This window comes from Aeromonas popoffii (assembly GCF_000820025.1).
Lineage (GTDB): Bacteria > Pseudomonadota > Gammaproteobacteria > Enterobacterales > Aeromonadaceae > Aeromonas > Aeromonas popoffii.
In genome coordinates, this window is the sequence record NZ_CDBI01000046.1 from 2,914 (window position 1) to 55,495 (window position 52,582).

The 52,582-nt window shown below is 58.5% G+C and carries 54 protein-coding genes and 2 tRNA genes; 20 read left to right on the forward strand and 36 right to left on the reverse strand.

Going from position 1 to position 52,582, the window contains the following annotated elements; all coding sequences use genetic code 11:
- Positions 1-41 precede the first annotated feature (41 nt).
- Positions 42-482 (reverse strand): DUF1090 domain-containing protein, encoded by a 441-nt coding sequence (locus tag BN1129_RS08335; RefSeq protein ID WP_084204605.1) that lies wholly within the window; start codon positions 480-482, stop codon positions 42-44.
- Between BN1129_RS08335 and BN1129_RS08340 the strand changes: the two genes are divergently transcribed.
- Both BN1129_RS08340 and BN1129_RS08345 read left to right on the forward strand, forming a co-directional pair.
- On the forward strand, positions 481-834 hold the full coding sequence (locus BN1129_RS08340) for a DsrE/DsrF/TusD sulfur relay family protein (protein WP_042035796.1): 354 nt from the start codon (positions 481-483) through the stop codon (positions 832-834). The two genes, BN1129_RS08335 and BN1129_RS08340, sit on opposite strands and share 2 nt — an antisense overlap.
- Before the next feature lie 132 nt (positions 835-966).
- A complete protein-coding gene (locus BN1129_RS08345; RefSeq protein ID WP_042035797.1) occupies positions 967-2,049 on the forward strand; it encodes a protoglobin domain-containing protein in 1,083 nt (360 codons plus the stop codon).
- Here the strand turns inward: BN1129_RS08345 and BN1129_RS08350 are convergent.
- The 16 genes from BN1129_RS08350 to rlmE all read right to left on the reverse strand — a co-directional run bounded on the left by BN1129_RS08350 (position 2,046) and on the right by rlmE (position 18,805).
- Complete coding sequence (locus BN1129_RS08350; protein WP_479686006.1) at positions 2,046-3,275, reverse strand: MDR family MFS transporter; 1,230 nt, start codon at positions 3,273-3,275, stop codon at positions 2,046-2,048. The genes BN1129_RS08345 and BN1129_RS08350 overlap by 4 nt on opposite strands.
- A gap of 123 nt (positions 3,276-3,398) precedes the next feature.
- Positions 3,399-5,540 carry a polyribonucleotide nucleotidyltransferase gene (gene pnp / locus BN1129_RS08355; protein ID WP_042035799.1) on the reverse strand — a complete coding sequence of 714 codons (2,142 nt, stop codon included), beginning with the start codon at positions 5,538-5,540 and terminating at the stop codon, positions 3,399-3,401.
- 168 nt (positions 5,541-5,708) lie between these two features.
- Entirely contained in the window at positions 5,709-5,978 is a 270-nt protein-coding gene (gene rpsO, locus BN1129_RS08360) for a 30S ribosomal protein S15 (RefSeq protein WP_005317514.1), read from the reverse strand.
- 144 nt (positions 5,979-6,122) lie between these two features.
- Positions 6,123-7,082: a tRNA pseudouridine(55) synthase TruB gene (gene truB / locus BN1129_RS08365; RefSeq protein ID WP_042035800.1), complete on the reverse strand. Its 960-nt coding sequence runs from the start codon at positions 7,080-7,082 to the stop codon at positions 6,123-6,125.
- 1 nt (position 7,083) lies between these two features.
- Complete coding sequence (rbfA, locus tag BN1129_RS08370) at positions 7,084-7,518, reverse strand: 30S ribosome-binding factor RbfA (protein ID WP_042035801.1); 435 nt, start codon at positions 7,516-7,518, stop codon at positions 7,084-7,086.
- Between the two features lie 55 nt (positions 7,519-7,573).
- Complete coding sequence (infB, locus tag BN1129_RS08375; RefSeq protein WP_042035802.1) at positions 7,574-10,270, reverse strand: translation initiation factor IF-2; 2,697 nt, start codon at positions 10,268-10,270, stop codon at positions 7,574-7,576.
- A 20-nt stretch (positions 10,271-10,290) separates the two neighbouring features.
- Positions 10,291-11,793 carry a transcription termination factor NusA gene (gene nusA / locus BN1129_RS08380; RefSeq protein ID WP_042035803.1) on the reverse strand — a complete coding sequence of 501 codons (1,503 nt, stop codon included), beginning with the start codon at positions 11,791-11,793 and terminating at the stop codon, positions 10,291-10,293.
- 14 nt (positions 11,794-11,807) lie between these two features.
- A complete protein-coding gene (rimP, locus tag BN1129_RS08385; RefSeq protein ID WP_042035804.1) occupies positions 11,808-12,266 on the reverse strand; it encodes a ribosome maturation factor RimP in 459 nt (152 codons plus the stop codon).
- Positions 12,267-12,432: 166 nt separating this feature from the next.
- Positions 12,433-12,509 (reverse strand) — tRNA-Met (locus tag BN1129_RS08390).
- A 92-nt stretch (positions 12,510-12,601) separates the two neighbouring features.
- Positions 12,602-12,686, reverse strand: a tRNA-Leu gene (locus BN1129_RS08395).
- 10 nt (positions 12,687-12,696) lie between these two features.
- Positions 12,697-13,023, reverse strand: coding sequence for a preprotein translocase subunit SecG (gene secG / locus BN1129_RS08400; protein ID WP_042035805.1), 327 nt, complete (start codon positions 13,021-13,023; stop codon positions 12,697-12,699).
- Entirely contained in the window at positions 13,024-13,788 is a 765-nt protein-coding gene (gene tpiA, locus BN1129_RS08405; protein WP_042035806.1) for a triose-phosphate isomerase, read from the reverse strand.
- Positions 13,789-13,919: 131 nt separating this feature from the next.
- On the reverse strand, positions 13,920-15,254 hold the full coding sequence (gene glmM, locus BN1129_RS08410) for a phosphoglucosamine mutase (protein ID WP_042035807.1): 1,335 nt from the start codon (positions 15,252-15,254) through the stop codon (positions 13,920-13,922).
- 15 nt (positions 15,255-15,269) lie between these two features.
- Positions 15,270-16,115: a dihydropteroate synthase gene (folP, locus tag BN1129_RS08415; protein WP_042035808.1), complete on the reverse strand. Its 846-nt coding sequence runs from the start codon at positions 16,113-16,115 to the stop codon at positions 15,270-15,272.
- 62 nt (positions 16,116-16,177) lie between these two features.
- Positions 16,178-18,130 (reverse strand): ATP-dependent zinc metalloprotease FtsH, encoded by a 1,953-nt coding sequence (ftsH, locus tag BN1129_RS08420; protein ID WP_042035809.1) that lies wholly within the window; start codon positions 18,128-18,130, stop codon positions 16,178-16,180.
- Positions 18,131-18,175: 45 nt separating this feature from the next.
- On the reverse strand, positions 18,176-18,805 hold the full coding sequence (rlmE, locus tag BN1129_RS08425) for a 23S rRNA (uridine(2552)-2'-O)-methyltransferase RlmE (protein ID WP_042035810.1): 630 nt from the start codon (positions 18,803-18,805) through the stop codon (positions 18,176-18,178).
- A gap of 97 nt (positions 18,806-18,902) precedes the next feature.
- On the opposite strand from rlmE, the gene yhbY reads away from it, so the two are divergent.
- Positions 18,903-19,199 carry a ribosome assembly RNA-binding protein YhbY gene (gene yhbY, locus BN1129_RS08430; protein ID WP_042035811.1) on the forward strand — a complete coding sequence of 99 codons (297 nt, stop codon included), beginning with the start codon at positions 18,903-18,905 and terminating at the stop codon, positions 19,197-19,199.
- 105 nt (positions 19,200-19,304) lie between these two features.
- Entirely contained in the window at positions 19,305-19,898 is a 594-nt protein-coding gene (locus BN1129_RS08435) for a hypothetical protein (RefSeq protein WP_042035812.1), read from the forward strand.
- Positions 19,899-19,945: 47 nt separating this feature from the next.
- On the opposite strand, the gene greA is transcribed toward BN1129_RS08435, so the two are convergent.
- The 3 genes from greA to pomA all read right to left on the reverse strand — a co-directional run bounded on the left by greA (position 19,946) and on the right by pomA (position 22,224).
- On the reverse strand, positions 19,946-20,422 hold the full coding sequence (gene greA / locus BN1129_RS08440; RefSeq protein ID WP_042035813.1) for a transcription elongation factor GreA: 477 nt from the start codon (positions 20,420-20,422) through the stop codon (positions 19,946-19,948).
- Positions 20,423-20,566: 144 nt separating this feature from the next.
- Complete coding sequence (locus BN1129_RS08445; RefSeq protein ID WP_042035814.1) at positions 20,567-21,460, reverse strand: flagellar motor protein MotB; 894 nt, start codon at positions 21,458-21,460, stop codon at positions 20,567-20,569.
- A gap of 5 nt (positions 21,461-21,465) precedes the next feature.
- Positions 21,466-22,224, reverse strand: a complete 759-nt coding sequence (pomA, locus tag BN1129_RS08450) for a flagellar motor protein PomA (RefSeq protein WP_042035815.1) — start codon at positions 22,222-22,224, stop codon at positions 21,466-21,468.
- A 218-nt stretch (positions 22,225-22,442) separates the two neighbouring features.
- Between pomA and xseB the strand changes: the two genes are divergently transcribed.
- From xseB to dxs, 3 genes are read left to right on the forward strand one after another with little or no spacing between them, the layout of a single operon-like run.
- Positions 22,443-22,694: an exodeoxyribonuclease VII small subunit gene (gene xseB, locus BN1129_RS08455; protein ID WP_005317577.1), complete on the forward strand. Its 252-nt coding sequence runs from the start codon at positions 22,443-22,445 to the stop codon at positions 22,692-22,694.
- Positions 22,695-23,585 (forward strand): (2E,6E)-farnesyl diphosphate synthase, encoded by an 891-nt coding sequence (gene ispA, locus BN1129_RS08460; RefSeq protein ID WP_042035816.1) that lies wholly within the window; start codon positions 22,695-22,697, stop codon positions 23,583-23,585.
- A gap of 21 nt (positions 23,586-23,606) precedes the next feature.
- The gene (gene dxs / locus BN1129_RS08465; RefSeq protein WP_042035817.1) at positions 23,607-25,472 is read left to right on the forward strand and encodes a 1-deoxy-D-xylulose-5-phosphate synthase; all 1,866 of its coding nucleotides are present in this window, start codon (positions 23,607-23,609) and stop codon (positions 25,470-25,472) included.
- A 76-nt stretch (positions 25,473-25,548) separates the two neighbouring features.
- Here the strand turns inward: dxs and BN1129_RS08470 are convergent, their stop codons facing one another.
- From BN1129_RS08470 to glyA, 15 genes are all read right to left on the reverse strand, one after another.
- Complete coding sequence (locus BN1129_RS08470) at positions 25,549-26,490, reverse strand: ABC transporter permease (protein ID WP_042035818.1); 942 nt, start codon at positions 26,488-26,490, stop codon at positions 25,549-25,551.
- 3 nt (positions 26,491-26,493) lie between these two features.
- Positions 26,494-27,468, reverse strand: coding sequence for an ABC transporter permease (locus BN1129_RS08475; RefSeq protein WP_042035819.1), 975 nt, complete (start codon positions 27,466-27,468; stop codon positions 26,494-26,496).
- 99 nt (positions 27,469-27,567) lie between these two features.
- Entirely contained in the window at positions 27,568-29,124 is a 1,557-nt protein-coding gene (locus BN1129_RS08480) for an ABC transporter substrate-binding protein (protein ID WP_042035820.1), read from the reverse strand.
- 59 nt (positions 29,125-29,183) lie between these two features.
- A complete protein-coding gene (locus BN1129_RS08485) occupies positions 29,184-30,908 on the reverse strand; it encodes an ABC transporter ATP-binding protein (RefSeq protein ID WP_042035821.1) in 1,725 nt (574 codons plus the stop codon).
- Positions 30,909-31,420: 512 nt separating this feature from the next.
- Positions 31,421-31,915, reverse strand: a complete 495-nt coding sequence (locus BN1129_RS08490; RefSeq protein WP_042035822.1) for a phosphatidylglycerophosphatase A family protein — start codon at positions 31,913-31,915, stop codon at positions 31,421-31,423.
- The gene (gene thiL / locus BN1129_RS08495; protein WP_042035823.1) at positions 31,912-32,871 is read right to left on the reverse strand and encodes a thiamine-phosphate kinase; all 960 of its coding nucleotides are present in this window, start codon (positions 32,869-32,871) and stop codon (positions 31,912-31,914) included. Before thiL ends, BN1129_RS08490 begins: the two co-directional genes overlap by 4 nt.
- Positions 32,872-32,928: 57 nt before the next feature.
- Positions 32,929-33,342, reverse strand: coding sequence for a transcription antitermination factor NusB (nusB, locus tag BN1129_RS08500; protein ID WP_042035824.1), 414 nt, complete (start codon positions 33,340-33,342; stop codon positions 32,929-32,931).
- A gap of 14 nt (positions 33,343-33,356) precedes the next feature.
- On the reverse strand, positions 33,357-33,827 hold the full coding sequence (ribH, locus tag BN1129_RS08505) for a 6,7-dimethyl-8-ribityllumazine synthase (RefSeq protein WP_005317595.1): 471 nt from the start codon (positions 33,825-33,827) through the stop codon (positions 33,357-33,359).
- 238 nt (positions 33,828-34,065) lie between these two features.
- The gene (gene ribBA, locus BN1129_RS08510) at positions 34,066-35,175 is read right to left on the reverse strand and encodes a bifunctional 3,4-dihydroxy-2-butanone-4-phosphate synthase/GTP cyclohydrolase II (RefSeq protein ID WP_042035825.1); all 1,110 of its coding nucleotides are present in this window, start codon (positions 35,173-35,175) and stop codon (positions 34,066-34,068) included.
- Positions 35,176-35,316: 141 nt separating this feature from the next.
- Positions 35,317-35,970 carry a riboflavin synthase gene (locus tag BN1129_RS08515; protein ID WP_042035846.1) on the reverse strand — a complete coding sequence of 218 codons (654 nt, stop codon included), beginning with the start codon at positions 35,968-35,970 and terminating at the stop codon, positions 35,317-35,319.
- A 55-nt stretch (positions 35,971-36,025) separates the two neighbouring features.
- On the reverse strand, positions 36,026-37,135 hold the full coding sequence (gene ribD / locus BN1129_RS08520; protein WP_042035826.1) for a bifunctional diaminohydroxyphosphoribosylaminopyrimidine deaminase/5-amino-6-(5-phosphoribosylamino)uracil reductase RibD: 1,110 nt from the start codon (positions 37,133-37,135) through the stop codon (positions 36,026-36,028).
- A 101-nt stretch (positions 37,136-37,236) separates the two neighbouring features.
- Complete coding sequence (gene nrdR / locus BN1129_RS08525) at positions 37,237-37,686, reverse strand: transcriptional regulator NrdR (RefSeq protein ID WP_042035827.1); 450 nt, start codon at positions 37,684-37,686, stop codon at positions 37,237-37,239.
- 134 nt (positions 37,687-37,820) lie between these two features.
- Positions 37,821-38,153 carry an NIPSNAP family protein gene (locus tag BN1129_RS08530; RefSeq protein ID WP_042035828.1) on the reverse strand — a complete coding sequence of 111 codons (333 nt, stop codon included), beginning with the start codon at positions 38,151-38,153 and terminating at the stop codon, positions 37,821-37,823.
- A gap of 65 nt (positions 38,154-38,218) precedes the next feature.
- On the reverse strand, positions 38,219-38,647 hold the full coding sequence (locus tag BN1129_RS08535; protein WP_042035829.1) for a hypothetical protein: 429 nt from the start codon (positions 38,645-38,647) through the stop codon (positions 38,219-38,221).
- 109 nt (positions 38,648-38,756) lie between these two features.
- The gene (gene glyA / locus BN1129_RS08540; RefSeq protein ID WP_042035830.1) at positions 38,757-40,010 is read right to left on the reverse strand and encodes a serine hydroxymethyltransferase; all 1,254 of its coding nucleotides are present in this window, start codon (positions 40,008-40,010) and stop codon (positions 38,757-38,759) included.
- Between the two features lie 523 nt (positions 40,011-40,533).
- Between glyA and BN1129_RS08550 the strand changes: the two genes are divergently transcribed.
- The 7 genes from BN1129_RS08550 (at position 40,534) to BN1129_RS08580 (ending at position 46,952) form a co-directional block, all read left to right on the forward strand.
- The gene (locus BN1129_RS08550) at positions 40,534-40,821 is read left to right on the forward strand and encodes a hypothetical protein (RefSeq protein WP_042035832.1); all 288 of its coding nucleotides are present in this window, start codon (positions 40,534-40,536) and stop codon (positions 40,819-40,821) included.
- Positions 40,822-40,844: 23 nt separating this feature from the next.
- Complete coding sequence (locus tag BN1129_RS08555) at positions 40,845-41,249, forward strand: GFA family protein (protein ID WP_042035833.1); 405 nt, start codon at positions 40,845-40,847, stop codon at positions 41,247-41,249.
- Between the two features lie 148 nt (positions 41,250-41,397).
- Positions 41,398-42,042, forward strand: coding sequence for a molecular chaperone TorD (gene torD / locus BN1129_RS08560; protein WP_042035834.1), 645 nt, complete (start codon positions 41,398-41,400; stop codon positions 42,040-42,042).
- A gap of 4 nt (positions 42,043-42,046) precedes the next feature.
- Positions 42,047-42,415: a hypothetical protein gene (locus BN1129_RS08565; protein ID WP_042035835.1), complete on the forward strand. Its 369-nt coding sequence runs from the start codon at positions 42,047-42,049 to the stop codon at positions 42,413-42,415.
- Between the two features lie 168 nt (positions 42,416-42,583).
- On the forward strand, positions 42,584-43,723 hold the full coding sequence (locus tag BN1129_RS08570) for a hypothetical protein (RefSeq protein ID WP_042035836.1): 1,140 nt from the start codon (positions 42,584-42,586) through the stop codon (positions 43,721-43,723).
- A complete protein-coding gene (locus BN1129_RS08575) occupies positions 43,713-44,351 on the forward strand; it encodes a porin family protein (RefSeq protein WP_042035837.1) in 639 nt (212 codons plus the stop codon). Before BN1129_RS08570 ends, BN1129_RS08575 begins: the two co-directional genes overlap by 11 nt.
- A 150-nt stretch (positions 44,352-44,501) precedes the next feature.
- Positions 44,502-46,952 (forward strand): sensor domain-containing protein, encoded by a 2,451-nt coding sequence (locus BN1129_RS08580; protein ID WP_042035838.1) that lies wholly within the window; start codon positions 44,502-44,504, stop codon positions 46,950-46,952.
- 25 nt (positions 46,953-46,977) lie between these two features.
- On the opposite strand, the gene BN1129_RS08585 is transcribed toward BN1129_RS08580, so the two are convergent.
- The gene (locus BN1129_RS08585; protein ID WP_042035839.1) at positions 46,978-47,283 is read right to left on the reverse strand and encodes a hypothetical protein; all 306 of its coding nucleotides are present in this window, start codon (positions 47,281-47,283) and stop codon (positions 46,978-46,980) included.
- 168 nt (positions 47,284-47,451) lie between these two features.
- Here BN1129_RS08585 and acs point away from each other — a divergent pair, with 168 nt between their 5' ends.
- The 6 genes from acs to BN1129_RS08610 form a co-directional block, all read left to right on the forward strand.
- Positions 47,452-49,398 carry an acetate--CoA ligase gene (gene acs / locus BN1129_RS08590; RefSeq protein ID WP_042035840.1) on the forward strand — a complete coding sequence of 649 codons (1,947 nt, stop codon included), beginning with the start codon at positions 47,452-47,454 and terminating at the stop codon, positions 49,396-49,398.
- Positions 49,399-49,400: 2 nt separating this feature from the next.
- Positions 49,401-49,523 (forward strand): hypothetical protein, encoded by a 123-nt coding sequence (locus tag BN1129_RS24370; protein ID WP_280136032.1) that lies wholly within the window; start codon positions 49,401-49,403, stop codon positions 49,521-49,523.
- 390 nt (positions 49,524-49,913) lie between these two features.
- The gene (aroQ, locus tag BN1129_RS08595) at positions 49,914-50,363 is read left to right on the forward strand and encodes a type II 3-dehydroquinate dehydratase (RefSeq protein ID WP_042035841.1); all 450 of its coding nucleotides are present in this window, start codon (positions 49,914-49,916) and stop codon (positions 50,361-50,363) included.
- A 36-nt stretch (positions 50,364-50,399) separates the two neighbouring features.
- On the forward strand, positions 50,400-50,855 hold the full coding sequence (gene accB / locus BN1129_RS08600) for an acetyl-CoA carboxylase biotin carboxyl carrier protein (RefSeq protein WP_042035842.1): 456 nt from the start codon (positions 50,400-50,402) through the stop codon (positions 50,853-50,855).
- Between the two features lie 15 nt (positions 50,856-50,870).
- A complete protein-coding gene (gene accC / locus BN1129_RS08605; RefSeq protein WP_042035843.1) occupies positions 50,871-52,211 on the forward strand; it encodes an acetyl-CoA carboxylase biotin carboxylase subunit in 1,341 nt (446 codons plus the stop codon).
- 112 nt (positions 52,212-52,323) lie between these two features.
- The coding region (locus BN1129_RS08610) for a DUF997 family protein (RefSeq protein WP_209418492.1) at positions 52,324-52,582 on the forward strand (259 nt) is incomplete at its 3' end.

The following is a 52,582-nucleotide window of genomic DNA, read 5'->3' on the forward strand; positions in this document are numbered from 1 at the left end:
AAGTCGGGCATGCCCGACTTTTTCATTCTGCAAGACGGCAGTCAGGGAGTGAGCAGCTTGCTCAATGCCTCTCGCTCGTTCTGGGCTGCCTGTAAACGGATCCGGGCTTCTTCCCGCTTGGTCTGCTGGTTGGCGATCTTGTCAGGTTTGCCCGACACCCGCACCGTTTGCAGCTCGAGCAGCCGCTCGTTCACCTCCTCTTTCAGCTCGGCCACCCATTGCTGCTGCCCCTTGAACAGGTCCGCCTCGGTGCAGTGAGCCTCGATGTTGCGCACCGCCCGTTTGAGCTCAGCAACCTGATCCCCGTTGTTGTGCGCCTTGGCGAAGACCCGCTGATCCGTCACGGCCTGTTGCTGTGCCTTGCAGCCAGCATCCAAGCGGGCCAAACCGTGTGCCAACCGGTACGACAGAGTTTGTGCAACATCACGCCAGCGCGGCTTCGGCGAGGCTACAATAGCGGCTTTCAGGATGGAGTCTTTCATGAATCAACGTATTGTCATCATTGCCAACGGCGCCCCCTACGGCAGCGAATCCCTGTTTAACGCCCTGCGGCTGGCCATCGCCCTCAATGAGCAGGGCGGTGTGAGCCTGCAACTGTTTCTGATGTCCGATGCGGTCGGCGCCGCACTGGCAGGACAAGTACCAGCCGAGGGGTACAACCTGCGCCAGATGCTAGAGATCCTGCTGGCACAGGGCACCATCATCCGCCTTTGCAAGACCTGTACCGATGCCCGCGGCATCACAGCCCTGCCACTCATTGAGGGGATCGAGATCGGCACCCTGCCGCTGCTGGCCCAGTGGACCCTGGCAGCCGACAAGGTACTGACCTTCTAGTGCATAAATAAATGGGCGCAGCCGTTGATCTGCAACAAACCTGCGCCATTTGAAAACCTGCCCCCTGCTGTTAATGTCTACACTGTCAATTAGATAAACGTGCGCGCCTTCATTTTCGTTCAGGGAACTGCCATGAATCCAACCGAACAAACTCTGCTGGAACAGATGCGGATCACAGAGTTCGACATTGCTCACCGCAAGGAGCTGTTGCTGCTGGATGAGGATGACTTCTCCCGGCTCGCCAGTTATCGCCCCAATATAGAGCCTCACATAGATGCACTGGTCGACAAGTTCTATGAAATGCAGACCGGGATCACCGAAATCGCGCTACTGATCGGTGATGCCGATACACTCACCAGACTTAGAACGGCTCAGCGTCGCTATATCCTTGATCTGTTTAGTGGCCTGTATGACCTGGAGTACGTCAACAACCGGCTGCGGATCGGATTGGTGCACAAACGGATCGGGGTTGAGCCCAAACTCTATCTGGCGGCCATCAACACCCTCAAGGGGCTGCTTATCGAGGATATTTTCACCCAGATTGAGCATGAGCAGGATCGCATCGCCATGTTGACCGCCCTCGACAAGCTGTTTCTGTTCGACATTACTCTGGTGTTCGAGACCTATATCCGCAGCCTGGTCTCGGAAATAGAGTCATCCAAGGAGAAGTCGGAGATCTACGCCAGGACGCTGGAGGAGAAGGTGCGGGAGCGTACCCAGCAGCTGGAGGAGATGAGCCGGACCGACTCCCTCACCGGCCTGCTCAGCGTGCGCCACCTGCAGGAGAACCTGACCCGCACCCTGCGTACCTGCCAGCGCCGCGCCGAGCCCGTGGTCATCGCCTACCTCGACATCAACGACTTCAAACAGATCAACGACACCCAGGGACACCAGCGGGGCGATGAGATACTGCGCATCGTCGGCGACTGCATTCGCAAGGTGTCACGGGCGGAGGATTACTGTTTTCGCTACGGCGGGGATGAGTTCTGCCTGATCCTGCCCAACTGCAATGAAGACCAAGCCAGAGACGTCTACCTCCAGCGCCTGACCAATGCCCTGAAGGAACAGATCGACGATGTGACCCTCAGCATCGGCATGGTGCAGACCGGCCCCATGCAGTTCGACGAGGGCCACAGCCTGATCCGGCTGGCCGACGAGCGCATGTATGCCGCCAAGAGGGCGATGAAGCAAGTCAACCAGAAGGAGACCCATTAACCCTCGCGGGAACAGGCTTTCGCCACCTCGGGGCGCGGGATCCTCGCGCCCCACTCGTACAACAGAAAGGTCAGCATGCAGAACAGCGCCATCAGTATGTAGAGTGACTGCCCGCTCCATTGTTCCAGGATCCAGCCTCCCAGCATGGCCCCGATGGCCCCGCCCAGCCCGGCCAGCGCACCGGCGCCGAAATAGCTCCCCTTCAGATGAGGGGGCGACATCTGATCGATCAGCACGTTGAGCAGCGGGAACAAAATCGTCTCCCCCACGCTCAGCAGCAGCACGGCCCCGATCCAGTGCGACCACTGCGCGGGATCCCCCAGCGCAAACAGCACCTGAGCCCCCAGAAACAACATGATGCCAAGCTGCAGTCGCACCTTGCCCGGCCAGCGGGCGAGCAGATGCAGCAGCGGGAATTGCAGCACGACCACAGTCAGCGCATTGATCGTCACCAGAATGGCGACCAGCCGCGCCACCTCTGGGGTCTCGGCCCGAGTCAGGTACTGCACCAGGGGAGAGTGAAACTGGGAGTAGACCAGCACCATCAGCAGGTTCGCCATCACCAGCAGCAGAAAACCCCGATCCAGCCACAGCACCTTGATGGCGGCCCGCAGACCCAGGCCGCCATTGCGCCGCGCTTCTTCGTTCAACCTGCGAAAGCCCCAGACGAAGGCAGCCCCCAGCAGCAGATAGCTGCCGGAGAGCAGCAGGAAGGTCTGCTGCTGGGCGCTGATGCCCAGAGTCACCCCAAGCAGAGGCCCTATCGCCGCCCCCAGATTGAGCAGGAAGTAGCGCATGTGCAGCGCCAGCTCGCGCGCCTTGGCCGAGGCGAGGCTATCGGCCATCAGCGCCTTGCCCGGAGCATCTATGAGGCCAGAGGAGAGACCGCTGCCTATCACCCCGACTCCTAGCCAGAGCACTGAGTGGGAGAAGCCGAGCAGACCATAGCAAAGCAGCGCGACCAGGCAGCCGGCCAGCAATATATTGCGCCGCCCCAGCCGGTCCGACAGCCAGCCGCCGTAAAAGCTGATCAGGGTGGAGATCGCCGCACTCGCTCCCAGCATGGCCCCTATGCTGGTGGCCGAGAGGGCATACTCCCGATAGAGCAAGATCGAGAGAAAGGGCCAGACCATGTAATAGCTGGTGCGCACCATGAAGGTGCCCAGGATCACGGTCCAGACCAGTGGGGGAAACTGCCTGAGGAGGGCCCACGACATCATACTGATCCTTGTTACCCGTCGCGCGGGGAGCCCATTGTTGTAACAGAGGGCTTCATAAGAAACAACTTTTCTGCCGAGCAGGCACAAAAAAGCCGACCCAGAGGTCGGCTCTTGAACAGCACGGCAACCTTATTCGGCAGTCGGCTCTTCGGCAACAGCCACGTCAGCAACCGGTGCGGCGACTTCGGTCGGTGCATTCGCTTCCTTGATGGAGAGACGCACACGGCCTTGACGATCCACTTCCAGTACCTTCACCTTCACCACATCACCGATCTTCAGGAAGTCGGCCACGTTTTGCACACGGGCATCGGTGATTTGGGAGATGTGTACCAGACCGTCTTTACCCGGCAGGATGTTGACGAAGGCACCGAAGTCGGCCAGACGCACAACCTTGCCTTCATAGATGCGGTTCACTTCGATCTCGGCTGTGATGGCCTCGATGCGACGAATGGCTTCCATGGCGGCTTCGTTGGCAACAGCAGAGATACGGACGGTACCGTCATCATCCAGCTCGATGTTGGTGCCAGTCTCTTCGGTCAGCGCACGGATCACGGAACCACCCTTGCCGATCACGTCCTTGATCTTCTCAGGATTGATCTTGATGGTGTGGATACGCGGGGCAAAGTCAGAGATTTCGCTGCGCGGCGCCTGGATGGCTTCGTCCATCACTTTCAGGATGTGCAGGCGAGCACCACGGGCTTGCTTGAGGGCAATCTCCATGATCTCTTTGGTGATGCCTTCGATCTTGATGTCCATCTGCAGCGCAGTGATACCCTGGGTAGTACCGGCCACCTTGAAGTCCATGTCGCCCAGGTGATCTTCGTCACCCAGGATGTCGGACAGCACGACGAAACCTTCTTCTTCCTTCACCAGCCCCATGGCGATACCGGCAACGGAGGCCTTGATCGGCACACCCGCGTCCATCAGCGCCAGGGAGGAACCACAGACGGAGGCCATGGAGGAGGAGCCGTTGGATTCGGTGATTTCAGACACCACGCGCACCACGTACGGGAACTCGGCGGCGCTCGGCATCACGGCAGCAACACCGCGCTTGGCCAGACGACCGTGACCGATTTCACGACGCTTGGGGCTACCCATCATGCCGGTTTCACCGACGCAGTACGGCGGGAAGTTGTAGTGCAGCATGAAGCGGTCGGCACGGTGGCCAGCCAGCTCGTCGATATTCTGGGCGTCACGCTCGGTACCCAGGGTCGCAACCACGATGGCCTGAGTCTCACCACGGGTGAACAGGGCAGAGCCGTGGGCGCGGGGCAGAATGCCGGTGCCAACAGACAGGGCACGGATCATTTCCGGATCGCGACCGTCGATGCGCGGCTCGCCACGTACTACGCGACCACGAACGATGCGGCTTTCCAGGCTGTGGAACTCTTCGCCAATCTTCTTGGCATCGTCTTCCACGCCGGCGGCGATCACTTGCTCAACCACGCGCAGCTTGATGGCACCGATGGCAGCGTAACGCACGGCCTTCTCGGTGATGCGGTAGGCTTCACCCAGTTCAGCTGTAGCCAGCTCGGCAATCTTGGCCTTGAGCGCTTCGTTGGTCGCAGGCGGGGTCCAATCCCACGGCTGGGTACCCACGTCGGCGGCGAATTCGTTGATGGCGTTGATCACGACTTGCATCTGCTCGTGGCCATAAACGACGGCGCCCAGCATGGTCTCTTCAGACAGGATGGCCGCTTCGGATTCCACCATCAGTACCGCGTTGGCGGTACCGGCAACCACCAGGTCCAGATCGCTCTGCGGCAGTTCGGCGGTGGTCGGGTTCAGCACATACTGACCGTTCATGTAACCCACGCGAGCAGCCGCAATCGGGCCGCCGAACGGGATGCCGGAGATGGCCAGTGCAGCAGAGGCACCGATCATGGCAACGATGTCCGGGGAAACCAGCGGGTTCACGGACATGACGGTGGCAACCACCTGAACCTCATTGAGGAAGCCTTCCGGGAACAGCGGACGAATAGGACGGTCGATCAGGCGGGAGGTAAGGGTCTCGCCTTCGCTCGGACGGCCTTCACGACGGAAGAAACCACCCGGGATACGACCAGCAGCATAGGTACGCTCCTGGTAGTTGACGGTCAACGGGAAGAAATCACGGCCGTGATCGGCCTCTTTCTTACCGACTACGGTCACAAATACACAGGTATCGTCCATGCTGACCATAACGGCCGCAGTGGCTTGACGGGCCATCACACCGGTTTCCAGAGTGACGGTGTGTTGACCGTACTGGAATGACTTTACAATAGGATTCACGTGAATTTCCTTTTTTACAATTTGGCTCTTTAAATTCGCGTGCAAGTATACTTGATTCGAATCAAAAGGTAAGCAATCACACAAATTCTGTGACGCCGGCGACAGCCCGACGCGCAATAAAAAAGGGGAACCCGGAGGTTCCCCTTTTTCGCGAAATCTGATGGTCGATTAACGACGCAGACCCAGCTTGGCGATCAGAGCAGCATAACGCTGAACATCTTTACGCTTCAGGTAGTCCAGCAGCTTGCGACGCTGGGAAACCATGCGCAGCAGACCACGACGACCGTGGTGATCTTTAGCGTGCTCTTTGAAGTGACCTTGCAGATGGTTGATCTGGGCAGTCAGCAGGGCAACCTGCACTTCGGGGGAGCCAGTGTCGTTGGCGCAACGAGCGTTGTCAGCAACGATGGAAGCTTTGATCTCAGCATTTAGAGACATGAGTTTACTCCAGTAGAGTGTTTAAAGGTTCACAGCCAATCTCTAATTCAGCCGTGAAATGAGGGCGGTATCATAATCGTCCCCGTCACATTTCGCAACGGGAAAGAGGCGCAACGGGAAAGACACCCTGATACCGCCCGAGGATCACTCCTCGTCGCGGTCGTCGTGGTAGCGCACCAGACGCTTGGGGGCTACCCGCCCTTCGTCGTCTATCTCGCCCACACCGATGAACTCACGCTCAGGACCGACCGTCATGCGTACCTGGCCACCTTGCGGCGCCCCGGCAACCTGCACGGCCTGCCCCTGGTTCACATAAGCGGCCACCGCCGCCAGCATGTTCACTTCGGGCAGCGCGGCCACGGCGGTATCCATCGGCAGCAACAAGGGATCGAGCTGCTCCCGTGGCGGGATACTCTCAGCCTTGGCCTGTTCGAAGATGCACTCGAGCTGTTCCAGGGTCAGCATCCGCTCATAGGGATAGCTGGCCACCTGGGTGCGGCGCAGCTGGGTGACGTGAGCGCCACAGCCCAGCACTTCCCCCAGATCGTCCACCAGGGAGCGAATATAGGTGCCCTTGCTGCAGTGCACCTCCAGCTTGACCTCATCCCCTTCAAAGCTGATGAGCTTGAGCTCAAATACCGTGATGGGGCGGGCTTCCCGCTCGATCTCTATGCCTTCACGGGCATATTCGTAGAGCGGGCGACCGTTGTGCTTGAGGGCTGAGTACATGGACGGCACTTGCATGATGGGGCCACGGAACTGGTCCAGCGACTCGATCAGGGTACCCACGGCCACGTTCACCGGACGGGTGGAAACCACCTCGCCGTCGGAGTCGCTGGTGTTGGTGCGCTCACCCAGCTTGGCGGTCACCTCATAGCGCTTGTCCGCTTCCAGCAGATACTGGGAGAACTTGGTGGCTTCACCGAGGCAAATCGGCAGCATGCCGGTCGCCAGTGGATCCAGGGCGCCGGTGTGGCCGGCCTTGGCGGCATTGTAGATCCGCTTGACCTTCTGCAACACATCGTTGGAAGTCAGACCGGTCGGCTTGTCCAGCAGCAAGATACCGTGTACGTCACGGCCCTTGAAACGACGTCTTCGAGACATCTCAGGCTTTATCCTCAGTAGTATCATCCGGTGCGGCTTCGTCTTCTTCACGGCCAGCTTCGGCCATGCGACGTTTGTCTTCACGCACAGTGTTGGTCACCAGGTTAGAGAGACGCATCCCCTCGACCAGGGTCTGGTCGTAGTAGAAGCGCAACTCGGGCACCACGCGCAAGCGCATGGCACTGCCAAGCAGGCTGCGGATGTAGCCAGCCGCTTCGGTCAGGCCCTTGAGCCCTTCCTTGATGCGGTCGGCGTCGTTCTCCAGCTGCAAGAAGGTGACATAAACCTTGGCATAGTTGAGGTCCTTGGACACTTCCACGTCCGAGACGGTTACCATGCCGATACGCGGGTCCTTGACCTCACGCTGCAAGATCAACGCGATTTCGCGCTGGATCTGCTGGCCGACCCTGTTGGTCCGGCTGAATTCTCTGGCCATATTCTATCCTGCGATAAAAGGGGGCCGCGGCCCCCTATTTTGTCTAACTCTTGGCTTACAGAGTCCGTTGAATTTCAATGGTCTCGTAAACTTCGATCTGGTCGCCTTCGCGTACGTCATTGTAGTTCTTGACTGCGATACCACACTCGTAACCGTTACGGACCTCGTTGACGTCATCCTTGAAGCGACGCAGGGATTCCAGCTCGCCTTCATAGATAACCACGTTGTCGCGCAGAACACGGATACGGTTGGAACGCTTGACCACACCTTCGGTAACCATACAGCCGGCAACCGCGCCGAACTTCGGAGACTTGAAGACGCTACGCACTTCAGCCAGACCGATGATCTCCTGACGATACTCAGGAGCCAGCTTGCCGCTCATGGCCTGCTTCACTTCGTCGATCAAATCATAGATGACGGAGTAGTAACGCAGATCCAGGCTCTCGGACTCAATGACCTTGCGCGCAGATGCGTCGGCACGGACGTTGAAGCCTACCAGGATGGCGCTGGAAGCCGCGGCCAGAGTAGCGTCGGTTTCAGTGATACCACCAACACCCGAGCCCACGATCTTGACCTTGACTTCGTCGGTAGAGAGCTGAACCAGCGCATCGCAAATCGCTTGCACCGAACCCTGTACGTCGGCCTTGATCACCACGTTCACTTCGGACACTTCGCCCTCGGTCATGTTGGCGAACATGTTTTCCAGCTTGGACTTCTGCTGGCGAGCCAGCTTGACGTCGCGGAATTTTCCCTGACGATAGAGCGCCACTTCACGGGCCTTCTTCTCGTCACGTACAACGGTGGCCTCATCACCGGCAGACGGCACCCCGGACAGACCCAGGATTTCCACCGGCAGGGACGGACCCGCTTCCTTGATTTCACGACCCAGTTCGTCGCGCATGGCACGGATACGACCGTATTCCAGACCACACAGTACGATGTCGCCCTGGCGCAGAGTACCTTCTTGTACCAGCACAGTGGCAACCGGACCACGACCCTTGTCCAGGAAAGATTCGATCACGACGCCGCTGGCCATGCCATCGACAACCGCTTTCAATTCCAGTACTTCGGACTGGATCAGGATGGCTTCCAGCAGGTCGTCGATGCCTTCGCCAGACTTGGCGGAGACGTGAACAAACTGGCTCTCGCCACCCCAGTCTTCGGACATGACGTTGTAACGGGCCAGCTCGGTCTTGACGCGATCCGGATCCGCTTCAGGCTTGTCGATCTTGTTGACCGCAACCACGATGGGCACTTCAGCCGCCTTGGCGTGCTGGATGGCTTCGATGGTCTGCGGCATAACGCCGTCATCGGCCGCAACAACCAGAACGACGATATCGGTCGACTTGGCACCACGAGCACGCATGGAGGTAAACGCAGCGTGACCCGGAGTATCCAGGAAGGTGATCATGCCACTGTCGGTTTCGACGTGGTAAGCACCGATGTGCTGGGTAATACCACCGGCTTCGCCAGCAGCTACCTTGGCTTTACGGATGTAGTCGAGCAGCGAGGTCTTGCCGTGGTCAACGTGACCCATGATGGTCACGACAGGGGCACGCGGCTTGGCTTCGGAGGTCTCGTCACGATCGGACAGTACCGCCTCTTCCAGCTCGTTCTCACGACGCAGCACAACCTTGTGACCCATCTCTTCGGCGACCAACTGAGCGGTCTCCTGATCGATCACCTGGTTGATGGTCGCCATGGCGCCCATCTTCATCATCGCCTTGATGACTTCCACGCCTTTGACGGCCATCTTGTTGGCCAGTTCGGCCACAGTGATGGTTTCGCCAATGACGACGTCACGGTTAACCACGGCAGCCGGCTTGTTGAAGCCGTGCTTCATGGCATTGGGCATGGCCACCTTGCCGCGCTTGCCTTTACGGGCACGCGGGTTGCGGGAATCGCGATCGTCTTCACGACGACCGGCCTTTTTCGGCGCCTTAACGGCGGCGGCGGCGGTGCGACGGCTGGTCTCTTCCTTCCGGTCCAACTCGTCTTCTGCGGCTTGCGCATGCTTGTTGGTGGTCAGATGATAGTCACTGCTCTCTTTGGCGCGAGCAGCTTCTTCTTCAGCCCAGCGAGGGCCGTTCTGTTCCGCCATGACACGAGCCTCTTCGGCTTTCTTGGCGGCGAGTTCTTCTGCTTTTTGCAAAGCTGTTTGTTCCTGTTGGCGCTTCAGTTCTTCTGCTTCGCGCTTGGCCATCTTTTCTGCCTCTTGCTGAGCTGTGCTACTGGCTGCTTTGGCGGGCTGTGGAGCCTGTCGAGCCTTTGATTGTGCCTCGATCCGCGCCTTTTCCTCAGCTTCACGACGAGCCTGCTCAGCCTCACGGCGAGCCTTCTCTTCAGCATCGAGACGAACCTTGTTCTCGGCCTCGCTACGAGCTTTTTCTTCTGCTTCCAAACGCGCTGTTTCCTCGGCTTCCGCCTGGCGCTGTTCATCTTCCAGCGCCGAGCGTTTTACATAGGTGCGAGTCTTGCGCACTTCAACCTGCACTTCTTTGTTCTTGCCGCCAGTCCCCTGAACACTGATGGTGCTCTTGGTCTTGCGCTGCAAAGTCATGCGGGCTGGTGCGGTGATCTCGTCACCTCCATGCTGTTTTTTCAAGTGAGCCAGCAGAGTCTGTTTTTCAGACTCGCTGACGAGGTCGTCGGCCTTGCTCTTGCTGATACCGGCATCGACAAACTGCTGGAGAAGACGATCAACCGGTGTGTCGATGTCAGTGGCAAGTTGTTTGACTGATACTTCTGCCATTCATTTTCCTCCGTTTGATCTTATTCAGACTGCTCTTCTCCGAACCAACAGATATTGCGAGCAGCCATAATCAGCTCACCGGCTTTCTCAGCGGTCAGCTCTTCAATGTCGGCAAGGTCGTCGATACCTTGCTCTGCCAAATCTTCCAGGGTGCCGACACCACGCGCGGCCAGGGCATATGCCATGTCGCGACCGAGACCAGCCAGATTGAGCAGGTCTTCGGAAGGTTCTACGCCGTCGAAGGACTCTTCTTTGGCCAGGGCCTTGGTGGTCAGGACATCCTTGGCACGCTTGCGCAGCTCTTCCACCATGTCCTCGTCCAGACCGTCGATGGCCAGCAGCTCATTGACGGGTACGAAGGCGATCTCTTCCAGAGTCGAGAAGCCTTCTTCCATCAGCAGACCCGCGAAATCGTCGTCGATGTCCAGGGCGCTGGTGAACAGGGTCAGGATGCGATCGTTCTCGGCCTGGTGCTTGGAACGCATGTCCTCGACGGTCATGACGTTCAGCTCCCAACCGGTCAGCTGGGAAGCAAGACGCACGTTCTGACCATTGCGGCCGATGGCCTGGGCCAGGTTGGCGGCTTCCACGGCGATATCCATGGTGTGGTTGTCTTCATCCACTATGATGGAGGCCACATCGGCGGGCGCCATGGCATTGATCACGTACTGGGCGGGGTTGTCATCGTACAAAACGATGTCGGCACGCTCACCACTCAGTTCGGCGGAGACAGCTTGCACACGGGCACCGCGCATGCCGATACAGGCACCGATCGGGTCGATACGACGATCATTGGTCTTCACCGCGATCTTGGCGCGGGAGCCCGGGTCACGGGCGGCGCCCATGATTTCGATCATCTCTTCACCGATCTCCGGTACTTCGATGCGGAACAGCTCTTTCAGGAAGTCCGGGCTGGAACGGCTGACGAACAGCTGGGAACCACGGGCTTCGGGACGCACGGCGTAGAGCAGGCCACGGATGCGATCGCCCGGACGGAACGTCTCGCGCGGCAGCATGTCGTCACGGAAGATCACGGCCTCGGCATTGCTGCCCAGATCCAGGATCACGTTGTCACGGTTACTCTTCTTGACCACACCGCTGATGATGGTGCCTTCCTTGTCCTTGAACTGGTCAACGACTTGGGAACGCTCGGCTTCGCGCACTTTCTGCACGATAACCTGTTTGGCGGTCTGGGTGGTGATACGGTCGAAGGTCACAGAGTCGATCTGGTCTTCTACATAGTCACCAAGCTGGATCTCGGGCTGCTCGATCTGAGCGGCTTCGAGGGTGATTTCACCGTACGGGTTTTCCATTGCAGCCTGATCGGCCACAACAACCCAGCGACGATAGGTATCGTAGTCACCGGTCTTGCGATCGATTTCGACCCGAACTTCAATCTCGCCTTCATATTTCTTCTTGGTCGCAGTCGCCAGCGCGGTCTCCAGAGCCTGGAAAATTTTCTCGCGGGGCACAGCTTTCTCGTTGGATACTGCGTCAACGACCAGCAAAATCTCTTTATTCATATCCGATAGCCTCGTTAACCAAAGTTCGGCACTATGTTCGCTTTTTGGATATTGGTGAAAGCCAACACGTCGTCCTTACCATCTACTGTCAGGGTGATCATGTCGCCTTGCACAGCTTTGATTACGCCTTTGAACTTGCGGCGGTTATTTGTTGCCATCCGCAGCTGCACCGCCGCCTCTTGGCCAACGTATTTTTCGAACTGGGCAACCTTGAACAGCGGACGATCCAGACCAGGGGAGGATACTTCCAGGAAGTATTCTTCTGTGATGGGATCCTCGACATCCATGATGGCGCCAACCTGATGGCTGACTTCAGCACAGTTCTCGACAGTCACACCATTCTCGCTGTCGATAAAGACACGCAAAGTGGAGTGGTTACCCGCGCGGATAAACTCAATACCCCAAAGTTCAAAACCCAAGGCAACGACCGGAGCCTCGAGCAGATCGGTCAAACGTTGTTCCAACGTAGCCAAAGTCACCCTCCGAAAAACAAAAAAAGGGCATAAAGCCCAGATAGAGATCGATTCAGAGTAAATCGCACATAACAAAAAGCCCCGATGTCAAATCGGGGCTTGGCGCTTTACCCTGATTGTCGCCTCGCAGCGACCGCCTTCCTGAGCGTAGGAAATGCGTGAAATTTGGTTGCGGGGGCCGGATTTGAACCGACGACCTTCGGGTTATGAGCCCGACGAGCTACCATGCTGCTCCACCCCGCGTCCGAAATCGTGCGAGATTATAGCCAGTTCATTCTCTTCACACAAGACTGACTGGCTATAATATACCCGGTTACCCGAGCTCACTACTTAATTGGTGCCGTGGGCGGGACTCGAACCCGCACACCCTAGAGCACTACCCCCTCAAGATAGCGTGTCTACCAATTCCACCACCACGGCAAAAACTCACTTATTCGGGAACGTCAGTGTCTTTCTTTACTGGCGCTTTGGTCTGCTCAACCTGCTGGGTTTGTTGCAGATTTTCCCATTCACTACCCTGTTTGACCTTGTTGCTGGACATAGATCCGAGCACCAGGCTAATCAAAAAGAACAGAGTAGCCAAAACAGCTGTTGTACGGGTCAGGAAACTGCCTGAACCACCGGAGCCGAATACGGTATTCGATGCCCCTGCGCCGAAGGAGGCGCCCATGTCAGCCCCTTTACCTTGCTGAATCATCACCAGACCAATCAGAGCCAGTGAAACCAGCAGATAAACGACTAAAAGAATTTCGTACATTTAACTTGCACCCTTTGCCGCTTCAACAATTCCTAAAAACGTCTTGTCATCGAGACTCGCTCCACCTATCAGGCCGCCATCAATGTCGGGCTGGGCAAACAAATCTCTCGCATTGGTCGGTGTCACGCTCCCACCATAGATGATTCTAACTTTCTCACCTATAACCGGAGTATCCTCCGCCAAGCGACCACGTATAAAGGAATGAACCTCTTGTGCCTGCTCGGGTGTGGCGCATTTACCTGTACCTACAGCCCAAATCGGCTCGTAGGCGATGATAGCATTATCGAAAGCCATCGCGCCATTTTTCTCTATGACAATGTCCAGCTCTTCTGCGATCACCTCAAAGGTTCTTCTCGCCTGCCTCGCTGCACCCGACTCACCCAAACAGAGGATGGGGATCAAGCCTGCCGCTCTGGCTGCCGCAAACTTCTCTGCGACGATAAAGCTGGTCTCACCAAAGAGACGCCTGCGCTCGGAGTGCCCTACCAGTACGTAACGACACCCTGCCTCAACCAGCATCTCACACGAGACTTCACCCGTATAAGCGCCTTGTCGGTGCTGACTCACATTCTGAGCCCCCAACTTCATTACCTTTTGCTCGTTGAGCAGTATGGCCGTGAAGTCGAGATGCACATGGGATGGACACAAGACCACATCTACTTGCTCATCCATGCCTTGCAGGCACTGGCGAGTAAACTGCTCTAACTGCGACCTACTGCCGTGTAACTTCCAGTTGGCTGCTACAAACGGCTTACGATGTCCCATCGGCAACTCCCTTGCGAAAGCGGGGCTGATAATATCCAGAGGATTGTCAGCTGACAAGCGCTATTTTTGAATTTTCGAATCGTTTGAACAAGATACAACCAGGGCGGCTAAAAAGCCGCCCATATTGTTCATTAAAACGCCGATTCGACCTGTTGAGCGATGCGTTGTGCCATGTCACGCACCTGCTGCTCATGCTCACCTTCCACCATGACCCGGATCAGGGGTTCGGTGCCGGATTTACGCAGCAGGACGCGGCCACGGCCAGCCAGCTCTTGTTCCACCTTGGCCACTTCCTGGTTGACGGCATCAGCCGCCAGCGGATCCTTGCCCTCGGCAAAACGGACGTTCACCAGTACCTGAGGGAACTTGCTCATGCCGGAACGCAGCTTGGCCAGCGGCATCTCGGCGGTGCAGATGGCCATCAACACCTGCAGGGCGGCGACAATACCGTCCCCGGTGGTGGTCTGATCCAGGCAGATGATATGACCAGAGTTTTCACCCCCGATACGCCAGCCCTTCTCGTTCATCATCTCCAGTACGTAGCGGTCACCCACTTTGGCACGGGCGAACGGGATCCCCAGGGTCTGCAGCGCCAGCTCCAGGCCCATGTTGGCCATCAGGGTACCGACGACCCCCCCCTTGAGGCGACCGTTGCGCAGCGCATCGCGGGCGATGATGTAGAGGATCTCGTCACCGTCGATGATGTAACCCGTGTGGTCCACCATCACCAGGCGATCGCCGTCACCGTCGAAGGCCACGCCTAGATCGGCTTTGCACTCGAGCACCTTGGCTGCCAGTGCCTCGGGAGCGGTAGAACCTACACCGTCGTTGATGTTCAAACCATCAGGGCTGCAGCCGATAGCGATCACCTCGGCTCCCAACTCGCGGAAAACGGAAGGAGCGATGTGATAGGTAGCACCATGGCCGCAGTCAACCACCATTTTCAACCCTTCCAGACTCAGATTGGAGGGGAAGGTGCTCTTGCAGAACTCGATATAGCGGCCAGCAGCATCCTCGATACGCACTGCTTTGCCCAGCTCGGCAGACTCAACACACTGGATCTCGTGATCCAGCTCGGCCTCAATGGCCATTTCCACATCATCCGGCAACTTGGTGCCATCGGCGGAGAAGAACTTGATGCCGTTATCATAGAAGGGATTGTGTGAGGCACTGATCACGATACCCGCCTCTGCACGGAAGGTGCGGGTCAGATAGGCAACGGCCGGGGTCGGCATGGGGCCCATCAGTATGGCCTTGAGACCTGCAGCGGAGAGACCCGCTTCCAATGCCGACTCCAGCATGTAACCTGAGATCCGGGTATCCTTGCCGATCAGCACCTTACGGGTGCCCTTCTTGGAGAGCACCTTGCCTGCGGCCCAACCCAGCTTCATCACGAAATCAGGGGTGATCGGGAATTCGCCAACCTTGCCGCGGACACCATCGGTGCCAAAATACTTTCTTGCCATTGTCTGTTCTCTTTTTTATTTGGATATGAAATCTTGTCCCGTCATTACCATCCAGCCGGCGCGCAGGGCATCCATGGTCTCTCGCACATCGTGCACCCGGATGATCCGGGCACCATGCTGCATCCCGATGAGCGCGCAGGCCAGACTGCCGGCCAGCCGTTCATCAACCAAGCGGCCAAGCAGGTTGCCTATCATAGACTTTCGCGACATACCGACCAAGAGCGGAAGCTGGTAATCGAGCAACTTCTCCTGCCAGGCCAGCAGTTGATAGTTGTGTGCCAGCGTCTTGCCAAAGCCGTAGCCCGGGTCCAGCAACAGCTGCTGACGCCCTATACCGGCGGCCAGACAGGCGGCGATACGTTCATCGAAGAAGGCCCTCACCTCCCCCAGCAGGTCGTCATAGTGGGGTTCGGCCTGCATGGTTCTCGGCTGGCCTTGCATGTGCATCAGGCACACGGGTACGTCAGCTTCTGCGGCGGCGGCCAGGGCACCGGGTTCGAGCAAGGCCCGCACGTCGTTGATGAGATGGGCCCCAGCCTTGCAGCCTTCCCGCATCACGGCAGCCTTGGAGGTATCGAGAGAGATCATCACATCCAGCTCGGCGACCATCCGCTCGACCACGGGGATCACCCTGTCCAGCTCATCTTGCTCGCTCACGTCGGGGGCCCCCGGACGCGTCGACTCCCCCCCTATGTCGATAAGCGTTGCGCCGTCGGAGATCATCTGGCGAGCATGGTCCATGGCCCGGTCAATCTGATTGAAATTGCCACCATCGGAGAAGGAGTCAGGTGTCACATTGAGGATCCCCATCACATGGGGACGATCGAGGGAGAGGCTGAGCCCCTTGCTGGTTAGCTGCATCTTCGCTTCCATTTACATAAAGAAAAACCCCGGGACCAGCCCGGGGTTTGCATCATCACGATTTATTTGGTCGGCAGATCGTTGGCCTTGTCGATGTCGACATCCGCCACCGGCTCCACCTCGGTCACTGCCGGTTTGGCATCCGCCGCGACAGTGGCACCGCCTTGCGGAGTATCGCCGCTGTGCTCGTCATGCCAGTTGCTGGGAGCACGCACCTCACGACGGGCCATCAGATCGTCTATCTGTTTGGCGTCGATGGTTTCGTACTTCATCAGCGCATCTTTCATGGTGTGCAACACATCCATGTTGTCCAGCAGGATCTGCTTGGAGCGGGCGTAGTTGCGATCAATGACCTGCTTGACCTCAGCGTCAATGACGCGCGCCGTGTCGTCGGACATGTGCTTGACCTTGGCCATGCTGCGACCGAGGAACACTTCACCATCTTCTTCCGCATAGAGCATGGGACCGAGACGCTCGGACATGCCCCACTGGGTGACCATCTTGCGGGCGATGTCAGTCGCACGCTCGATATCGTTGGACGCACCAGTCGATACCTTCTCGGCACCGTAGATCAGCTCTTCCGCCAGACGACCACCGTACAGGCTGGAGATCATGGACTCTAGGTGCTGCTTGGAGTGGCTCCAGCGATCCTGCTCGGGCAGGTACATGGTCACACCCAACGCACGACCGCGCGGTATGATGGACACCTTGTAGACAGGGTCATGATCCGGTACCAGACGACCAATAATGGCGTGACCCGCCTCATGGTAAGCCGTCATCTCCTTCTCGGAGTCTCTCATCACCATAGAGCGACGTTCCGCACCCATCATGATCTTGTCCTTGGCCTTCTCGAATTCAGCCATGGAAACCACACGACGACTCTCACGGGCGGAGAAGAGGGCGGCTTCGTTGACCAGATTGGCGAGATCAGCACCGGAGAAACCCGGGGTACCACGTGCAATCAGGGCCGCATTGACATCATCTGCCAACGGCACCTTGCGCATGTGCACCTTCAGGATCTGCTCGCGACCACGCACATCCGGCAGACCGACCACGACCTGACGGTCGAAACGGCCCGGACGCAGCAAGGCAGGGTCCAGTACATCGGGACGGTTGGTGGCGGCGATGACGATGATGCCTTCATGGCCTTCAAAACCATCCATCTCGACCAGCATCTGGTTAAGGGTCTGCTCACGCTCATCGTGGCCACCGCCGAGACCGGCGCCACGCTGGCGACCGACCGCATCGATTTCATCGATGAAGATGATGCAAGGGGAAGACTTCTTAGCCTGCTCGAACATGTCACGCACCCGGGAGGCACCGACACCCACGAACATTTCGACGAAGTCGGAACCCGAGATGGTGAAGAAAGGCACCTTGGCCTCACCCGCAATGGCCTTGGCCAGCAGGGTCTTACCGGTACCCGGAGGGCCAACCAGCAGTACACCGGTGGGGATCTTGCCACCCAGTTTCTGGAACTTGCTCGGATCGCGCAGATAATCGACCAGCTCTTTCACCTCTTCCTTGGCCTCATCGCAGCCTGCGACGTCGGCAAAGGTGGTCTTTATCTGCTCTTCGCTCATCAGACGAGCTTTGCTCTTGCCGAACGACATGGCACCCTTGCCGCCGCCGCCCTGCATCTGACGCATGAAGAAGACCCAGACACCGATCAGCAGTAGCATCGGGAACCAGGAGATAAAGATAGAGGTCAGCAAAGACGGCTCTTCCGGCTTCTCACCAATCACTTTGACATTGTGATTGAGCATGTCGTTGAGCAGCTGGGGATCCGGCGCCGGTATGATGGTGGTGAAGCGTTCACCGGTGCGCTTGACGCCATTAATGACCTTGCCATCCATCCGCACTTCACGGATCTGCTCTTGGGTCACTTCTCTAACGAAGCTGGAATAGTCCAGCTGGCGACTGGTGGTATCGCTGGGGCTGAAGCTATTGAACACCGACATCAACACGACGGCGATGACCAGCCACAGGATTAGGTTTTTCGCCATGTCACTCAAATCAATGACCTCGCAGACTGACAGTTAACGATGAAGGTTAGGGTACTACAGTTTAAAACCGGTAGCCACAATGTAGACTTCTCGTGAACGGGCACGAGACGAGTCTGGTTTACGAATCTTGACAGCAGAGAAAAGCTTACGAATTTCATTGAGATAGGCATCAAACCCCTCTCCCTGGAATACCTTCACCACGAAGCTGCCATTACTGCGCAATACTTGGTTACACATGTCGAGCGCCAGCTCGACCAGGTACATGGCGCGAGCCTGATCTACCTGCTGGGTGCCACTCATGTTGGGCGCCATATCAGACATGACCAAGTCTACCTTGTCAGGACCGACACGGGTCAACAAAGCGCCAAGTACAGTTTCCTCCCGAAAGTCCCCTTGCAGGAAATCGACACCGGCAATGGGATCCATCGGCAAAATGTCACACGCGATGACCCGTCCATCGTCACCCACCTGCTCAACGGCAAACTGGGACCAGCCACCCGGGGCCGCCCCCAGATCCACCACTGTCATGCCGGTACGGAGCAATTTGTCCTTGCCCTGGATCTCATCAATCTTGAAAACAGCGCGGGAACGCAGCCCCAACTTCTGGGCTTTTTTGACGTATTGATCGTCGAAATGTTCTTTTAACCAGCGGGTTGAGCTGGGGGAACGTTTTTTCTGGGTCATGATTGTCGACTTTAAAAAACCACAAGGGTTATTAGTATTAAGGGCTAAGTGGGGGTAGAATACGCCCCTTTCAACCCTGACTTATGAAGAAATTGCCATGATTCTCAACAATAAACAGAAACAGTACCTCAAGGGCCTTGCCCACAGTCTGAAGCCCGTGGTCCTGCTGGGTCAACATGGTCTGACCGAAGGCGTACTGGCCGAGATCGATCTGGCCCTGAACTACCACGAGCTGATCAAGGTTAAGGTTGCGTCTGAAGATCGTGAGATGAAACAACTGGTTATGGATGCAATCGTCCGTGAAACCGGCGCGGTCAAGGTACAGAGTATCGGCCACGTGCTGACCATCTACCGTCAGGCCAACGAGCCGAAAATCCAACTGCCCCGCAAGTAACAGGAAAGAGCCTCGCTCTTTCCTTCATTTCTCTTCTTCCCAAGTCGCTTGCCAAAGTACTCTCCAGGCCCTTAACCTGCGATGAATACTCGTGGACACTCCACTATGGATCACCATCCGATTCTCACCGAAGATGAACTGGCCATGTTACGGGACTTGGGGAGCAGTCAGGAGACGGCCGCCGGACAATCCCTGAGCGGTTATCTCGCCACCCCCTTGCTCGGACTGCTGCAACGTGCCGATCAACTGGTGCTCGAAGCCCGTTTCGCCGGGCATCAACTCCGCTTTCCACTGCGCTTCACCGAGGGGGACGATGGCTTTGTCGAGCCGCGCATCGCCGCGCCCGTCATCAAGGAGCTGGGTTATCCCCATTTGCGCACCTGGCGCCTCGACCAGGAGGCGCGCCTGAAGGTGGCCGATACCGAGTGTCTGGTGCACAGCTTGTCGCTGGACGGATTAGTGGTGGAAGGCTTGCCCTCCGACCTGACGATCGGCGCCACCCTCAGTGGCACCCTGCTCATTCATGAACTGGCCCCGCTGCCCCTCTGCGCTGAGCTGGTCAGGCACATCCATCAACGCAATGGTGTGCAAGGCTGGGCACTGCACTTCCAGATGGCCAAGCCGGATCTTGAGCAACTGAGCTGCTGGATGTTCCAGCGCCATCAGGATGCCTTCACCCAGGCCTACCAACCCCGCTAAATAGCAACAGGGGAGCCGGGCTCCCCTGTTTCAGACATCACCTCACATCAGAGGTAAGCGACGGCCAGAACCTCGTATTCCACGTCGCCGGCCGGCGTCTTGACGATGGCAACATCATCCACTTCCTTGCCGATCAGGGCACGGGCGATGGGCGAGTTCACCGAAATCATGTTCTGTTTGATGTCAGATTCGTCGTCACCCACGATGCGGTAGACAACTTCCTCTTCCGTCTCGCTTTTCAGCAGGGTAACGGTCGCCCCGAAGATAATGCGACCATTGTTGGTAATCTTGGTGACATCGATCACCTGGGCATTGGAGAGCTTACTCTCAATCTCCTGAATGCGGCCTTCACAGAAGCCTTGCTGCTCACGGGCAGCATGGTACTCGGCGTTTTCTTTCAGATCACCATGTTCACGGGCATCTGCAATCGCTTCGATAATCTGCGGACGAAGCTCGCTCTTCAGATAGTCGAGCTCTTGACGCAGCTTTTCAGCGCCGCGAACAGTCATCGGAGTATGATTCATAGTCGAAACCTGGGTTGCTTGAAAAGAGAAGCTGCGGCTATCAAAAAGAGCCGCAGCTATCGGTTCGGATGAGCCATCTTAATATGAAGCCAGCACAAAATCCATGTCAGTCCCTGCGAGCGGGATCGCGCTTTGCCATCGACACTACTTCTGCTCAGAGACCCCAATCGGGGCTGATACTGTCGGCTTGCCCTGCATGATGGCGATCTCCACTCGCCGGTTCATGCGCCGGTTTTCCGGGGTGGTGTTCAGTGCCAGTGGCTGGGAATCGGCCATGCCCTGCACCACCAGTCGCCCGCCATCGAAGCCGGGCACCTTGATCATCTGATGGGCAACCGCCACCGCACGCTGGGATGAGAGATCCCAATTCGATCGAAACAGCTCATTTTCGGTCGCTATGTTGTCGGTATGGCCCGACACGGTTATCTCACCTGGCACATCTTTCAACAAGCTGGCGACTTTGCGAATAACCGGCCAGAACTGGGGCTGCAGGAAGGCTGAACCGGCTGGGAAAGCCGCCCTTTCGCGGATCCGTATGATAATCTGCTGACCCAGCGCCTCCACCTCGATAGCGCCATCCTGGATCTGGGCCTTCATCTGCTCCGCCAACTCCTTGGCCAGGGCATTGGACTGCTCCTGCTGTTTCTGCGCCTCCTGTTGGGTGTCGCCTCCCACCAGTTTTTCTTCGCTCTTGTCATGACCTCCGGCCTGATCGGCGTCACCGGGCTGAAAGTCGAGCTCAGTCTGGGTCATGTCTATAGTCTGCTGCATGATGGTATCGATGGGGGTCGGCTCGGGGCGACCCGGCCTGAACTCGAGGGCGATGACAGAAGTTCCCTTGGGAATGTCTTTGACCTCCAGAATGTTCTGCACGCCGAACGCCTTCTCCATGGAACCGGCGATCTGCTTGAACTTCTGCACATCCATCTCGGCAAAGGAGAGCAGCAGCACGAAGAAGCACATCAACAGCGACATCAGATCGGCGAAGGTCCCCATGTAACCGGGCAGACCAGGTGGCGGACACTTGCACTTAGCCATGGGGATTACTCGCTGCCATTGTTGCGTTTGGACTGGTTCAGGTAATTTTGCAGCATGGACTGGATCACCCGCGGGTTCTGACCATCCTGAATGCCCATGATGGCGTCCAGCACCAGGCAGCGGCTCAACTGCTCTTCACCGCTGCGCAGCTCCAGCTTGTCGGCGATGGGGATAGCAACCATGTTGGCCTGAATGGCGCCATACAGTGTGGTGAGCAAGGCCACGGCCATGGCTGGGCCTATGGATTTGGGATCGCTCATGTTGGCCAACATCGCCACCAGTCCCACCAGTGTGCCTATCATCCCCATGGCGGGCCCCAGATCACCTAGCGCACGAAAGACCTTGATGGCCAGGATGTGCCGATCAGCGGTGAGCTCGATGTCCTTTTCCATCACACCACGGATAACATCGGCGTCGTGCCCGTCCACCAGCATGTCGATACCTTTTTTCATGAAATCGTTTGGCACTTCGGCGGCTTCCAGCGCCAAGAACCCCCCTTTACGGGCCGCATCTGCCAGTTCAACCGCCTTGATGATGAGGTCGTCGAGCTTGTCACCCTTGTAGATGAACGCCTTGCCGGCCACCTTGAACGCCATCAGGAACTGACCGATGTTGAACTTCATCATACAGATGAAGAGGGAGCCCAGAATGGTGATGCAGACAGAAGGGATATCGATGTACATGCTCATGGGCCCCCCCAGTAGCATGCCGTACACCACGACCCCAAATCCCAGTACTATGCCAATCAGACTACCTAGATCCACATCCCTACTCCTGTCAGCTGAAATTTTTTTATCTGTAGTTTTTTGAATTTTCTGCTATTGGCTCATCAGCGGCAAGGGCCACCACGTTTTTCCTTGTTCACGAGATGGTTTATTATCGGCCACTTTTCCGAGAGTTTAAGCCGACCGCACTTTTCAGCCTCCCCCCTGCCCGTCGTCGATGTTAAGATAAGCCGTTTTTTCAATCCCCGAGGATGAACATGGCCAGTAAAAAAATCGACCGCCTGAGTTTTGATGCCACTCTGGAAGAGCTGGAAACCATAGTTCATCAACTGGAACAAGGTTCCTTACCACTGGAAGAGGCGCTCAAACAGTTCGAACAGGGCGTTCATCTGGTGCGGGCTGGCCAGCAGAAGCTGGAACAGGCCGAACAGAAGATCCAGATCCTGCTGACTCAGGCCGATGGCACAGAGCAAGCAGTCCCCTTCCAGCCAGAGCAAGGAGAGGAATGAGTGACGCTGGACGATTTTTCCCGTCTGCATCGTCAACGTATTGACGACTGCCTGTCTGCACAACTTGAATCTTTGCCCGCCATGGCCCCGCGTTTGCGCGATGCCATGCACTACGGCCTGCTGCTGGGCGGAAAGCGAGTACGGCCCTTCCTGGTCTATGCCGTGGGCGAGATGCTGGGTGTCAAGAGCGAGCTGCTGGATGGCCCCGCCGCCGCAGTGGAGTGCATCCACGCCTACTCCCTGCTGCACGACGACCTGCCCGCCATGGACAACGACGACTTGCGCCGTGGTCAGCCGACCGTGCACAAGGCATTTGACGAAGGCACCGCCATCCTGGCCGGTGATGCCCTGCAGACCCTGGCCTTCGCCATTCTGGCCGACCATCCCCTGCCCGACCGGCTTCTGGCCAACCGGGTGCGGATGCTGAGTCGCCTCGCCCGCGCCTCCGGCTACCTCGGCATGTGTGGTGGACAAGCACTGGATCTGCAGGCCGAAGGCCGCCAGATCAGCCTGTCCGAGCTGGAGCAGGTGCATCGCCACAAGACGGGCGCCCTGATCGAATGCGCCGTGGCACTGGGAGCCCTGTGCAAGCCCGACGTGGACGACGCCACTCTGGCCGCGCTGCAAACGTACGCAGCCGCCATCGGACTGGCCTTCCAGGTGCAGGACGACATCCTCGACATCACGGGCGATACCGCCACCCTGGGCAAGCCGCAAGGCTCGGATCTGGCGCAGGAAAAGAGTACCTATCCGGCCCTGCTCGGACTCGACAATGCCCGTGAGCTGGCTCGCGAACTGCACGGTAAAGCCTTAACAGCCTTGCAATCTTTGCCCTACAATACCGACATTCTGGAAGCGTTTGCCGATTACATCATCGAGCGAACCCACTAAACGCTGGATAACAGTAACAATATGAGCGTTGATATAAGCAATTTCCCCAACCTGGCCCTCGCGGATACGCCGGTCGAGTTGCGATCCCTGCCGTTCGATCGGCTGCCCGTGCTGTGCAACGAACTGCGTGAATATCTGCTGCGTTCGGTGAGCCGCTCCAGTGGTCATCTCGCCTCCGGGCTCGGCACAGTCGAACTGACGGTAGCGCTGCACTACGTCTACAACACACCGTTCGATCGACTGGTGTGGGATGTGGGTCATCAAGCCTATCCCCACAAAATCCTGACCGGTCGTCGGGACCGGATGCAGAGCATCCGTCAGAAAGACGGCCTGCATCCCTTCCCCTGGCGCGGCGAAAGCGAGTATGACGTGCTCTCGGTCGGTCACTCCAGCACCTCCATTGGTGCGGCGCTCGGCATGGCAGTCGCTGCCGAGAGCGAGGGCCTGGGTCGTAAAGTAGTGGCCGTGATAGGTGATGGTGCCATCACAGCCGGGATGGCATTCGAGGCCCTCAATCACGCCGGCGATGTCCACAAGGACATGCTGGTGGTGCTCAACGATAACGAGATGTCCATTTCCGAGAATGTCGGGGCGCTGAACAACCACCTGGCCCGCATCATGTCAGGCAAGCTCTACACCAACATACGCGAGGGTGGCAAGAAGGTGCTGGCGGGCCTGCCTCCGGTCAAGGAGCTCGCCAAGCGGGCCGAGGAGCATCTCAAGGGCATGGTGGTGCCTGGCACCCTGTTCGAAGAGTTTGGCTTCAACTACATAGGCCCCATCGACGGCCATGACATCAATGCCCTGGTCGAGACACTGCGCAACATGCGCAACCTCAAGGGACCGCAGCTGCTGCACGTCAAGACCAAGAAGGGCAAGGGTTACGAGCCCGCCGAGAAAGATCCCATCGGTTATCACGGCGTGCCCAAGTTCAATCCGGACGAGTGCACCCTGCCCAAGGCGAGCGGCGGCAAGCCGAGCTTCTCCGCCATCTTCGGCCAGTGGCTGTGCGACATGGCGGCAAAAGACGAGAAGCTGGTCGGCATCACCCCCGCCATGCGCGAGGGCTCAGGGCTGGTCAAGTTCAGCCAGCAGTATCCGGATCGCTACTTCGACGTCGCCATCGCCGAGCAGCATGCGGTCACCTTCGCCGCTGGCCTCGCCATCGCCGACAAGAAGCCGGTGGTCGCCATCTATTCGAGCTTCCTGCAGCGCGCCTATGACCAGCTGATCCACGACGTGGCGCTGCAAGAGCTACCGGTACTGTTTGCCATCGACCGGGCCGGTCTGGTGGGCGCCGATGGCCCGACCCATCAGGGGGCGTTCGACATCAGCTTCCTGCGCACCGTGCCCAACATGGTGGTGATGACGCCGTCCGACGAGAATGAGTGTCGCCAGATGCTCTACACCGGCTATCAGTGCAACCAGCCTGCGGCGGTGCGTTACCCCCGTGGCAGCGGCACAGGTATCGAGGTGCAGACCGAGATGCAGGCGCTGGCGCTCGGCAAGGGCCGTGTCATTCGCGAGGGCAAGGGCACCGCCATACTGGCGTTCGGCACCCTGCTGCAGCAGGCCAGGGCCGCCGCCGAGGCGCTCGATGCCACCCTGGTGGACATGCGCTTCGTCAAGCCGATGGATGAGGCGCTGGTACTGTCGCTTGCCACCAGCCATGACCAGTTCGTGACCATAGAGGACAACGCCATCATGGGCGGTGCCGGCTCTGCGGTGAACGAGCTGCTGATGCGCAATAAGCAATGCAAGCCGGTGCTCAATCTGGGCCTGCCGGATCGCTTCGTTGAACAGGGCACCCAGCAGGAGATCTATGCCCTGCTCGGTCTGGACGAGACAGGCATCCAGCGCAGCATCGAAACCTGGCTGCAAGCCTGACCTGCTGCGAGTTAAAGAGAAAACAAGAGAAGGGCGCCTGATGGCGCCCTTCTTGTATCTTCACTTCTGACCCGAGTTAACCCTTGTAAATCTTCGGGTTAAACACATCCCGCAGCCAGTCACCCAACAGGTTGATGACCAGTACCAGCACCACCAGACAGATGCCCGGGAAGGCGGTGATCCACCAGGAGCCTGAGAAGATGTAGTTGAAGCCGACGCTGATGAGCGACCCCAGCGACGGCTGATCCACCGGCATCCCCAGGCCGAGGAAGGAGAGTGCCGCCTCGCTCATGATGGCGTTGGCCACCTGCACGGTGGAGATCACCAGAATGGGCGACAGGCAGTTGGGCAGAATGTGGCGAAACATGATGCGCGGGGCGCGGAACCCCATCACCTTGGCCGCTTCCACATACTCCTTTTTCTTTTCGGCAAGTACAGAGGCACGTACCGTCCTGGCGTACTGCGGCCACTCGGCGATACCGATGATCACCACCAGCATCATGATGGCGAATTTCGAGTAGAACTCGGAGCCAAAGGTTGCCTGAAAGATGGCGGAGATGATGATCGCCACCATCATGGTGGAGAACGACAGCTGCACGTCGGCAAAGCGCATCAGCAGGCTGTCGATGCGGCCACCGAAGTAACCGGCGATCAAACCGACGACGATGCCGAGCACCAGTTGCAGCCCCACAGCAAACAACCCTATGGTCAGCGAGATACGGGCACCATAGAGGATGGTGCTCCAGATATCGCGGCCCTGGTTGTCGGTGCCGAGCCAGAAGCGCTCCTCACCCCCTTCCAGCCAGGAGGGCGGCAGTTCGGCATCCATCAGATCGAAACTGGTCTGGTCATAGACGTTGTGCGGCGCCAGCCAGGGCGCCAGCAGCGCCGCCAGTACGAACACCACAAACACGGCGAAGCTGAACATGGCTACCTTGTCCCGCAGGAAGTAGTAGACGATGTCAGCGTTCTTGAATCGAGTCCAACGGCTTGGGCTCGCAGTCACAGTGTTAGCCATGTATCACCCCTTGGCGGTCAGGTTGACGGTCGGGTTGATAAACCCGTAGAGCAGGTCGACCAGGGTATTGGTCACCACGAAGATCAGTCCCACGAAGATAACGTAGGCGGTGATCAACGGGGTATCGACCCGGTGGATCGCCTCGAGGAACAGGAAACCGGTACCCGGCCACTGAAACACGCTCTCGGTCAGGATGGTGTAAGCCACCATGGTACCGATCTGCACACCACCGACGGTAATGACCGGCAGCATGGTGTTCTTCAGGGCGTGCTGGTAGTAGACCTTGTTGTTATCCAGCCCCTTGGCGCGGGCGAACTTGACGTACTCGGAAGATAGCTGCTCCAGCATCTCGGAGCGCACCAGCCGGATAAACAGCGGCAGCATGATGGAGGAGAGCGACACCGCTGGCAGGATCAGGTGCTTGATACCATCCCAAGTGAAGAAGCCCGACTCCCAGCCCAGCAGATTGTAGGTTTCGCCACGGCCGTAAGCCGGCAGCCAGCCCAGCTGGATAGAGAAGAGATACATCAGCATGATGGCGGTCAGAAAGACCGGGATCGAGATGCCGATACTGCTTCCCGCCATGATGAGCTTGGTGGGGATGCTGCGCGGGCGGATCGCCGAATAAACACCGAGTGGAATGGAGACCACCACAATGATCAGCGCAGCGGCAAACACCAGCTCAAGGGTAGCCACCAGCTTGTCGAGTATCACCTCGAGGGCCGGTCGCTTGAAGAAATAGGAAGTGCCCAAATCCCCATGCACCGCATTTTTCAAAAAGCGGCTGTATTTGATGAGGAAGGGATCATTGAGGCCCATCTTCTCACGCAACTCGTGACGCTGGGCTTCGGAGACCGATTGTCCCACCATCTCGCGCAACGGGTCACCCAGGTTGTCCTGGATGGAGAAGGCGACCAGGCTGATGACGAACATCACTATCACCGCCTGATAGAACCGTTTCAGCAGGAATGTAAACATGCTTGTCCTTCTACGTGGCCTGTGTCGTGGCACAGGCTTCTGTTAGTGGGCGGAGTGGCCAGCTGGCCCCCCCGCCCCGTCCTTCCTTGCGACGTTCTCTTACTTGCCGACCACCAGGTCGCCCAAGTAGGGGAATACCATGACGTTGGCTACCGGTGCGATATCCACATTCTTCTTGGCGCCATAAGCTACGTTTTCCCAGTGAAGCGGCACATAAGTGGCATCTTCAACCAGTAATGCTTCAGCCTTTTTCAGCATCTCGGCACGCTTGGCCGGATCGGTCTCGGTGTTGGCATCCATCACCAGTTTGTCAACATCGGTGTTCGCGTTGCCTGCGCAGTTGTACTGGCCCATACCGGTCTTGGCATCTTTGGTAAAGGTCAGGAACTCAAACAGGTTGGCACTATCTTCGGTATCCGAATGCCAGCCGATCAGCTGCATGTCAGCGGCGCACTTGTCAAACTCGGGCCAGTACTGAGCCACCGGCATGGTCTTCAGATCCACCTTGATATTGATCTTGGCCAGCATGGCAGAGACCGCCTGGGCAATCTTGACGTCGTTGACGTAGCGAGCAGCCGGGGAGATAAAGCTCACCTTGAAGCCATTCTCGTAACCGGCTTCCTTCATCAGTGCTTTCGCTTTAGCCAAGTCATATTGAGGGGTCAGGGCTTCATTGTGACCAACATAGCCTTTCGGGCTCAGTTGACCAGCCGCTGTACCAAAACCCTTGTTGATCTTCTCAACGATACCTTCCTGGTTGATGGCGTAGTTGATTGCCTGACGCACACGCTTGTCTTTCAGGGCCGGGTTGGTGTTCTGGTTGAGCTCGATGATGATGATGCGGGTACCAGGCAGGCTTACCAGCTGGGTATCCTTACCATTTTTGACTCGCTCCAGATCGTTGGGGGCAACCGGATAGATAATATCCACATCGCCACCCAGCAGGGCTGCAACACGGGTTGCATCTTCCTTGATCGGCACAACGGTCAGATTTTGGACGTTACCTTTGGAACTCTTGTCCCAGTAGTTAGCATTACGGACGTAATCAAGTTTCACACCTTGCTCGCGAAACTTGACGGCAAAGGGACCGGTGCCAGACACATTGGTCGAGGCGAAGGAACTGCCGTTTTTGACAATCTCAGCCTTGTCCTTACCATCGTTGGTTTTCCCGGTGTAGAACTTGGCGTCCATCGGGAAAAAATAGGTTGCTGTCTGTAGCACCAGTGGGAATGGCTTGGCAGTAATGAAGTCAACGGTGTGATCATCGATCTTCTTCACCTCAGTGATGGGCTCAAAGATCGCTTTGTAGTCGACAGAAGACTTCAAGCGGTCCATGGTCCATACCACATCATCGGCGGTGAACTCATTACCGGAGTGGAACTTGACCCCTTTACGCAAAAAGAAACGTATCGTCTTGTCATCGATGCGCTCATATTTCTCGGCAAGACGCGGCTCGAACTGCATGTCCTGGGTGTAGCGCACCAAGGGATCGAACACCAGATGCGACATCTCCAGGGTCTGACCCGAGAGCTGCTCCTGCGGATCCATGGACGTTGCATCTGACGCTACGCCGACTTTGATATCAGCAGCTGAGACACCGAAGGCGAAACCGGCGGCAACCAGCGCCAGGGCAATTTTGGACAATCCTTTCTTCATCTTGTTCTCCATGCTTTTGGCTTTTTTATTGACAGACAAACCGGCGAGCTGGTGATTTCCTAGCTTGCGATTTCCAGCCCCTCGCGGGACATTCCCTTGAACTCCGGCATGAGGGAGATCAGCTTGCGGCTGTACTCATGCTCGGCATTGGTAAACAGTTTTTCGGTCTCGGCCACTTCCACCAGATGGCCATGCTGCATCACGCCGATGCGATCGCACATCTGGCGGATCACCGGCAGATCGTGGCTGATGAACAGCATGGTGAGCCCAAGCTCCTGCTGCAGATCCTTGAGCAGGTTAAGGATCTGTGCCTGTACCGACACATCCAGCGCCGAGGTCGGCTCGTCGCAGATGAGGAAGCGCGGCCGGGTCGCCAGGGCACGGGCGATGGAGATGCGCTGACGCTGACCACCGGAGAACTCGTGGGGATATTTGACCCCGGCACCACGACCGAGCCCCACATGATCGAGCAGGTCGTTGACTATGCCCTCGATCTGGCTCTCACTGCCCGCCAGCTTATGGAAGCGGATGGGCTCGGCGATGATGTCACGCACCTTCATGCGCGGATTCATCGAGGAGTAAGGGTTCTGGAATACCATCTGCATCTGGCGACGCAGGGGGCGGCGCTCACGCTCACTCTTGAGAGCGGTGAGATCGATCCCCTCGAAGAAGATCTTGCCGGTATCGGGCGGATAGAGGCCTGTAATGGCACGGGCTATGGTGGATTTGCCGGAGCCCGACTCCCCTACCAGGCCGAAGGTCTCCCCTTCGAAGATCTCGAAACTGATGTTGTTGCAGGCACGCACGTACTGGCGACGACTCGGGAAGATGGAGTCCTTGGTGACGAACTTCAGGTCCACGTTCTCCACCCGCAGCAGGGCCCCCTCATAGGTGCGCTCGTCCTGACTCTGGCCAAGCCAGTGGGTCTTGAGATCGATATTGGTATCCGGCGCGCTGGCATCCTCGATATAGGAGACCAGCGGGAAACGTACCAGCTTGACGTCGGAGCGGGGCACTGCCGAGATGAGGCTGCGGGTATAAGGGTGATTGGGGTGACCCAGCACCTGTTCAGTGGTACCGAACTCCACCAGATCGCCACGGTACATCACAGCCACCTTGTCAGTGACGTTGGAGACCACCCCCATGTCGTGGGTCACCAGCATGCAGCCCACCTGACGCTCTTTGCAGAGGTTGCGGATGAGCTGGAGGATCTGATCCTGAATGGAGACGTCGAGGGCCGTGGTCGGTTCGTCGGCGATGATAAGCTCAGGATCGCACGACAGCGCGATGGCAATGACCACCCGCTGACGCATGCCGCCGGAGAACTGGTGTGGATACTGCTTGATTCGCAGCTCGGGCTGCGGGATCCCGACCGCCCCCATCAGCTCGAGCGCCTTGGCAAAGGCCGCGTCGCGAGAGAGCTTGGTATTGGCAAGAATGGTCTCCACCAACTGCTGTTCAACCGTGAACAGCGGATTGAGGGAGGTCATGGGATCCTGGAAGATGAAGCCGATACGGGAACCACGGATGGCCCGCATCTCGTTCTGGCTCTTGCCAGAGATGAGTTCGCCGTTGAGATAGATGTCACCACGGGCGATACGCCCCGGCGGGCTCAGCAGATCGATGACGGCATTGCCTATGGTGGATTTACCGGCGCCAGATTCGCCCACCACGCCGACGATCTCCCCTTTTTCGACACACAAGGAGAGATCTTTGACTGCGGCCAGCACGCCATAGCGGGAGGGATACTCGATCCGCAAGTTTTTCACTTCGAGCAAGGACATGTTTACCTCTGCGGGGGACATCCGTCCCAAAGAATTCGTCCGTAAATCGGCCGCAGATGCTGGCTGTGCCTGGAGTACTGATATTGAGTGCTTTAATGAGTAATAAACGCTCAATCCATGAGGCAGCGAAACCAGCGATCCGGGCGGGTTTTTTGCATTTTTTTGGAATAACCCGCGAGTAAGTTAGACGGTTTGACCGCGACTGTAAATGATCGGGTTATACAATTTCGCAATACGTTGCTCAGCCAACGGCCATCATAGCAGTCCAAAATAACGATTTTTGTCTCATAACAAGACTATGTGACTATTATCAGTACTTTTTACTGATTTTAATTTCAACAAAGACGCAACAGACGGAAATAATCACTATTAGAACAATAGCATTAAGCTTCGAATGAGTAGTGAATATTTATGTGAAATGATTTTTTAACGGCAGCATATGCCGATGAATGAAAAATAAACAGAGCTATATAGGGGGAATGCCAGACTGGCGATCCCCCTTACGAGGAGATTTACCCCAGCCAGTATGCCAGTAATTGCATACAAAACAGGGCGAACAAACCGGCGATGAGATCGTCCAGCATGATGCCGAGTCCACCGTGAATGCGGCGATCAAACCAGGAGATGGGCCAGGGTTTGAACACATCGAACAGGCGGAACAGCACGAAGCCGGCCAACACCCACTCCCAGCCAGCCGGAGCGGCAATCATGGTGACGCCAAAGCCGATCACCTCGTCCCAGACAATGGCACCGTGATCCGGCATGCCGATGGCATCGGTAGCGCTCTGGCAGATGCGAATGCCCACCACGAATCCCACTGCCAGCAGGGCGATGAACCAAGGCGTTGCCAGACCACTCACCAGCAGATAAAGCGGGATAGCCGCCAGCGTCCCCATGGTGCCCGGCGCCTTGGGAGAGAGGCCCGAGCCAAACCCCACCGCCAGCAAGTGCAGCGGATTCTTCAGGTTCAGCCTTTTCAGCTCCGGTCTTATCATAAAAAAGGTCATGCGAAGTGATCCCACCCTTTCAGTTGCAGTTCGAGCCCTTGCTCGCCTCTCAGGTAGTCGATACCCGGCTCGCCTGCCACGATGCGACCGATGCGGGTGAACTTGACGCCACAGTTGGCCAGCGCCGTATCCAGCGCCCCGCGATACTCCTGCGGCACGGTAAAGCAGAGCTCGTAGTCATCGCCACCGGCCAGCGCCAGTTGCCAGGCATCCTGCTCGGGCACCGCATCCTGCAGCACGGGCGACAGGGGCAGCAGATCGAGATCGATCTGGGCCCGCACGCCGGATGCCTTGAGGATATGGCCGAGATCCGAGGAAAGTCCATCTGAAAGATCCAGCGCACTGCTCGCCAGCCCGCGCAGGGCTTGCCCTGCCAGAATGCGGGGATGGGGGTGGTCAAGCCGTGGCAGCACGGCAGCCAGCTGGTTCTCGTTGAGACTGCGCTTACCCAGCAGATGGGAAAGCGCCAGGGCGGCATCTCCCAGGGTGCCGGTGACATAGATGCCGTCACCGACCTTGGCACCGCGGCGCATCAGGGCGCGACCGGCGGGGACGGATCCCTTCACCGAGACGGTGATGGAGAGCGGGCCACGGGTCATGTCCCCGCCCACCAGCGCCACGTTGTAGTATTCGGCCAGCTCGAGAAAACCCTCGGCAAAACCGGCGACCCAGGGTTCGTTGATGGCGGGCAGCGTCAGTGCCAGCGACACCCAGCGCGGCTCGGCGCCCATGGCGGCGAGGTCGGACAAATTGACCGCCAGCGCCTTGTAGCCAAGATCCACCGGATCCATGTCGGGGAGGAAGTGAACGCCGCTCACTAGCGTATCCGTGCTCACCGCCAGCTGAGTATCGGCGGGCAGGGTCAGCAGGGCGCAGTCATCTCCGGGGCCCATCACCACGTCCTTGCGGGCGTGGGGGACCTTGAAGTACTTATCAATCAGCTCAAATTCACCCATACAGTAAAAAGCCAGCGGTTAGGCTGGCTCCTCTCTTAATGCTGACGGACAGCAGGATCAACGCTTGGCCAGCGTCTTGATCACCTTGTCCAGTACACCGTTGACAAACTTGTGGCTGTCATCGGCAGCAAAGGCCTTGGCCAACTCGATCGCTTCGTTGATCACCACGCGCGGCGGCACATCATCACGACGGGTCAGCTCATAGGTCGCCAGACGCAGGATCGCCTTGTCCACCATGTCCACTTCTTCCAGCGGACGAGAGAGGAAAGGAGAAAACACCTTGTCCAGCTCGTTGCAGTGGAGGGCTACCCCGAACAGCAGATCGCGAAAATAGTTCAGGTCCACACCCTTGGTGTCCTGATCTATTTTGAACTGCTCTTCGATGTCGCCCACGTTGGCCCTGGTCATCTGCCACTGGTAGATGGCCTGGGTGGCGCAATGGCGGGCTTTACGGCGCTCGGACGGTTTCAATGTACTTCTCCTCGTTACACGTCCAACTGTTTCAGGACGTTGATCATTTCGAGCGCGCTCAGTGCAGCCTCTGCACCCTTGTTACCCGCCTTGGTACCGGCGCGCTCGATGGCTTGTTCAATGTTTTCTGTGGTCAACACGCCGAAGGCAACCGGAATTTCATATTCCATCATTACCTGGGCCATGCCCTTGCTGCTCTCGCTTGCCACCAGCTCGAAGTGATAGGTGCCGCCACGGATGACAGTGCCCAGCGCGACTATGGCGTCGTATTGACCACTCTTGGCCAGCTTCTTGATAGCCAAGGGAATTTCGACGGCGCCCGGCACTCGTACCAGGGTAAGATTGCTGTCCTGGACTTGACCTTGACGCTTCAGTACGTCCACAGCACCGTCCACCAAGCTTTCGTTGATGAAGCTGTTGAAACGGGCAACGACAATAGCAACGCGCGCCTCAGGAGCGGCGATATTTCCTTCGATAACCTTCATTGGAAATCCTGTATCTGTGCAATCAAAAGGGGCCGGAGTCAAAAGTGCGCACATTCTAGCACAACAGACCCACGACAAAAACCACAGCCGCGATGGGCGGCCATGATCGCAATGTCATTCGGACGACGCGCTTATTCAGCGACGCATTCAACGACCTCCAGGCGGAAACCGCCTGAAGAGACGAGGGGATTTCTTGGACAAGTTCAGCCGCAGGCGCTGAGCCAGCTACCGAACCCGCTTATTCCCCGACATACTCCACCACTTCCAGGCCGAAACCGCCGAGGGCATGGTATTTCTTCGGCGAGCTCAACAGCCGCATCTTGCCAACCCCCAGCGTCTTGAGGATCTGGGAACCCACGCCGACCCGACGCGATGTGCCTTGCCACTTGGCCCCTTCCGGTGCCAGCCCCTTGTCAGCGGCTTCAAAGCCCTTGACCCGGGCCAGCAGCTCCTCGCCATGGGATTCCGCCCCCAGAATCACCAGCACCCCGCCCTCGCTGGCGATGCGGGCCATGGATTTGGGCAGCGGCCAGCTACGGGCAGCGTGACGGTCGGTCAGCAGCAGATCGCTCAGCACATCGTGCAGATGCACCCGCACCAGCGTCGGCTGGTCGGCCTGAATCTCACCCTTTTTCAGGGCAAAGTGCACCTGATTGTCGATGGTGTCGCGGAAGGTGATGAGATCGAACTCGCCAAACTCGGTGGGCAACTTGCACTCGGCCACTTTCTCCACCGTGGTCTCGTGCTGGTTGCGGTATTCGATAAGGTCGGCAATGGTACCAAGCTTGATGCCGTGCTGCTCGGCGAAGATCTCCAAGTCAGGACGGCGCGCCATGGAGCCATCCTCGTTGAGGATCTCGACGATGACGGAAGCTGCCTCGTAACCGGCCAGCCGGGCCAGATCGCAGCCCGCCTCGGTGTGACCGGCACGGGTCAGCACGCCGCCATCCTGCGCCATCAGCGGGAAGATGTGGCCAGGCTGCACCAGATCGGCCGCCTTGGCATTGGGGGCAACCGCTGCCTGTACTGTGACGGCGCGATCGGCGGCGGAGATGCCAGTGGTCACCCCTTCGGCCGCTTCTATGGTGACGGTGAAGGCGGTCGAGAACTGGGCATTGTTGCGATCTACCATCAGCGGCAGCGCCAACTGCTTGCAGCGATCCCGGGTCAGGGTCAGGCAAATGAGACCACGGCCGTAACGGGCCATGAAGTTGATATCCTCCGGGCGGACACAGGAGGCGGCCATGATGAGGTCCCCTTCGTTCTCCCTGTCTTCGTCATCCATCAGGATCACCATCTTGCCAGCCTTGATATCGGCAATGATTTCCTGGGTTGTGCTCAGCGCCATAGGCTACTCCATCAACATGCTTCTGGGATTGAGCCTGCCGGCTCGGCTTGATACGGGATTATGTTGCTCTAGATGGGGGCACAAGGCCCCATTTCAATCGGAGCGGGATCACAGAAAACGGTTTTCCCGCGGCATAGGCCGTTACAGGAAGCCGGACTGGGCCAGTTTTTCCAACGTCAGGGACGATGATGCACTGTCATGGGCCTTGCCTTGCATCAGGCGCTCCAGATAGCGAGCTATCTGATCCACCTCGAGATTCACGCGATGACCCGGTTTCCAGCGGGCGATGGTGGTCTCTTGCGCCGTGTGGGGCACTATCGTCAGGCGGAACACATCCCCCTGCACGGCATTGACCGTCAGGCTGATGCCATCCACCGCAATCGAGCCTTTCTCGGCGATGTAGCGGGAGAGCTCGCCCGGCGCCTTGATCCAGTATTCGATGGCGCGGCCACTGCTGGACTTGCTCTTCACCTCCCCCACCCCGTCCACATGACCGGAGACCAGATGACCGCCCAAGCGGGAGGTCGGCATCAGCGCTTTCTCCAGATTGACGGGATCGCCCACCTTGGCCTTGGCAAAGCCGGTGCGCGACAGGGTCTCCAGCGACACGTCGGCGGTATAGCGCTGGTCACCCAGCGCAACCACGGTGAGGCAGACGCCATTGGTGGCGATGGAGTCACCCAGTTTGACATCGCTGAAATCGAGGCCAGGTGCGTGCACAGTGAGGGCCATATCCTCGCCTTGGCGACGCAGCTCGGTCAGGGTGCCCACCGCTTCGATAATTCCGGTAAACATGCAGATCACCTTGCTGATAACGGGGCCACACTGGCCCCCGATAAACATTGAGAAATCAGGCTATTTTCGCCGTGATGCGAATGTCCTGCCCCACCAGCCGCACATCCTTGATGTTGAGCTTGGGCGCCTGGAACAGCCGGGTGAGTTCGGGCAGATGGAACAGGCCACGCCCCTCATCCCCCATCAGTCTTGGCGCCTGGTAGAGCACCAGCTCATCCACCAGCCCTTTGTTCAGCAGGGCGCCACACAGCCGCGGCCCTGCCTCCACCAGCACAGAGTTGATGTGCTGCTTGGCCAGCAGCATAAAGAGGCTGACCAGATCCAGCTTGCCGTCCAGCAGCGGCAGCTCCAGTTGCTGCACCCAGGCCGGCCAGTCGCCGGTAGCCTTGTGGCGGGCCAGCAAGACCGGGCCTGTACTCTGGAACAGGGGCAAGTCCGGGGTGAGCCGGTTTTGCGAATCAACGATGACCCGCAGCGGCTGGCGCAGGGTCTCTTTGGGATAGCTGGCCTTGACCGAGGGGGGCAGCTCGTCCCAACGCACGGTCAGCGAGGCGCCATCGGCCAGCACCGTCTCGGCGCTGGAGAGCACCGCATCGTGACGGGCCCGCAGCCGCTGAACATCGGCACGGGCCAGGGGACCCGTTATCCACTGACTCTCGCCGCTTGCCATGGCGGTGCGACCATCCAGGCTGGCGCCGAGCTTGACCGTCACCTGCGGGAAGGCGGTGCGCATCCGTTTGAAAAAGCCCGGATTGAGTGCCTCAGCCTCGGCACTGAGCAGGCCGAAGTCGGTCTTGATACCGGCCTCAGACAACATGCGCAGCCCGCGTCCGCCCACCTCGGGATTGGGATCGACCATGGCGGCGACCACCCGGGTCACCCCGGCCTTGATCAGCGCCTCAGCGCAGGGCGGGGTACGGCCATGGTGGGAACAAGGCTCCAGAGTCACATAGGCGGTGGCGCCACGGGCCTGTTCACCGGCGGCATGCAGGGCATAGACCTCGGCATGGGGCTCGCCGGCACGCTTGTGCCACCCCTCACCGACCACCACACCGGCTTTCACCAACACGGCACCGACACAAGGGTTGGGCGCCGTGGTATAGCGGCCACGGCGGGCCAGTTCGAGGGCCCGACTCATCCATTGGTAATCATCTTGACTAAACATCTGGGCTCCCGTTCAAAGCGATAAAATGGGCGTTGCAGGTTCGATTAGCGCATCGTAATCGGACGTTGGGGAAGCTTGTTTCTCCAACTTGGCGATCTGTTCTACTTCTCCAGCTTGGCGATCTCTTCACCAAATTCACGAATGTCTTCGAAGCTGCGATAGACGGAAGCGAAGCGAATGTAGGCCACCTTGTCCAGGCCCTTGAGCTCGTCCATCACCAGATTACCCACCAGCTGGGAGGCGACTTCGCGCTCACCGGTGGCCCGCAGGCAGGACTTGATGTGATTGACCCCCTTCTCGATGGCTTCCATGCTCACCGGCCGCTTCTCCAGTGCACGCAGTATACCGGCACGCAGCTTGTCTTCATTGAAGGGTTCACGGGAGCCGTTGGACTTGATGACACGGGGCATCACCAGCTCGGCCATCTCGAAGGTGGTGAAACGCTCGTGGCAGAGCAGACACTCACGACGGCGGCGCACCTGATGGCCTTCTGCCACCAGACGGGAATCGATCACCTTGGTATCAACGGCACTACAGAAAGGGCAATGCATCTGACCTCCGGCGTTAACTGAAAAGGCACCTGCCCCGCAGGGTCAGGATCTTGGTCGGCCAGTGTAGCACGGCCATCGAAAGCCGGTAAAAGCCCAGAAAAACAATATGTCACCGCAGATGCACTTTAACCGTATCAGCACGTGCGCAGCGCTTCTATGGCCGCCACTGGCAACCAGAGCACTGTATTTGCATCACCCTCGATCAGCGCAACAATGGCCTCTCTCGGGCCTGCTTGCCAGGCCTCAGTCCCATAGAATGCCGCCTGAGAGCGGTTCAGATGCTCAAGGTCATCGTAGGCACGCATCAGAAAATAGGCGTCCGGATCATGCAAGGAGGGGCCATGGCTCACCACATCCATCCCCCAGGCAAGGTGCAAGGGCAGACTCTGCTCGGTGACCAGCCGATGAAAAGCCGCACGGCTCCCGGCCTTGAGCCGATAGCTCCGGATCTCCAGCACTCGCTTCATCACGCTTTCTCCTGCTAAAAATGGTGTAAAAAGGCACACACAGCACCATTCGATCGGCCAGAGGCTCAATCGTCATAGGGCAAGGTGTCGGGATCACACCCAGTGTGATCGGGCGCCGGATCCTGCACAAACTGCACGGCATCGATATGGGTGTGGCCCTGCATCAAGGCCTTGCTCACCCTGTGCATGCCATCCATGACCCGTCCCGCACTGTCCAGAATGATGGGATAGGCGAGATCGGCGGCCAGCATCAGCTGACAGTGCTCTATGATGCTGCGCACCGTGGGTCTGGCCTCGCCGTATCCATACCAGTGCTCAAAATCCAGTTCGGCAATCTGTGCCAGCGGCACAGCTTGCACCGGCAGCCCGCGGCTCCGCCGTACCAGACGGCGCACATCCCATGCCAGCAGCCCCTCCGGACTATCGCGAAAATGGTACTGGGCTCGGATGGACAAGATCAGATCCTCATCTGTACTCGCGCTCTCGCCTGACATGCTGCCTCCTCTGTCTGCAGAACAAACTCGGCGCCCGTAGCGGGGCCGAAACAGAAAAAACAATGCCACCCGAAGGTGGCATTGGCCTCAAACCGGATAAACGCCGTTATCAGGCATAAACCGGGAAGCGGCGGCAGATGTCCAGCACCTGCTCACGTACGGTGGCCAGCACGGCATCGTTGTCGTGGTTGTCCAGCACGTCGCAGATCCAGTTGGTCAGCTGGATGGACTCGGCTTCCTTGAAACCACGGCGGGTGATGGCCGGAGTACCGATACGCACACCGGAGGTGACGAACGGGGAGCGCGGGTCGTTAGGAACGGAGTTCTTGTTGACCGTGATGTTGGCCTTACCAAGGGCGGCATCGGCCTCTTTACCGGTCAGCTCGCGACCAATCAAGTCCACCAGCATCAGGTGGTTGTCGGTACCGCCGGAGACAATCTTGTAACCACGCTCGATGAAGGTGGCCGCCATGGCCTTGGCGTTTTTGACCACCTGAGCCTGATAGGTCTTGAACTCGGGCTCCAGCGCCTCTTTGAAGGCCACGGCTTTACCGGCGATGACGTGCATCAGCGGGCCACCCTGGCCGCCCGGGAAGACAGCGGAGTTCAGCTTCTTGTAGAGATCTTCATCGTCAGCGGCGGAGAGGATCAGACCACCACGGGGACCGGCCAGGGTCTTGTGGGTGGTGGAGGTGACCACGTGAGCGTGGGGCACCGGGTTCGGGTAGACGCCAGCGGCAATCAGACCGGCCACGTGCGCCATGTCGACGAACAGCCAAGCACCGATTTTGTCAGCGATTTCACGCATGCGGGCCCAGTCAACGATACCGGAGTAGGCGGAGAAGCCACCGATCATCATCTTCGGCTTGTGCTCAACGGCCAGACGCTCCATCTCGTCGTAGTCAATTTTGCCGGACTCATCGATGCCGTAAGGGATGATGTTGTAGAGCTTGCCGGAGAAGTTGACCGGGGAGCCGTGGGTCAGGTGACCACCGTGGGCCAGGTTCATGCCCAGCACGGTATCGCCCGGCTGCAGCAGCGCCATGTAAACGGCGCTGTTGGCCTGGGAGCCGGAGTGCGGCTGCACGTTGGCGTAAGTGGCACCAAACAGTTCCTTGGCGCGCTCGATGGCCAGGGTTTCGACCACATCGACATACTCGCAACCACCGTAGTAGCGCTTGGCCGGATAGCCTTCGGCATACTTGTTGGTCAGCTGGGAGCCCTGGGCTTCCATGACGCGGGGGCTGGTGTAGTTCTCAGACGCGATCAGCTCGATATGCTCTTCCTGACGACGGGTCTCGTCTGTGATGGCCTGCCACAGCTGGGGATCATAGCCTGCGATGGTCATGTCACGTTTCAACATCCGTTTATCTCCTGAAAATCGTTTGCGCGTTAGGTGAAGTGGGCAGCGGCATTGTAACGTGAGCGAGATCAAAGAGACAGTCCAACCACCCAAAAATTTGTTTAAACAATGTAAAATGTGTCGCAAATATCGAGGCCTGCGTCGGCCCCCAATCCTCCGCCAGCGTGCCTGCCAAGGCGCTCGTTCCCATGCCTTCTTCCTTGCTGTTCACTACCCCACACCCCAGACAACAGCCACAAACGCAGACAAAAAATAGAAAAAACCAGAACAGGATCATAGATATAGCGATTATTAACAGATAACATCTTTGCGTGACGCAGTGGTTGCCCAGCCAAGATGGAGGCAAAAAATGCCGCGCAAGGCGTTCACCCTTCGCCAGCACACCTGCCGACCGAGGGTGGGGAGGGACGACCGTTTGGCTGAACCGCCCAGCCACGCTGGCCGTCCCATTGCAACACCATGTTCCCGACCCGCTTCCGCCTCGCTCTTTCTTCTCTGCACCGGCTCAACACGGGAGTACGCCATGATGGATAACCTGATGCTTTTTCTGATCATATCGGTATTCGCTGTTTTCTATTGGGTCTACTATACCGGCAGTCGCAAGAGCCCCTTTACCTATCAGTGGGAGGCCTTGCCCACCTGGGAGCAGTATCTGGCCGCCCATCCGGAGGCCGTCGATGGCGATATCATCTTCTGCATTCATTGCGGCCATCATGAACAACTGGACGTCGGCCTGCTGCATCAGACCGATTTTCGGCGCCAGCATATCTGCGTCCGTTGCAAGCAGGCGCTCTACCGCGAAGAGCGCTGATCCATCAATCAAGGAACCGCAAGATGACACTATTGACCGCCAGCTGCCTGTGTGGCGCCGTGGCCCTGAGCCTGCCCGACCAGTTCGACTACCTGGGCAACTGCCACTGCTCCGAGTGCCGCAAGTTCTCCGGTGCCGATTACGCCCCGGTCGGCGGACTGGACGGTGACAAGGTCACGGTCACCCGTGGCGAAGAGGCCATCAGCCGCTTTCAGAAATCCCCCGAGACCACCCTCGCTTTCTGCCGCCACTGCGGCTCCAGTTTGTTCAGCCAGAAGCAAAGCAGCGGCAAGCTGAACCTGCGCCTCGGCATTCTCAACGAGGCGCCGACCCAACGACCCGGTTTCCACATCTTCGTCGGATCCAGGGCGCCCTGGCACGAGATCTGTGATGCGCTGCCGCAGTTCGAGGCCCGCCCCACCGTCTGACGTCGTTACCAACATGCCCTGAAAACGTCGTCTCCGGCGGCGTTTTTGCTGGCCTGTTCGGCGAATTGTCACCTATGGGTTAACTTTTCTGCCAAAGCCGTTAGAATCGGTTTCACTCTGTTTCCCGCTTGCCATCCACGGAGGAAAAATGCAGGAATTTCTGGCCACTAGCGAACGTCGGGCCGAACTGTACTGGTGGTTTGCCACCCTGTTTAGCGCCGAGCTCAGTGATGAACAGATCGCCGAATACGACAGCTACGATGTGCGAAGCTTCCTGAAGAGCCTCTCCACGCTGGATCCCATGCGCCCGGCCGTCACCGAACTCAACGAGGCCATCGCCCGCCTGCTGGTGCGCCCGGATCGGGCCCGAGCCCTGACCGCCGATTTCAAGGCGCTGTTTCTGGCCGCCCCCGCCGTTCAGCCTTATGAGTCCGCCCATCTGACGGTGGCATCCCTGGTGCGCATGCAAGAACGACTGGCACGGCTCGCCATCGACGTCGGCGCCAAGTACCCGCAGCCGGTCGATCATCTGGGCGTCGAACTGGATCTGATGGGCAATCTCATCATACGCGCCGCCGAAGCCGCCAGTGCCGATCAGCGTGAACGGTGGCTCGGCGAGCAAGAAGCGTTGTTGCACACTCATCTGCTGGCCTGGTTCCCCCTTTTTGAGGCCGCCTGCCGCGCCGCCGATCCATTCGGCTTCTATGGCGCCAGCGCCCGCCTGCTGGGGGTATTCCTCACCATGGACGCCAACTACCTCAGCCTGGTCAAACCGGCCCGGTCCGCCGACTGAGCCGATGAAAACAGCCCTGTTACTGATCGCCTGCTGGCTGCTGGCCCTGATCCCGCAGGAGCAGGGTCTGAACCCCTTGATCAGCCTGCTGTTCAATCCGGATAGAGAGATCTACGGCACGGCCCAGCTCACCGGCTTTGGCGGCATACTGCTGACCCTCTATCTCGCCAATCTGGGGGTGGAAGTGGTGCTGCGCCGTCGTTTTCAGATAGCGGGCATGCTCACCCTGCTGGTCGCCTGGATAGACTTCATCAACGCCAGCGGCAGCGAGGCCCACTGGCTGCTGTTACTCGCCCTCTCCCTGCCCTTCCAAGTGCTAGGCCTGCTGGTGCTGGTGCGCGGCATTCAGGCATTCGGCCGCCAGAAGGGCTGAAGAACCGCCAAAAGTATTACAAATCATGACAGCCGGATCCGAAGATCCCCCGCTATCGCAAGGCGGGTGTGACGAACGACGGTAACATCCGCTTACATTCAGCTCCCATTCAGTTTTGTTGCAACCGTTATAGTGCCGCTCCTTTTCCACCGATACAGGAGCAACCCCATGCCTCCACAGGACGCACGCATCACGGGTCTCGACCTGTTGCGAGGGCTCGTCATCTTCATGGCCGTCTTCGAACACTACACCGGCTACCTCAACTACTGGTATATCGACTTCTTCAACCGGGAACAGGCCCTGTGGGACAGCTTCTACCTGTCGCACAAGGCCATGGCTGGCCATCTGCTGCCCATGGATCACACCACGGCACAGGTCTCGGCCTGGCTCATTCCCTGGGTGAGCCAGATCTATCTGGCCCTGGCGGCCTTCAACCTGAGCCGTCGCGATCAAGCCAGCTTCAAACCGCAGCTGGCCGGCAAGCTGGTGCTGTTTGCCAGCATCATTCTGGTGCTCTATGTCGAGGGACTGGTCATAGCCCCCAACTTCGGCGAGGCCATCTCTTTCTATCCGGTCATGTTGTGGATGTGCCTGCTGGCGCTCTTCTCGCTGGTCTACGCCTGGTTCGGTATGCGCGGCATGCTGCTGCTGACCCTGCTCAGCCTGCTGCTGGATCAACTCGGCGTGCAGACCCTGCTCGGCCACATCGACAGCTGGATGAAGCTGCATGTGCACCCTGACTATGAGCTCGATGCCCGCCTCGATCTCTTCATGGCCAGCGGCTGCTTCGGCTTCCTGTATGGCTGGTGCTGGCATCAGCGTCCCCAGTGGCGGGATCGCCTCAACGGCCTGGTGCTCACCCTCTCTCTCATCGCCCTCGCTGTTTACCTTGTGTTTGGCGAGCGCAGCTCCGTCGAACTCAACGACATCTATGCCAACGAGCATGAGCTGGCGATGGACATGACGGGCCGCGCCGGGATCTGGGGCATGGAGTTTCTGGTGATCGGTGTCGTGCTCTGGTTGCATCAGCGCAACATCCGCCTGTGCTGGCGCCCGCTCAACTGGATAGGCATGTATTCGCTGACCGTTTTCATCTTCCACAAGAGCATCTTCGTGCACCTGTGGGGCCCCTTGCTGCTGTGGTGGACCGCTCGCCAGGGCACCATATTGCCCAACAGCTTCGGCCTCATCATGGCACTCAGTGCCACCAGCGTGTTTCTTATCTACGCCTTCCAGCGCTCCGGTATCATCTGCCACCTGATGGGCATGCATCAAGACAGAGACTGGCTGCGGCTCTATGGCAAGTAGCCGTCGCTGGCTACTACTGGCCCCGGCACTCGCATTGCCCCTGTCAGCCAAGGAGCCGGACAACCTGTGGCAAGTGGGCAGCCAGTGGCAGCTCGGCAGCAATCAGGCCGGGGGCAGTGCCGACCCCAGCATGCAGCTCTGGCTCACCCATGAACGGGAGACCCTGGTTGGCATGATCTTTGCCGATGGACAGAGTGCGGGACTGGCCTTGCCGCTCTACCAAAAGAGCTTCCTCGCCGTGGGGGTCAGCCCCATGCAGGTGGTCGTTCGCACTCGTTTCAGCACGCTCTGGCGCCTCGGCTGGCAGTTGGATAAGGATCATCAGCTGACCCTGGGCCAGCTCCATGATGTCACCGGTCGCTATGGCCAGAACTGGTATATGGAGCACAGCCTGCCGCTGCCGGCCGCCCTCTCCCTCAACCTCTGGCTAACGCGGGGCAGTCAGGCGCACATGGCAGCTTATGATGCCAACTCGGGTTGGCGGGACTGGGGGCTCACGCTCGAGCGCAGCTGGGCCTGGCAGCAGTGGCGACTGGGCACTGAGCTAGGGGCCAAGCAGTGGCTGATCAAGGAGCATGACTGGCAGCCGGTGGTGAGCCTGACCCTGAGCTATCGCTTCCACTGGTAGCACCCCACCACTCCACCTTTGATAAACCAACCCCTGAACACGTCAGGCACCAGAGAGGGGGCACATACAGCCCCTCTCTCTTCCCTCCAAAGCGCTTCATGCCATACTGATAACACCTTAAATGACAATAAAGTCAATTCAGGAACCATCATGTGCGAAGAGACATCCGAATTCATGCCGGCCTCACCAAAAACAGGTCATATGAATCCAAATGAACTGCAGCAACTGTTCGAGCTGGCACCGTTTGGCATAGGTGTGTTCGACCGCCATTTTCGCTGCCGCAGCGTCAATCAGACACTCGCCGATATCAACGGCCTCTCCCGTGAGGATCACTACGGCAAATACTTGCGTGAGATATTGCCGACTCTGGCGCCAGTACTGGAACCCCTGTTCCAGCAGATCATCAGCAGCAGCGTCCCCCAGGTGACGCTGAGCCTGAGTGGTCAGACAAAGGCGCATCAGGGCCAGCAACGGCACTGGCAGGCCATTTACAGCCCCATGCGGGATGAGCAGGGCACACCTGACGGCATCCTGACCATAGTGCGGGATGTGACCGAGCTGGTCGAGGCGCAGCAACGGCTGCAACTGGCCATGAGCGCCGGCCAAGTCGGGGTCTGGGAGTGGTATGTGACAGAGGATCGGCTGCAATTTGATGGCCAGGTTGAGCGTCTGCTCGGGACGCAGGCCCATCAGTTTGAAGGGGGAATGGAGCAGTTCATCAAGCGCTTCGACCCGGTCTCGGGGGAGCAACTCAGATCGGCGCTCAAAGGCACGGCCCCCCTTCATCTGACCTTGAGCTATCTGGGGGCCGATCAGGTACGGGGCTGGATCGATCTTCACACTCTTCACGTGGCGACCCCCGACAGTCTGGGGCACCGCATCATGGGGGTGATCCACGACGCGACCGATCGTTGCATTCAGGAAGACCAGCTGCGCCAGGCCAATGTGGTATTCGAAACCACGACCGAGGGCATCATCATCATGGATGGCCAGCGCCAGATCATCTCGGTCAACCCGGCCTTCTGCAACATGACCCAATATGAAGCGAACGAGGTCGTGGGCAAGTCGCCGGAATCCATCATGCATCCGCGCAGCCATACCGGTATCGACTACCCCTGGCATACCCTGCAGCCCGGCAGCCATGCCTGGCACGGGGAGATGATATGCCTGCGCAAGGATGGCGGCTACTTCACCTCCTGGCAGCACGTCAGCGCCATCTACGACAATCGCCACAACATCACCCACTACGTGATCGCTTTCTCCGACATCAGCGCCATCCGCAAGGCCGAGGCACAGCTCAATCACCTCGCCTATCACGATCCCCTGACCGAGCTCGGCAACCGCAACCTGTTGCAGGAGCGGCTCGAACTGGAGATCAAGACAGCCCAGCTCAACCGGCAGCGACTCGCCCTGCTGTTCATCGACCTGGACGGCTTTAAGCTAATCAATGACAACCTGGGCCACAGGGCGGGGGATCAGCTGCTCAAGCTGCTGGCCGAACGCATCCGCCTCTGCCTGCACCACAACGACGTTGCCACCCGGCTCGGTGGAGATGAATTTCTGGTGCTGATCCCCTATTTCGAGCAGCAGGAAGAGCTGGAACGGCTCGCCGATCAGCTGCTGGCCCGCCTGCGCGAGCCGGTCGAGCTGGCACACGAGCAGGTCGCCGTCTCCGCCAGCATAGGCATAGCCCTCTACCCTGAACACGCCCAGAACCCGGATGCCCTGGTCAGCGCAGCCGACAACGCCATGTATGAGGCCAAGAGCCGGGGCCGCAACGGCTATCTGTTCTACACCCCCGACATGGCCGAGCAGCTCCGTGAGCGAATGAGCATGGAGCAGGGACTGATCAAGGCCATAGAACAGCATCAGCTCTGCATCATGTACCAGCCACTGACGGACCTGAACAGCAACCGCCTGAGCGGGCTGGAGGCTCTACTGCGCTGGCAACATCCCAACGAGGGCATAATCCCCCCCGCTCGCTTCATCCCAGTGGCCGAGGAGTGCGGTCTGATAGAGCAGATTGGGGAGTGGGTGATGCGCACCGCCTGTCAGCAGGGACAGACGTGGCTGACGGCTGGCCTGGTGGTGCCACGGCTCTCGGTCAATGTTTCGGTACGGGAGATGCGAACTCCTGGCTATGTGGAGCGGGTCGCCGCCATTCTGGCGGAAACAGGTTTCCCGCCGGATCGGCTGGAGATAGAGGTCACAGAGAGCATCATACAGCGGGTCGATCAGAGCATGCAGCTGTTCACCCGCCTGAAGGCGCTGGGGGTGCAGATCGCCATCGACGACTTCGGGACCGGCTTCTCATCCCTGAGCCTGCTGAAAAGCCTGCCCATCGATCGCATCAAGATAGACCGCACCTTCGTGCAGGCCCTACCGGATGACAAACACAGCCGGGAGTTGTGCCGTACCATCATCAACCTGGCAGACAGCCTGAACATGGCGGTCACCGCCGAGGGGATCGAAACCCAGGCTCAGCGCCAGTTTCTGCAATCCCTGCACTGCCAGGAGGGACAGGGCTATCTGTTCAGCCATCCCTTGACCGAGCCCCATCTCGCCGCTCAACTGGCCCCCAGCAAGGGGGTCTGGTGTTGACCTGGGATAGAACCGGGCACATCACTTATTCGTTGAACGTCAACCCTAACTCTGTATCCCAAACCTCACTCCGGGCTTGGTGCGGATCAGCCAGCAAGGGATCCTGAGGGTAACGTAAGTCGGGCTGTCGAAGCGTCACTGTCACCGGGGGCTTGCGCGCCAGAAATGCATTGCCCATCTGATCGGCAATACGCTCCCGCACTGCTGGCGAGCCGCCCTGCACGCGAGTCACGGGGAACTCTTTGGGCTGGGGATCAGCAAGCGCGGCTTCATCAACCAGCGTAGAGGCATCGGACTGCCAGAGGGCGGTGCAAAGGAGCAGGGACAACATAGCTATCTCCATCGATAAAACCGATGTTTTTACGCTATCACCGATGAGTTGTCACGAATGGCACTGTAAGTAACTGTTTCCATCTATCCAAAAGTCTAATTGCCCTCCCTCGCCAAAGGTATAAGTTGTTACTTAATCATTACAAGAATGTATTAAAAGGAGTGACACATGAGCGAGAGCAAGGTCTACCCGATCAAGGCCCACATCAGCAAGGACGCCCTGTTGGACAAGGCAGGCTACGAGGCCATGTACCAGGCCTCGGTGCAGGATCCGGATGCCTTCTGGGGTGAGCAGGGAAAGATCCTCGACTGGATCAAGCCCTATACCAAGGTCAAGAACACCTCCTACGACCCGGGCCACGTCTCCATCAAGTGGTATGAAGATGGCCTGCTCAACGTCTCGGCCAACTGCCTGGATCGCCATTTGGCACAGCGCGGTGACAAGGTCGCCATCATCTGGGAAGGGGACAACCCCGCCGAAGATCGCAAGCTGACCTACCGCGAACTGCACAGCGAAGTGTGCAAGTTTGCCAACGTATTGAAAGCACAAGGGGTTCACCGAGGCGACGTGGTCTGCCTCTATATGCCCATGGTGCCGGAAGCCGCCATCGCCATGCTGGCCTGTACCCGTATCGGCGCCGTGCACAGCATCGTCTTCGGCGGCTTCTCGCCGGAGGCCCTGGCCGGTCGCATCATCGACTCCGGCTCCTCCATCGTTATCACGGCCGACGAGGGGCTGCGCGGCGGCCGCCCGGTCCCGCTCAAGAAGAATGTGGATGAAGCGCTCACCAACCCGGATACCCAGGTCAGCAAGGTGATAGTGCTCAAGCGCACCGGCGGCAAGGTCGCCTGGCATGGCCACAGGGACATCTGGTGGCACGAAGCCATCGCGACCGTCAGCGCCGACTGCCCGCCCGAAGCCATGGGTGCCGAAGATCCCCTGTTCGTCCTCTACACTTCAGGCTCGACCGGCAAGCCCAAGGGCGTGTTGCACACCACAGGCGGCTATCTGGTCTATGCCACCCTCACCTTCAAGTACATCTTTGACTACCACGAGGAGGACATCTACTGGTGTACCGCCGACGTGGGCTGGGTCACGGGCCACTCCTATCTGGTCTACGGGCCGCTCGCCAACGGCGCCACCACCATCATGTTCGAAGGGGTGCCCAACTACCCAGCCACCAACCGCATGAGCCAGGTGGTGGACAAGCACCAGGTCTCCATCCTCTACACGGCACCGACGGCGATCCGCGCGCTCATGGCCAAGGGCCGGGATGCGGTCGAGGGCACCTCTCGCCAGAGCCTGCGCATCATGGGCTCCGTGGGTGAACCCATTAACCCGGAAGCCTGGGAGTGGTACTACCGCACCATAGGCGAGGAGCGCTGCCCCATCGTCGATACCTGGTGGCAGACCGAAACCGGTGGCATCCTCATCAGCCCGCTGCCCGGCGTCACCGATCTCAAGCCAGGCTCAGCCACTCGTCCCTTCTTCGGTGTGCAGCCAGCGCTGGTAGACAACATGGGCGAGCCGCTGGAGGGGGCCACCGAGGGCAATCTGGTGATCTCCGACTCCTGGCCGGGTCAGATGCGCACCGTGTTCGGCGATCACGAGCGCTTCGAGCAGACCTACTTCTCGACCTTCCCAGGTCGTTACTTTACCGGCGACGGCGCCCGTCGCGATGAGGATGGTTACTACTGGATCACGGGGCGAGTGGATGATGTACTGAACGTCTCGGGACACCGCATGGGCACAGCCGAAATTGAATCGGCGCTGGTCTCCCATCCCAAAATTGCCGAAGCGGCTGTGGTGGGGGTGCCTCACGAGATCAAGGGTCAGGGCATCTACGCCTATGTCACCCTGATCGCCGGGGAAGAGCCGAGCCGCGAGCTGCACAAAGAGGTGAAGGAGTGGGTCCGCAAGGAGATTGGCGCCATAGCCACCCCGGATGTGATCCACTGGGCCGAGGGGCTGCCCAAGACCCGTTCCGGCAAGATCATGCGCCGAATTCTGCGCAAGATTGCCACCGGCGAAACCGATAGCCTGGGGGATATCTCCACCCTGGCTGATCCGGGTGTAGTGGACAAGCTCATTCGCGAGAAGTCGGAAGCCGCATGATCATGCGCGCCATAATGCAGCGCAAGATTGCCGCCGGCGAAACCGATAGCCTGGGGGATATCTCCACCCTCGCGGATCCGGGTGTAGTGGACAAGCTCATTCGCGAGAAGTCGGAAGCCGCATGATCATGCGCGCCATAATGCAGCGCAAGATTACTGCTGGCGAAACCGACAGCCTGGGGGATATCTCCACCCTGGCGGATCCGGGTGTAGTGGACAAACTCATCCGCGAGCAATCCGAAACGGCCTGATCCTGCCCCTTCTCAGCCCCCAAAGCCGGCCCAGTGCCGGCTTTGTCGTCTCTGCTACCGAGCCATTGAATAGCGAGCTAAAGAGCTCAAAAAACAGACAGATGTAGAGATTAGACCAGTAAAATGCTGCTAATTTTCACGAAATCAATATAATTGCGAAATCTGTGTACCAGTGCACACCGAATTGCGCAGAAAATGGCTAGATTTCTGGTAATCCACAAGATAACGGATAGATAGCAGCATTATCATCGAGGATGTACTCAATATGTCGCAAAATCACCGTATTCTCGTGCTCAACGGGCCGAACCTGAACCTGCTGGGCAAACGGGAACCGGGCATCTACGGCAGCAAGACGCTCGACGAGATCGTTGCCGATCTGACGCACAACGCCAGCGAACTCGGGGTCACACTGGAACACCTGCAATCCAACGCCGAACATGAGTTGGTCAGCCGCATTCACCAGGCCATGGGCCAGGTGGATTATATCATCATCAATCCGGCAGCCTTCACCCATACCAGTGTCGCCATCCGCGATGCACTGCTGGGTGTGGCCATCCCCTTTATCGAGGTTCACCTGTCAAACGTCCATGCCAGGGAGCCCTTCCGTCATCACTCCTATCTGTCTGATGTCGCCAGGGGGGTGATCTGCGGGCTGGGTGCCGATGGCTACCAATTCGCTTTAACCGCGGCCGTGCATCAGTTGCGCGCGGCTTGATAATCACTGATCAGATAAAGAAGAAAGAGAATGCTAATGGATATCCGCAAAATCAAGAAGCTGATTGAACTGGTTGAAGAGTCCGGCATCGCCGAACTGGAGATCTCCGAGGGTGAAGAGTCCGTTCGCATCAGCCGCAACTTCTCCGGTCAGGTGACCACCGCCATGCCGCAGATGATGATGCAGCCAGCCATGGCCCCTGCCGCCGCACCGGCCGCCGCCGCCACAGCACCGACCGCCGATGCGGCCGCGCCGAGCGGCCATCTGATGCGCTCCCCCATGGTGGGCTCCTTCTATCGCTCCTCCAGCCCGGAAGCCAAACCCTTCGCGGAAGTGGGTCAGCACGTCAATGTTGGCGATACCCTGTGCATCGTCGAAGCCATGAAAATGATGAACCAAATCGAGTCTGACAAGGCCGGCGTGATCAAAGCGATCCTGGTTGAAAATGGTCAGGCCGTCGAATTTGACGAGCCGCTGTTCATCATCGAATAAGGGAAATTGCCACCCATGTTGGACAAAGTAGTCATCGCCAACCGCGGTGAAATTGCCCTGCGGATCCTGCGCGCTTGCAAAGAGCTCGGGATCAAGACAGTGGCCGTTCACTCCACCGCCGATCGGGAGCTCAAGCATGTGCTCCTCGCCGACGAAACCATCTGCATCGGCAAGCCTGCCAGCGGTGAATCCTACCTCAATGTGCCGGCCATCATCGCCGCCGCCGAGGTCACGGGAGCCGTTGCCATCCACCCGGGTTATGGCTTCCTCTCCGAGAACGCCGATTTCGCCGAAGTGGTCGAAAAATCCGGCTTCATCTTCATCGGCCCGCGTGCCGAGACCATTCGCCTGATGGGTGACAAGGTCTCCGCCATCGAGGCGATGAAGAAGGCTGGCGTACCTTGCGTGCCTGGCTCTGACGGCCCGGTCGACAGCGATACCAAGCACAACGCCGCCATTGCCAAGCGCATCGGTTATCCGGTGATCATCAAGGCCGCCGGTGGCGGTGGTGGTCGCGGCATGCGCGTGGTACGCAGTGAAGCCGAGCTGGCTGCCGCCATCGCCCTGACCAAATCCGAAGCAGGCCAGTTCTTCAAGAACGACATGGTCTACATGGAGAAGTACCTGGAAAACCCGCGCCATATCGAAATTCAGATATTGGCAGACGGCCAGGGCAACGCCCTCTATCTGGGCGAGCGTGACTGCTCCATGCAGCGTCGCCACCAGAAAGTGGTCGAAGAGGCACCGGCACCCGGCATCACCGAAGAGATGCGCAAGTTCATCGGCGAGCGCTGCGTACGCGCCTGTATCGAGATCGGCTACCGCGGCGCGGGGACCTTCGAGTTCCTGTACGAAAACGGCGAGTTCTATTTCATCGAGATGAACACCCGTATCCAGGTTGAGCATCCGGTCACCGAGATGGTCACCAGCGTGGATCTGATCAAGGAGCAACTGCGCATCGCCGCCGGTCAGCCCCTGTCGATCACCCAGCAGGACATCCGCATCCGTGGCCATGCCATCGAATGCCGGATCAACGCCGAAGACCCGGCTACTTTCATGCCGTCTCCGGGCCTGATCCAGCGCTTCCATGCGCCGGGTGGTCTGGGGGTACGTTGGGATTCCCACATCTACGCCGGTTACAAGGTTCCGCCTTACTACGACTCCATGATCGGCAAGCTGATCTGTTACGGCGAGAACCGTGACGTCGCCATCGCCCGCATGCGCCAGGCGCTGGACGAGCTGGTGGTGGAAGGGATCAAGACCAACGTCTCCCTGCAAAAAGAGATCATGAAAGACGAAAACTTCCAGCACGGTGGCACCAATATCCACTACCTGCACAAGAAGTTGGGTCTGTAAGGATCTAAGGCAGAACAATGACTTCCGATAGAAGTCAGCTCCGTAAGGAGCCTCTGTTGAAAAAGGGCCATGGCGACATGTCCCTTTTTTGTTATCCTTGCGCCCCTCAAAATTGTCGGAGGCCAAGGTGAATCGTTTCGCGCTCGCTCGCCGGGAAGCAGCCCTCTGCCTGCTGCTGACCCTGCTCTACTTCCTTGCCTGGTATGGCACTGCGTACTTCATCCCCGAAGAGATCGAATACTGGGACATGCCGCTCTGGTTCCTGCTCAGCTGCATGGTCATGCCACTGTTGTTCATCGTGCTGTGCGGCCTGATGGTGGATCGCCTGTTTGTGGATATTCCCCTCGATACGCCCCCCCCCCATGCCAAGG

What these genes read in the sequence shown, in the direction of transcription:
- BN1129_RS08340 (WP_042035796.1), top strand. Translation starts at nt 481, where the DNA reads ATGAATCAACGTATTGTCATCATTGCCAACGGCGCCCCCTACGGCAGC.
- BN1129_RS08335 (WP_084204605.1), bottom strand. Translation starts at nt 482, where the DNA reads ATGAAAGACTCCATCCTGAAAGCCGCTATTGTAGCCTCGCCGAAGCCG.
- BN1129_RS08345 (WP_042035797.1), top strand. Translation starts at nt 967, where the DNA reads ATGAATCCAACCGAACAAACTCTGCTGGAACAGATGCGGATCACAGAG.
- rpsO (WP_005317514.1), bottom strand. Translation starts at nt 5,978, where the DNA reads ATGTCTCTAAATGCTGAGATCAAAGCTTCCATCGTTGCTGACAACGCT.
- truB (WP_042035800.1), bottom strand. Translation starts at nt 7,082, where the DNA reads ATGTCTCGAAGACGTCGTTTCAAGGGCCGTGACGTACACGGTATCTTG.
- rbfA (WP_042035801.1), bottom strand. Translation starts at nt 7,518, where the DNA reads ATGGCCAGAGAATTCAGCCGGACCAACAGGGTCGGCCAGCAGATCCAG.
- infB (WP_042035802.1), bottom strand. Translation starts at nt 10,270, where the DNA reads ATGGCAGAAGTATCAGTCAAACAACTTGCCACTGACATCGACACACCG.
- nusA (WP_042035803.1), bottom strand. Translation starts at nt 11,793, where the DNA reads ATGAATAAAGAGATTTTGCTGGTCGTTGACGCAGTATCCAACGAGAAA.
- secG (WP_042035805.1), bottom strand. Translation starts at nt 13,023, where the DNA reads ATGTACGAAATTCTTTTAGTCGTTTATCTGCTGGTTTCACTGGCTCTG.
- tpiA (WP_042035806.1), bottom strand. Translation starts at nt 13,788, where the DNA reads ATGGGACATCGTAAGCCGTTTGTAGCAGCCAACTGGAAGTTACACGGC.
- glmM (WP_042035807.1), bottom strand. Translation starts at nt 15,254, where the DNA reads ATGGCAAGAAAGTATTTTGGCACCGATGGTGTCCGCGGCAAGGTTGGC.
- folP (WP_042035808.1), bottom strand. Translation starts at nt 16,115, where the DNA reads ATGCAGCTAACCAGCAAGGGGCTCAGCCTCTCCCTCGATCGTCCCCAT.
- rlmE (WP_042035810.1), bottom strand. Translation starts at nt 18,805, where the DNA reads ATGACCCAGAAAAAACGTTCCCCCAGCTCAACCCGCTGGTTAAAAGAA.
- yhbY (WP_042035811.1), top strand. Translation starts at nt 18,903, where the DNA reads ATGATTCTCAACAATAAACAGAAACAGTACCTCAAGGGCCTTGCCCAC.
- BN1129_RS08435 (WP_042035812.1), top strand. Translation starts at nt 19,305, where the DNA reads ATGGATCACCATCCGATTCTCACCGAAGATGAACTGGCCATGTTACGG.
- greA (WP_042035813.1), bottom strand. Translation starts at nt 20,422, where the DNA reads ATGAATCATACTCCGATGACTGTTCGCGGCGCTGAAAAGCTGCGTCAA.
- BN1129_RS08445 (WP_042035814.1), bottom strand. Translation starts at nt 21,460, where the DNA reads ATGGCTAAGTGCAAGTGTCCGCCACCTGGTCTGCCCGGTTACATGGGG.
- xseB (WP_005317577.1), top strand. Translation starts at nt 22,443, where the DNA reads ATGGCCAGTAAAAAAATCGACCGCCTGAGTTTTGATGCCACTCTGGAA.
- dxs (WP_042035817.1), top strand. Translation starts at nt 23,607, where the DNA reads ATGAGCGTTGATATAAGCAATTTCCCCAACCTGGCCCTCGCGGATACG.
- BN1129_RS08470 (WP_042035818.1), bottom strand. Translation starts at nt 26,490, where the DNA reads ATGGCTAACACTGTGACTGCGAGCCCAAGCCGTTGGACTCGATTCAAG.
- BN1129_RS08475 (WP_042035819.1), bottom strand. Translation starts at nt 27,468, where the DNA reads ATGTTTACATTCCTGCTGAAACGGTTCTATCAGGCGGTGATAGTGATG.
- BN1129_RS08480 (WP_042035820.1), bottom strand. Translation starts at nt 29,124, where the DNA reads ATGAAGAAAGGATTGTCCAAAATTGCCCTGGCGCTGGTTGCCGCCGGT.
- BN1129_RS08485 (WP_042035821.1), bottom strand. Translation starts at nt 30,908, where the DNA reads ATGTCCTTGCTCGAAGTGAAAAACTTGCGGATCGAGTATCCCTCCCGC.
- BN1129_RS08490 (WP_042035822.1), bottom strand. Translation starts at nt 31,915, where the DNA reads ATGACCTTTTTTATGATAAGACCGGAGCTGAAAAGGCTGAACCTGAAG.
- thiL (WP_042035823.1), bottom strand. Translation starts at nt 32,871, where the DNA reads ATGGGTGAATTTGAGCTGATTGATAAGTACTTCAAGGTCCCCCACGCC.
- ribH (WP_005317595.1), bottom strand. Translation starts at nt 33,827, where the DNA reads ATGAAGGTTATCGAAGGAAATATCGCCGCTCCTGAGGCGCGCGTTGCT.
- ribBA (WP_042035825.1), bottom strand. Translation starts at nt 35,175, where the DNA reads ATGGCGCTGAGCACAACCCAGGAAATCATTGCCGATATCAAGGCTGGC.
- BN1129_RS08515 (WP_042035846.1), bottom strand. Translation starts at nt 35,970, where the DNA reads ATGTTTACCGGAATTATCGAAGCGGTGGGCACCCTGACCGAGCTGCGT.
- ribD (WP_042035826.1), bottom strand. Translation starts at nt 37,135, where the DNA reads ATGTTTAGTCAAGATGATTACCAATGGATGAGTCGGGCCCTCGAACTG.
- nrdR (WP_042035827.1), bottom strand. Translation starts at nt 37,686, where the DNA reads ATGCATTGCCCTTTCTGTAGTGCCGTTGATACCAAGGTGATCGATTCC.
- BN1129_RS08530 (WP_042035828.1), bottom strand. Translation starts at nt 38,153, where the DNA reads ATGAAGCGAGTGCTGGAGATCCGGAGCTATCGGCTCAAGGCCGGGAGC.
- BN1129_RS08535 (WP_042035829.1), bottom strand. Translation starts at nt 38,647, where the DNA reads ATGTCAGGCGAGAGCGCGAGTACAGATGAGGATCTGATCTTGTCCATC.
- glyA (WP_042035830.1), bottom strand. Translation starts at nt 40,010, where the DNA reads ATGTTGAAACGTGACATGACCATCGCAGGCTATGATCCCCAGCTGTGG.
- BN1129_RS08550 (WP_042035832.1), top strand. Translation starts at nt 40,534, where the DNA reads ATGATGGATAACCTGATGCTTTTTCTGATCATATCGGTATTCGCTGTT.
- BN1129_RS08555 (WP_042035833.1), top strand. Translation starts at nt 40,845, where the DNA reads ATGACACTATTGACCGCCAGCTGCCTGTGTGGCGCCGTGGCCCTGAGC.
- torD (WP_042035834.1), top strand. Translation starts at nt 41,398, where the DNA reads ATGCAGGAATTTCTGGCCACTAGCGAACGTCGGGCCGAACTGTACTGG.
- BN1129_RS08565 (WP_042035835.1), top strand. Translation starts at nt 42,047, where the DNA reads ATGAAAACAGCCCTGTTACTGATCGCCTGCTGGCTGCTGGCCCTGATC.
- BN1129_RS08570 (WP_042035836.1), top strand. Translation starts at nt 42,584, where the DNA reads ATGCCTCCACAGGACGCACGCATCACGGGTCTCGACCTGTTGCGAGGG.
- BN1129_RS08575 (WP_042035837.1), top strand. Translation starts at nt 43,713, where the DNA reads ATGGCAAGTAGCCGTCGCTGGCTACTACTGGCCCCGGCACTCGCATTG.
- BN1129_RS08580 (WP_042035838.1), top strand. Translation starts at nt 44,502, where the DNA reads ATGTGCGAAGAGACATCCGAATTCATGCCGGCCTCACCAAAAACAGGT.
- BN1129_RS08585 (WP_042035839.1), bottom strand. Translation starts at nt 47,283, where the DNA reads ATGTTGTCCCTGCTCCTTTGCACCGCCCTCTGGCAGTCCGATGCCTCT.
- acs (WP_042035840.1), top strand. Translation starts at nt 47,452, where the DNA reads ATGAGCGAGAGCAAGGTCTACCCGATCAAGGCCCACATCAGCAAGGAC.
- BN1129_RS24370 (WP_280136032.1), top strand. Translation starts at nt 49,401, where the DNA reads ATGCGCGCCATAATGCAGCGCAAGATTGCCGCCGGCGAAACCGATAGC.
- aroQ (WP_042035841.1), top strand. Translation starts at nt 49,914, where the DNA reads ATGTCGCAAAATCACCGTATTCTCGTGCTCAACGGGCCGAACCTGAAC.
- accB (WP_042035842.1), top strand. Translation starts at nt 50,400, where the DNA reads ATGGATATCCGCAAAATCAAGAAGCTGATTGAACTGGTTGAAGAGTCC.
- accC (WP_042035843.1), top strand. Translation starts at nt 50,871, where the DNA reads ATGTTGGACAAAGTAGTCATCGCCAACCGCGGTGAAATTGCCCTGCGG.